We start from the raw sequence: 57,170 nt of genomic DNA, 5'->3' as shown, positions 1-57,170 counted from the left end.
CGCACGGCTCGGCGCCGGACATCGCGGGTAAAGACATCGCGAACCCGGCTTCGCAGCTGTTGTCGGCGGCCATGCTGCTGTCGTGGTACGGACAACGCAAGGGCGGTCGTAAGTTCGTGGACGCCAGTGCGGCCATCGAGCAAGCGGTCGCTGCTTGTATTGCGGCTGGCCAATGTACGGCTGATGTCGGCGGGACCTTGGGCACGCGCGCCGCGGGCGCTGCCGTCGTGGACCACCTGCGGAAAGCCTGAACATGAACACGCCAACGCTGCCCGCCGGCGCCTGTGACTGCCACGTCCATATCATCGGCGACCGTGCCCGATATCCCATGGTGGGCGATCGCCATTACACGCCTGATGTCGCGTGTGTGTCGAACCTCCAACAGCATATGGACGCGCTCGGGCTGACCCGCGCGGTCATTGTCCAGCCTAGCGTGTACGGCACGGACAATAGCTGCATGTTGGACGCATTGCATGCAATGAACGGCGCGGCGCGCGGCGTGGCGGTCTTGGACCGGGAGGCCCCCGATGCACTTCTTCACGCGTTCGACGCGTGTGGCGTGCGCGGTTTAAGGTTGAATTTGGAGAGTTCCGGTAGCCTCGACGTCACGCGTATGCGCGAGGATCTGCAGGCATGGGCACAACGGCTTCAGCCGCTAGGCTGGCACCTGCAGGTCTACGCGTCACTTGGCGTGATCGCCCAGGCGGCGCCGGTATTGGCGGAGCTATCCGTGCCGGTGGTGCTCGATCATTTCGCCGGGGTCCTTGCAGGCACGTCGCTCGAGGATGCGAACGTGCAGACAGTACTGCGCTTGATCAGCACGGGGGCCGCCTACGTCAAACTGTCTGCCCCGTATCGGATCGATCCTTCGCAGACGGCCGATGAGGCGGTAACGGCGCTGGCGGCTGCGTTCATCGCCAGCAATCCCGATCGCGTGCTGTGGGCAAGCGACTGGCCGCATACCAATCGAGAGCCGGGCAAGTCGCCGCACGAAGTCAGTGCCTATCGGCGCATCGGCACGCAAAAGCTGGCGCAAGGAATCGATAGCTGGTTCGCCGACGAGGCGATTCGGCAGCGAGTGCTGGTGAGTAATGCGGCGCGGCTATACGCTTTCTGAGCGCTCAGGGTCGGGTGTGCTCGTCCAAAGCCCCCCTACTCTGCCGGCTCCAACCGCTGTGCCATCGTGAAAGCATCGATATAGTCACGAAAATATTTTAGGAAAACGGATTCGGCCTGCGTGCGTTGCACATCGCGATGCCACAGCAGGTGCAGATCCACCGAGCAAACCCCCTCACCCGGTGGCAGACGCCACAGCCGCCCCTCCGCCAAATCGCGTCGTACGCTGTGTTCCGGCAGGCAACCAATACCAAAGCCCGCAATCAGCAGACGTTTGACCTCGTCATACTGCTTGGAGGTCGCCACCACCCTGCCTGAAAATCCGCGCTGATCGCGAAATATCGTCAGCGGCGAGAGGCTGTCGCCCAACGCATCGCTGGCAAACGACACAAAGTTCTCGCCCATCAGGTCTTCGATGTGCACGTCTTTCCGCCCAAACAGCGCGTGGTTACGGCCGCAGAAAAGCGCGTAGCGCTGATGGAGAAAGACTTTGTGTTCCAGCCGCTTGGGCATCTGCCGGCATAACGCGATGCCAGCCGTGCCGACGCGCTGCTGGATCAGCGTGACAATCTCGCTGCTGGGCCGCACGTCCATTTGCACCTCAATGCGCGGGTAATCGCGGTGAAACGCCGCCCAGAAATTGTCATAGACCTGCGAATTAATGCGACTGGCGGCCAGCAGATGGATGCGCCCCGAGGCCTCCTCTTCGGTCTCGGACACATGCGCAAGCAGTTGCGCCACGCTGCCATAGATGCCTTCCGCGGCCCGGCAAACCTCCTCGCCCGCCTTGGTGATGGTAAAGACCTTGTTGTGTCGCTCTATCAGGCGTCTATCAAGCTGCTCCTCCAGCCGCTTGAGCGCCTGGCTGACCGCCGATTGTGTCAGATGCAGCTTCCCGGCCGCGCCGCTGATGCTGCGCTCCTGCACGATGACCAGAAAGGTGCGCAGCAGATTCCAGTCAAGACGGTCACAGTCTCGGGCGTCCACCAGGTCAGCGGGCTGCATAGGCATTTACCCCTTCAACATCAGTTTCACTTAAGTGGACAATTAATAATCATAAATTGACGTAATGTCCAGCGCGGAGCGATAAAGAGTCTTCCAACCAACACGCATACGAAGGGGAAGAGCATGGCCGATACCGCCGGATCCACTGTGACGCGGCAACCCGTGCGCGCGGCGACCGCCGCCTTTGTGGGCACGACCATCGAGTGGTATGACTTCTACATCTACGCCACGGCCGCGGCGCTCGTGTTTGGTAAGGTGTTTTTCCCGACCGCCGATCCCTTTGTCAGCACCATGGCCTCGTTTGGTACGTTCGCGGCCGGGTTCCTGGCTCGTCCGCTGGGTGGCGTGATCTTCGGGCACCTGGGCGATCGGGTGGGCCGCAAAAATGCCTTGATGGCCACGCTGGTCATCATGGGGCTGGCCACCATCGGTATTGGCTTGTTGCCAAGCTACGCGAGTGCGGGCATATGGGCGCCCGCCTTGCTGCTGCTTCTGCGTCTGGCACAGGGGCTGGCCGTCGGGGGCGAGTGGGGTGGCGCGGTATTGATGGCGGGCGAACACGCATCGCATCGCCGCCGCACTTTCGCCGCGTCCTTCGCTCAATTGGGCAGTCCGGCGGGTTTGATTCTTTCTTTGCTGGCGTTCCGACTGTTGACGTCGCTGGATGAAGCCGATTTCCTCAGCTGGGGTTGGCGTGTGCCCTTTCTGGTCAGTGTGGTATTGCTGATCGTGGGCTACTTTATTCGCGTCGGCGTCAACGAATCCCCTGATTTTGGTACTCGAACGCCAGGAACGCGCCGAAATCCCGGCCAAGGAGGTCCTGCGCAGCGCATGGCGCACGGTATTGCTTTGCATGGGAGTGTGCACCGTGGCGATCGGCGGCATTTACTTCACTAACGCATTCATGTTGTCGTACACCACCCAAACCTTGGGGCTGGACCGCGCGATGATCCTCGATTGCCTGTTTGTCGTGGCAATCATTCAGTTTTTCGTGCAGCCGCTGGCGGCGTGGCTGGCGGACATCGTGGGTCCGACCCGCCTGCTCATTACCTCAGCGGTTTGCTCGGTGTTGGCACCCTACCCCATGTTCATGCTGGTCACGCATGGCACGACATTGAGCATCATCGCGGGCATTGCCATTGTGCTGGTGTTCATGGCGGCGATTTATTCAGCGATGGCGGGCTACATCAGTTCGGCATTTCCCGCTCACGTGCGCTATTCCGGTATTTCGTTGTCCTACCAACTTTGTGGTGCGGTGGCAGGTGGCATGACGCCGTTGATCGGCACTTGGCTCGCGTATCACTATCCCGGCCAATGGGTCCCGCTGGCCCTCTTTTATTCAACGCTGTCGGCGATCACGCTGGTGTCCATCTGGGGCCTGGCCGGGCACAAGCGGCGACTGGCGCTCGACAAACCGCAAACCGACCACGCGGCCGCCACCTGATGCAGCCTATACAACAGAGGACATATGATGACGTATGACAAAAACACCCCGCCGGCGCTAAACGAGGAGCAAACCCGCCGAATCCTGAAAGCCGTCGACGACCGTTTCGATGCCCAACTCGCCTTTACCCAGGATTTAGTGCGATTCCCGTCGCTACGCGAACAGGAACACACCGCGCAAGATTTTCTTCACGAAGCCATGCGCGCAAGAGGGTTTGCGATGGACCGGTGGAAGATCGATATCCGCGATATCGAGTTGCACCCGGGCTTCGGGCCAGTCACGGTGTCCTATGAAAATGCGTTCAACGTTGTTGGCACCTATCGGCCCGAACAACAAACGGGACGCTCACTGATTCTGAATGGGCATATCGACGTGGTACCGACCGGCCCACTTGATATGTGGAGCCGCTCGCCTTGGGATCCCGCCATCGTCGACGGCTGGATGTATGGGCGTGGCGCGGCCGATATGAAGGCCGGCCTCGTCGCGAATCTCTTTTCCTACGACGCCGTACGGGCCGCGGGCTATGTGCCCACTGCGCCGATCTACTTTCAGTCCGTGGTCGAGGAAGAATGTACCGGCAATGGCGCGCTCGCCGCCCTGCTACGTGGATACCGCGCGGACGCGGTCATCATTCCCGAGCCCGAAGAAAACATGCTGGTGCGCGCCAACGTGGGCGTATTGTGGTTCAAAGTGCGCGTGCAGGGCCGTCCGACGCATACACGGGAAATGGCCAACGGATTCAATGCAATCGATGCCGCGTATGCCGCCATCGAGGCCCTGCGCGGGATCGAAACCAAGTGGAATGCGGAACATCATTGCCATCGCCATTTCGAGCACCTGGATCATCCGATCAATTTCAATATCGGCAAGATTGAGGGGGGCGACTGGCCGTCGACCGTACCGCCCTGGTGCGAATTCGATGTACGCGCCGCCATCTATCCCGGCACAACCGCCGATGAAGCGCGCGAGCAAATCGACGCCTGCCTGCGTGACGCGGCGCGCGATCCGAGGCTGGGCGGCGCGGCGCCGCAGGTGACGTACACCGGGTTCTATGCCGAGGGCTATGTGCTGGAAGAAGGCAGCGCCGCGGAGAACACCTTGCGCGCCTGCCACCAGCAAGCGTTCAATAGCGAATTGCAAAGCTTCACCACGCCGGGGTATCTGGATGCGCGAGTGTTTGTGATCTATGGCGATATGCCGACCTTGGTCTACGGGCCGAAATCCCTTGATATCCACGGGGTGGATGAGCGAGTGCATCTGGAGTCATTGCGACTCATCACCAAAACTATCGCACTGTTTATCGCCCAGTGGTGCGGCATCAGCGAGGTCAATGGCAAGCAGGAATGAGATCGGCATACAGCCGGACAGGGCTACCGCGGCACGTATTTACCGAAACGCGCCGCGCGTCGTGCAAGCGTCGAACCGGAGTTCTGTCGGGTCCGCGTCGGGCACGCGGAATCGGCCAACGATTTGCCGAGCTTCGTCACGAAAAATCAGTTCTTCGGCGGCGTAGTCGACCCTGGTAGCCCCGATCACCCGGATATGATCGCCAGCACGACAGGCCGTGCAAGATCGGCGTAGCCTTTCTGTTGAGATTGATGCCGGCCGTCTCGAAGATCAACATCGCAGACCCCGCGCTGTCCACTTTCATATGCATGGGGTGCGCGAGACTCGCGGCGAGGTAGTCGCTTGACAACTTCAATACACAATCGCGCTCAAGCTCGAATCGCAGCGTGCCTGGCGAGGCATCGCTGATTAACGCCGTGAGCTCGACGCGCGCCTCGTCTCTCAAAATCAGGGTCTGACGCCAGGCTTTATCCTCGCGGGCTTGAACGTGCTGGGTCAACCTGAGCAAATCTTGAAATCCCCACGGGTTGATCACCTCAAGCACCGTATCGCCATGAAGCCGGGTGGTAACAAGGTCGCAGCGCGTATGTAGCGTCTGGTCAATACGCTTGACCGGCGAGTTCTGATGGACGGCGTACGCATTGTAGATGTCCCAACCAGCAACCGGCCGGAGAAAATCCGAGGCGTGGTGGCTGTTGTGCTGTGCGTACGAACGAGGGGACATCAGAAAGCTCCATTTCGATAATCAGCGGCCACCCGCGTTTGAGCGTGGATGGCACCGAGCGCGATCCCGACAGCGGGAGGCCTTTTGATCGTATCGATTCAGGAGCGTGAAGGCTTTGAGACTATTCTGATTTTGAGATAGACCGTGCGATCGCTGCATGGCTTAGTCAGAAATCCCTTGCGGGACAATGCAGGTCCGCAACGTGGTGGCCAGAAAGTCCGCACCCAGCGTCTCGGGCTACCCTTTTACAGATAGACAAGCTCGAAGGTCGTCGAACCATCCAGTTTTACTCTGCGGCCCTTTGGGAGGCTGTCTGAATCGCGTACATATGCGTTGTAGACCTCAAAATTAAGCGTCGCCGATTTGAACGAGAGAGGTCTGTCGCCGCTACTCGCGTTGAGCAGGACCTTTAGCTGATTAGGTAAAACATCATCGGCATGATCACAGTCAGCGGTCTCTTTCGAACATGTGCCCAAGTCGGCAGGCTCACCGTCCGCCACGTCTCCAGCATCCGAGACCAACCAATAGCTGCCTAAAGGAACCCCGGCAACGCTGCCCAAGCCGAATAGCCGCTTTTGATATTTGGTGTCCCAATCCAGATATGAAGCCGTTCCCGCCCGATTATCGATCGCTCTAACGCCGAGCATCGTTTTGTCTGAGCATGTCAGGCTGAGGGTGAATTTGACCCCCCCTGGCTTATCCAAAGAAGTTTTCGCGTTGGGCTTTAATTTACTGAACGGGGTTTCCCCCAAATCAGCCACCGCGAGCGACGAGCTGATGTTGCACGCCTCTGGCTTAATGGTTCCAGTCACTTGCAATTGCGCCGACGAATTGGCCGTGGCTAGCACGGGTGCCAGCGACGCGGCAGCTAAACAAAGGGATATCAGGGTTCGTTTCATGACAGGGCGCAGTGCACTCGACTCGGACAAAGATCTGGGTTAGGAACAGGTTATCCGGCCTAACTCGGCGGGTCACTAAGACTTGTCTTAATTCTTAGGGCGTCGCGGATCCCCTACCTCACTCCAACCGCTTCGAGGGTTGGCGCGTTAGCCAATCGCTATCTGCCCGGTGGTCAGTTCGACTCTACGCGCCGACGCGCGAAGTGGCTCATCGTTCAATTGCGTTCGACAGGGCGATTTACAAGTAAACCAGCTCTATGGTCGCCGAACCGTCCAGTTTTAGTCTGCGGCCCTTTGGGAGGAGGTCTGAATTGCGTATGCTTACGCCGATGACCGTAAGATTAATCGTCGCCGATTTGAACGGGACGACAACCCCTCTGTGCACGTTGATAAGGACCTTCAGTTCGTTAGGTACAAGCGACCCGTCAAGATCACAGTCGCTGGCCTCTTTCAAACAGGTGCCCAAGGTGGCAGTCTCCCCGTCCACCACGTGTCCTGACAAGTGGTCGAGTATGTAACTGCCTAGAGGAACCCCAGAAACGCTGCCCAAGCCGAATAGCCGTTTTTGAATAGTGACGTTCCAACCCAGATACGAAGCCGTTCCCGCCCGATTATCGATCACTCTGAAGCCAACCATCGTTTTTTCTGAGCATGTCAGGTTGAGGGTGAATGGGATACCCTCTTTTTGCTTATCCAAAAAAGTTCTCGCGTCGGGATTTAGTTTACTAAACGGGGTTTCCCCCAAATCAACCACCGCGAGCGACGAGCTGATGTTGCACGCCTCTGGCTTAATGGTTCCAGTCACTTGCAATTGCGCCGACGAATTGGCCGTGGCTAGCACGGGTGCCAGCGACGCGGCAGCTAAACAAAGGGATATCAGGGTTCGTTTCATGACAGGGCGCAGTGCACTCGACTCGGACAAAGATCTGGGTTAGGAACAGGTTATCCGGCCTAACTCGGCGGGTCACTAAGACTTGTCTTAATTCTTAGGGCGTCGCGGATCCCCTACCTCACTCCAACCGCTTCGAGGGTTGGCGCGTTAGCCAATCGCTATCTGCCCGGTGGTCAGTTCGACTCTACGCGCCGACGCGCGAAGTGGCTCATCGTTCAATTGCGTTCGACAGGGCGATTTACAAGTAAACCAGCTCTATGGTCGCCGAACCGTCCAGTTTTAGTCTGCGGCCCTTTGGGAGGAGGTCTGAATTGCGTATAGATGGGTCGATGACCCCAAGATTAATCCTCGCCGATTTGAACGCGACGGGTCTGTCGCCATCCGCGTCGAGAAGGACCTTCAGCTGATTAGGTAAAACGAACGGGTCGATACCACAGCCGCTGGCCCCTTTAGAACACGTGCCAATGAAGCCAGCCTCACTGTCCGTCTCGAAACCACCGTCGCCCTGCATCAGCTGGTAACTGCCTAAAGAAACTCCGGCAACGCTGCCCAAGCCGAATAGCCGTTTTTGTTCCTCGGCGTTCCAACCCAGATACGAAGCCGTTCCCGCCCGATTATCGACCACTCTAAAGCCCACGAGCATTTTTTCTGAGCATGTCACGGTGAGGGTGAACGGGTACCAATTAAAACGCGTAGAAGTGTTCGCGTCGGGATTTAATTTACTGAACGGGATTTCTCCCAAGTCAGCCACGGCGAGCGACGAGCTGATGTTGCACGCCTCTGGCTTGATGGTTCCAGTCACTTGCAATTGCGCCGACGAATTCGCCGTGGCCAGAACGGGTGCCAACGACGCGGCAGCTAAACAAAGAGAAATCAGGGTTCGTTTCATGATGGGGCGCAGTGCGCTCGACTCGCGCAAAAATCTAGGTTAGGATCAGGTTATCCGGCCAGACGCGGTGGGTCACTAAGATTTATCTTAATTCTTAGGGCGTCTTTGGCATGTCCGGGTGAACTGGCCTGTCCCCAGATTTAGTACTGAGCCGACATACGGTCCAGTGTTAAAACCCGTTGTTGCTGATGAGCCTGAGCAAACTGCCCGGGCGTTACATATCCAAGCGCGCCATGCGGCCTATCGGTGCAGTCAACGATCAAGGATCTCGCTGGGCGCAATGATAGGCCGGCGACGGCTGTCACTGCTCGTCACGCCGATACGGCGTGCGTAACGTCAGCTCTTGCAGATAGTCATCCATCGCACGGGTTTCACGCTGCAGGAAATCGTCAATCGCTCCGGCGAATTGGGCATCGCGTACCCAGTGTGCCGACCAGGTGGGCGTAGGCAGTAGTCCGCGCGCCATTTTATGTTCGCCCTGCGCGCCCCCTTCGAATCGTCCAATGCGATGCTGGATGCAGTATTCGATAGACTGTAGATAGCAGGTTTCGAAATGCAGGCCGGGGATGTACTCTATCGCGCCCCAATAGCGGCCATAGAGCGTCTGATTACCGCGTATGTTCAATGCTGCCGCTACCGGTTGATCGCCCCGCAGGGCGAGGATGATCACCACACAGTGGGGCAACTCCCACCGCAAACGCTGAAAAAACGCCTCGTTCAAATAGGGTGCGTTGCCGTGAGCGTAATAAGTCTCACAATAGCAGCGGTAGAAAAAGGCCAAGGTTGACGGGTCGATATCCGTCGACTCGACCCATCGAAAGGTCACTCCAGCCGCTTGGACTTTCTTGCGATCCTGGCGCAGCTTCTTGCGTTTGTCGTGGCTGAATGATGCGAGATACTCTGCCCAGTCGGCATACCCCGCGTTTTCCCAATGGAACTGCACGCCTTCGCGCAGCATGAATCCGGCGTCGCGAAGGACGCTGCGGTCGCCCTCGTTCGGAAACAACACGTGCACGGAGGACAAGCCGAACTGTCGTCCTAGAGCGATTAGCCCCCGAGCCAGCAAGGCGCGATCCGCGTCGTTGTGGGCAAGCAGCCGCGCCCCGCTCACAGGGGTAAATGGGATGGCGCTGACGAGTTTCGGGTAATACCGTAGACCGTGCCGTTCGTATGCGTCCGCCCAGGCATAGTCGAAGACATACTCGCCGCGCGAGTGGGATTTCAGATAGAGCGGCACGGCGCCCCCCAGACTAGCATCGCGATGCAAGAGCAGATAGACCGGCGTCCACCCCGTTTCAGCCGTCGCGCAGCCGGTCTCGTGCAAAGCAGACAGGAACTCGTGACGCAGAAACGGCTCTGCGCCCGCCAAGGCGTTCCATGCGCTGGCGTCCACCTGCGATAACGAGTGCACAACACTTAAGACGGCGGATTGAGTCATGCCGCAATGATATAGGAGGCCAGCAATGGCGTCCCCGGTGTAGGCGGCTGCTCTGGAGTTGGGAGCAGCATCTCGTTACGCGCGTCATGTACTGACACCCAACACGTTTTCTACCCGGAGTAGTCTCTTGACGTGGAAGTCGATTCTCGCGCCACGCCTGGCAATCCATCGACAACCATTAAAGCTGAGTCCCTGTTCAACCGCGTTAGTCACCCGGGAGGGGTCATGAAACACCTGTTCGCTACCGCTGTATTAGCCTGCGCATCGGCCAGCGCCCTCTGCGCCGAGGCGAAAAATCCCGCCAACGAGTTTGGCACGACAGCGAACTTCATCAAGGAATGTTCGGTCGACGGGAAAGGCGGCAGACCAACCAACGATTGCCGCAAGATGTTCGAGATGACCTTGCAGGCGCTCACGTATGCGACGGACCTACTGAAAACCGGCGCGATGGAAGCCGCCACCCCGCAGACGCGGATGGCGATACGCAATGTGAGCGCGTCCTATGACTGCCAAAAAGCAAGCGACCGCACCGATGCTATTCGTATCGTCGTGGATCGGATCAAAGCGCGCGATTATCTGGCAAATGGGCCGGCACTGGTCGAGATCGTTAATGCGCTGGCCGAGGAACCGATCTGTGGGAAGTTGGGCAACTGAGCGCAGCATTACTTCCAATGTTGATTCAGGTTCACAACTGATCTGACTCCACGCTCATAGATCGTCGCGGGCCCCGCTCTTATCATCGTCAGGATTGCGCGTTAATGCACGAACCTAAGTCGAAGTCGAGGAGCGAAGGGATGGATGATCTGGAAGGATGGAAAACGCTTGCGCGGGAGCATCGGGGAATTACCCAGCAGTTGGCCGCTTTTCTGGCAGGTATCAAGTCCGAAATCGTCCCTGAAAAGACCCGTCATATTCTCGAAAACGCGTTAGTGGACGCACTGGGCTGTGGGCTGTACGGGCTGACCACGCCATGGGGTCGTATTGTGGCCGAGTTCGCCAAAGAGCAGCAGGGCCCCGCAGAGTCCGTTCTATGGGGGAGCGGAGCGCGGGTGAGCGCGCTAAACGCGGTGTTGGCCGGCGGTACGGCGATCCACAGCTTTGACTTTGACGACCACAGCCGGGCGAAGATTCATCCCGGTGCATTGGTGGTGCCCGTGGTGCTTGCACTGGCGCAGCGCCAGCAAGTCGGCGGCGATCGTGTCCTGGCGGCCATGGCGGCGGGATATGAAGCGATGAACCGCGTGAGTCAGGCGTTCAATCCTAGCCGCGCCAGAATGCGCGGGTGGCATCTGACCGGAACGGCCGGGACGTTCGCCGCTGCCGCTGCGGCCTCGGTGATGCTCGGTTTGGACGCGGATACGACGGCCAGCGCCTTGGGCTTGGCCGGTACGCAGTCTGCGGGCACATGGGCGTTTACCGACGACGCAGGCATGAGTAAACGCCTGCATCCCGGCCGATCGGCGCAAGCCGGGCTGATGGCAGCGCTCCTGGCGCAGCGCGGCTTTGTCGGGCCGCGTTTCATTCTCGAGGCCGAGGACGGTGGGCTTTTGTTCGGGATGTCCGATACGCCGCGCCCCGCCATGCTGGTGGCGGATCTGGGGGTGCGATGGCATTCCGACGAGACGTGTTTCAAACCGTATGCCTGTTGTGGCAGCAATCACGCCTGCGTGGACGCCGTGCTGGATCTAATGCGGGAACACGAACTCATCCCTGCGGATATTGAACGCGTCGTTGCGGGCGTTGCCTCCGTGGTCGATACGCAAACGGGCTTCGAATATCGCGCTGATTCTGTGCTCAATGCGCAGATGAGCCTGCGCTACAACATTGCCGTCGCGATGTTCGATGGCCAGGCTTATTTGGAGCAATTCACCCCGGCGCGCATCGTGGAGCCGCAGGTGGTTGCGTTGGCGCGGCACGTGGAGATTGAAATTGATCCAGAGATCGACCGCGCCTATCCCCAAATCTATGGCGGAAGAGTGACCCTGGTCACCCGGCAAGGCCGGACGCTGACCCGCAAAGTCGATTATTCGCGCGGCATGCCGGAAAATCCCATGTCTGGCGCGGATATTGACGGCAAATTCATGTCGTTGGCTTCGGCTGCTGTCGGTGAATTCCACGCAGGTCAAGTGCTGGATGCTGCGCGCGGGGTATTCGCCGGCGGTAGTGTGGATGCGCTCACGAATGCCTTGACTCAGGTGCGAGTGAATCACATAGAACACGAGCCGGTTATGGCGTGATCTTGTCCCAGTCTGGGTTGCCTGAGATCTCCTCGATGAGAAAGTTTGCAAATGCGCGTACCTTTGGTGAAAGGTTGCGACTGGGTAAGTAGACAACGGAGACGGGTGGCCCCTCGCCCACATAATCAGTCAGTACGGGGCGCAGCCTGCCACCGCGTATCGCGTCGGCGGCAATGAAGTTGCTGATCATTGCGATGCCGAGTCCGGCCGCAGCGGCTTCTAGTAAGGACTCGGCGTTATTGACATTTAGCCGACCGGATACTGCCTTCGGACGCGCCTTGCCGTTCTGGCTGAAGGGCCAATCGCGATAGCGTCCCGTATGCATCTGCACATACGCCAGGCAGTGATGCTTGTCCAAATCGTCGGGCGTGCGAGGTTCGCCATGTTGTGCGAGGTACTCTGCCGACGCGCAGGCCATGAAACGAAGATGACAGAGCCTGCGAGCGATCAGGCGAGCGTCGGCGGGCTCGCCGATCTGCACCGCGATATCAATTCCTTCGTACGCCAGATCCACGCTGCGGTCGCTCAGTTCGGCATCCAACACAATCTCGGGATGCTGATACAGGAAACGGGGCATCATTGGCATGATCACGCGGCGCCCGAACCCGACGGGTAAGTGCACGCGCAGGCGCCCATGTGGTCGCGACGTGGCCTGGCCTAGCAGGTTTTCCGCGTCTTCGATCTGCGCAAGGATCTGCAGGCAATGCTCGAAGAAGCTGGCACCGTCATTCGTCAGCCCCACCGACCGAGTGGTGCGCTGTAAGAGCCGCACGCCCAATTCTTGTTCCAGGCGCGTAATGGCTTTGCTGACCGCCGAAGAGGTCAGCCCTAGGCGCTTGGCAGCCAGAGTAAAGCTGCGCGTCTCCGCTACCCGCACGAACACGCGCAGGGCGTTCAAGTTCTCCAATCCCGTTCTCCTAGATGCGGCTGATTTTTTCGTGAATTTCGTTCACGAGTATTTTGAATTCTGAGTCATTGATCGGTTTTTATAGCGTAATTAGACTGCACGCATCAATCAGTGTGTGAAAGAAATTCCCGCTCAACACGCCCGGACGAGGAGACATATGACTGAAGCGACATTGCCCGAATACGAGGTGTACGCGCTGCGTTATGGCACGCGAGACGCAAAACGGGCGAACCATTTCATTGGAGGCGATCCGCACGATGCGCCGATGCCGATGGACTATTACGTCTGGCTGGTACGTGGCAATGGCAAGGAGTTCGTTGTCGATACTGGCTTCGGCCCGGAGGTGGCGGCAAAGCGCGGTCGCACGCTTTTGCGCCACCCCGCCGAGGCATTGGCCATGCTGGGCGTGGATGTCACTGCCGTATCTGACGTCATCATTACGCACCTGCACTATGACCATGTCGGCACGTTCGACAGCTTCCCTGTTGCGCGCTTTCATCTGCAAGACGACGAAATGGCCTACGCCACCGGACGGCATATGTGCTATCGCCAATTCAATCATGGATATGAAGTGGACGAAGTGGTGGGCATGGTCCGCATGGTCTACAAAAACCGCGTGCATTTTCACAAAGGCAGTGCAGAACTGGCTGCGGGTTTAAGCGTGCACCGCATCGGCGGCCACACGCATGGCCTGCAGTGCGTCCGCGTGCACACCAAGCGCGGCTGGGTCGTGCTCGCCTCTGACTGCAGCCACTATTACGAGCATTTCGAGAAAAAGCGCGCGTTCACGACGGTTTTTCACGTCGGCGAATTAATCGATGGGTATAGCAAGCTCGACATGCTGGCCGACAGTTCCGATCACATCGTGCCCGGACATGATCCGTTAGTGATGCAGCGCTATGTAGCCCCCTCAGCGCGGCTTGAGGGAATTGCTGTTTGCCTGCATGAGGCGCCGCTCGTCTGAGCCGGGCTGATTCTCTCCTTGCGCGTTCACCTAAAGGCATATCAATGAGCAGCTCCAAACCTCCGTTGCTATCCAACGCCACCCGCGATCTTGCAGGCTTTGCGGCGCAGCTACGCTACGAGGACCTCCCGGCCGAGGTAATCGACAGCATGAAGAGCAGCCTGCTCGACAGCATTGGTTGTTGCCTGTATGGCGTGACGCTGCCTTGGACGCAACGCGTGCAAGCGATGGTGCAAGCCGAGCAAGCGGCCCCAATGGCAAGCATTTTTGGCAGTGGGCAGAGGACTTCTATTGCCAATGCTGTGCTCGTCAATGGCACGGCTGGCCACGCGTTCGAACTGGATGACATCCATAAAGAGTCCATCGTGCATGCCGGCTCCATCGCTGTTCCCATCGCGCTGGCGTATGCAGAGCGCGACGGCGGATGGCATGGGCGCGATCTTCTCACGGTGATGACTGCCGGTTATGAGATTGGCACGCGCGTAGGTAATGCCGCGACGATGAGCCTGTTTTACCGGGGCTTTCATCCGCAGGGGACCTCGGGTGTTTTCGTCGCCGCGGCATCGGCCGCGAAGGCGCTCGGGCTCGATGCCAATCGTTTCCTGCATGCGCTGGGGATCGCGGGCTCGCAGGCAGGCGGGCTGATGGCTGCTCAAGAAGGCGCAATGGTTAAACGCTTTCACGCGGGACGCGCCGCCCAAAGCGGCGTCTACGCCGCGGAGCTTGCCGGCCGTGATTTCACCGGTATTGAAGATGTGTTGGAAGCCGCGTATGGGGGGTATCTCAGCTCTTACTCTGACCAACCCAACGCCGCGCGGCTGACGGATAATTTAGGCACCGTCTGGGAAACGGCCAAGGTCGGCTATAAACCGCATGCCAGTGTCACGAGTATCCACGCCGCGCTGGACGCCCTCGTCCACATCATGCGCGATCACGACTTGAGCGCCGAGGATATCGCCACCGTCCGGGTCGGCGTGAGCAATATGACCTATGTGCATTGCGCATGGGAATACAAAGCGCAAGGCGTCACGGCGGCACAGATGAATCTGTACTACGGTCTGGCCGTCATTGCACACGATGGGGTCGCCTTCGTGGATCAGTATCGCCAGGATCGCCTGGCTGAACCCAGGTTGTTGAATCTAATTGGCCGTATCGAAGCGTACATAGACCCGGAGATTGAGAGGATGGGTCCTCCTTATCGCCACGCGGCGGTGGTGACGGTCGTCACGCGCGACGGCCGCGAGCTGCTGCATCGCGAGCTCAACCGGCGTGGCAGCCCGGAAAACCCCATCGGCCGCCAGGACGTGGAATACAAGTTCCGCAATGTCGTGGATGCCTGTCTCTCAAAACAAGAGGTCGATCGCGTCATAGCCCTGGTCGACCAGGTGGAGAAGCTGCAAGACGTGAGCGAGCTCATCAACTTGCTCGCGGCGCCATACCGTTGAATCGCGCAACCTGTACGCTTGGAGGAGATCCAAATGACTGTTGATAGCAACTCGTCTCATCACCATAAAAGAATAAGGACGGATGGACGCCGCTGTGTCGCGGGGCAGCGTCTCTTTGCGGCGATGTTAGGGGGGCTCGTCGCGATGGCGGCCTTGCCTTCGACCACTTTGGCTGGTGAGTGGCCGGAGCGACCCATCCGGCTCATAGTGCCGTATACGCCCGCTGGCGGTACAGACCTGCTCGGCCGCATGCTGGCACGGCGTCTAACCGAATCACTGGGCGTACCAGTCGTGGCCGAAAATCGACCTGGCTCGGATGGCAGCATCGGCACCGACGCCGTGGTGAAGGCTGCGCCGGATGGCTATACGTTGCTCATCGATGGAACCAGCCAGGCCTATAACCAAGCGCTAGGCAAGAAGCTTCCCTACGAGACATCTCGCGATCTTGCCCCTATCGTGCAGACCGCCAACCAGCAGGTCTTGCTGCTTGTCAATGCCAAACAGCCATTCAAGACGCTGACAGAGCTTATCGACTACGCAAAAAAGCATCCGGGCAAGCTTAATTACGGCTCGAGTTCGAATGCCAATGCCTTGCCTATGGAGCTGCTCAAGTCCATGACGGGTATCAATATCGTGCATGTGCCCTACCGCGGTTCGGGCCCCATGCTGAACGACCTGTTGGGCGGACAAGTTGAACTGGCGATGAGCGGAGCGGCCGCGCCAATGCCGCATGTGCAGGCCGGCTCATTGCGAGTGTTGGGCATAGGCGATGAGCGTCGCTCGCCCACACTGCCCGATTTCCCCACGATTGCCGAAGCCGGCGTTCCGGGCTTTCAAACGCTGCAATGGAGCGGATTGTATGCGCCCGCGGGTACGCCCGTCCCGATTATCGAACGACTGAATCGGGAGGTCGTACAGATTCTTAAAGACCCGAAATTCCGCGCGGAAATGGTCGCGGCTGGTTTCGATCCGGTCGAAGGCGAAAACACGCCGCAGCACTGGCGCGATCTGGTCTCTAGCGAGGTGACCAAGTGGAGCAAGATTGCTCAGGACGTCGGCTTGCGCGCGCAATAAGCCTGCGCTCCCGGCAGCTCCAGGACTGAGACCGTTACGTGATTCTGTAGGTCCGATTTCTCAACCCAAGCGTGGCTGCCGCAGGCGGGCGCTTGAGTGCCAATGCACCTTTTTGATGGAAATGATAGTGATGAAGAAAACTCTCGCGGAACAGTTGGCGGCCCATTTTTGTGCGCTGGACTACGACACGCTCGCGCAGGAGAATCGCCGCGCAGTGAAACGCCTCCTGCTGGATTATTTAGGAGTGGCGGTGGCCGGCAGTCAGACCGGCAGTGGCAAAGTCGCCCGCGAGTACGCAATGTCAAGCGGCGGGTTCGAAGAGGCCACCTTGATCGGCGACGGTCGCCGTGCCCCCGCGATGCAGGCGGCACTGGCCAATGCGATTTCCTCGCATAGCGTGGAACTGGATGACATCGATGTGCTGGCGCTATTCCACTTTAGCCCCCCGGTTTATTCAGCCGCGCTAGCCACCGCCGAGCAAAAGGGGCGTGACGGGCGCGATCTACTGGTCGCTCTAGCAGCAGGCTGCGAAATGATGGAGCGGCTGAGTAAAGCCGCCAACAATTCTTTGCGCAACCGGGCTTACCATACGACGCCGACTTGCGGGATCTTTGGCGCCACCGTGGCTGCGGGACTGCTCCTGGGCAACTCGGAGGAGCAGATGGTGTCTTCACTAGGCCTGGCGGGCGCCCAGTCGGGCGGGCTGATGGAGATGTACGGGCCGTCAATGCAAAAGCGTTTTAATCCGGGGCCGGCGTCGCGAGGCGGCGTGACAGCCGCGGCGATGGCCAATATGGGGTTCACGGGCGCGGCCACGATTTTCGAGGGTGAGCGGGGTTGGCTCAAGGCGTTCACAGATCAGAACGACCCCGGGCAGCTATCTTTGGATCTGGATAAGCCTTATCAGCTCGATATCGAGTTCAAACCCTACTCGTGCGCGCGGCCCATCCACAACGCGATTGACTGCGCATTGGAAATACGCAAAAAACATGCGCCGGATCTGAATCGCATCAAGAGCATGACCATGGCGCGTCACCCAGACTGGGCACACTACCATCAGAACGCCAGCCCGCAGACCTATCACGAGGCACAGGTGAGCCTGCCGTACTCAGTGGCGGTTGCCTTCACGGACGGGCAGGCGCTGTTTCCGCAATATAACAACGCGCGCTTGAAAGAGCCCATGCTGCTCCGGCTGTCGGAGATGCTGAAAATCACTGTGGATGACTCGCTTCCGCGCGGCGTTTCTTGCCGACTCACCGTAGAAATGGACGATGGCACCCGCCACGAAGCCCAAGTCGATTATCCCAAAGGCTCTATCCAGAATTCGATGTCCGATGCGGAGCTGCAAGCCAAATTCGACAGTTTGACGATCCCGGTAATCGGGCAGTCGCGATCCGCCGAGGCGGCCGATATGGTGGCCAATATCGAACAATGCCGCGATATCGGGGTGTTGATGCGCGTGCTGGCGCCAGCATCCAATTGATGTGCGCAAGGGCTATACGCATTAGCACCAATCATCAAAGGACATCAGATCCGCTATGGTTGCTGCGGCTTTTGCCGGCGAGGGTGGGGAGTTTCGTTGCTCTCCGGAGTTCATGATCACGGCAGCGGGCCGAGCATTCGGTATAGAAGAACTAACCACTACATCTCATAGGAGGTTGGTCGACTGTTGACGATGACGGCCCTGCTCGTCATCGCGGCGGGCGACCATAAAAAGCAATCATCATGATCAAGCAACTCTCTGTCGTCCGTCGTCGCCTGCTGCAAGCCGTCGTGGCGGCTCCCATGACATGCCTTGCGCTACCTGGGGTTGCCGCTAATGCGTATCCGTCCAAGCCGATCACCATGGTGGTGGGCTTTCCGCCTGGCGGGTCGAACGATATTGTGGCTCGCATCATCGCACCCAAGTTAGGAGAGCTGTTGGGAACGTCGGTGATCGTGGAGAACAAACCCGGTGCCAACGCAACGATTGGCACGGAGTACGTGGCACGCGCCAAGCCTGACGGCTACACGATCACGCTGGGCAGCGTCAGTCCGTTGCTGTTGAGTTATTACGCGTACCCCAATTTGCCGTATGACCCGTATACGGACCTGTCGGGGATCACGACCGTGGCAGCTACGCCCGAGTTAATCGCGATCAATCCGAATGTCCCCGCGAAAAGCCTGGCCGAATTGGTTGCTTTATCGAAAAAGCAAGACGTGACATTAGCCTCGGCCGGCAACGGCGGCTTGCCCCATCTGGCGATCGAATTACTGAAGGCGCAATCCCAGGGCAGGATCGTCCACGTGCCGTATAAGGGAGCGAGCCCCGGAATGGTCGACGCCGTGGGCGGGCATGTGAACGGCATCATCATGGACTTGCCCGCGTTGCACAAGCTCGTTACTGAGGGGCGGCTGCGGCCTATCGTCGTCACCGATACCAAGCGTTCGCCCGCCATGAGCGAGGTTCCCACCACCGTGGAAGCGGGCTTGCCGTCGGTCATTGCATTCAATTGGTTTGCCGTGATGGGCCCCAAGGGTCTTCCCATGGAGATTCGCGAGAAGCTGCATGATGCGCTCGTCAAAACGGTTAACGACCCGAGCACCAAGGAAAAACTGGAAAAACTCGGAATTGGCCCCTTTACTCAAGCATCCCCGGCCGCCTTTGATACGTTCATGAAGGAAGAAGGACAACGCTGGAGCAAGCTTATTAAAGACGCGGGAGTCAAGACGGATGATTGAGCCTGCGGCCAACATGTTATTGGCGCAGCCTGGCCGGATTGGCGGGCTGCGCTTAAAAAACCGTGTCGTGATGGCCCCGATGGGCACGAATTACAGTACGACCGACGGTCTGTCAACGGAGCGTGACAAGCAATACTATGAAATGCGCGCCAAAGGCGGCGTGGGCATGATCATGACAGAGGCCATGGTCGTCACCGAGCAGGCACGCCCCCATCACAATTCCTTGTGCTGCTATCACGACCGGTTCATTCCAGGTTTGGCCAGCATTGTGGAAGCGATCAAGCGGCATGACTGTCATGTGTTTGGTCAACTGAATCATCGCGGCGGGTTGCTCAGGCGTTCCGTGCTGAACATGGAGCCGGTCGGGCCCTCTCCATGGGTAAATCCGAACACGGGCGACAAAGTGCGGCCCTTGACTGTCGAAGAGATTGTGGAGATCCAGAAACTCTTCGTGGCCAGCGCGCGCCGGTTGTGGCTGGCGGGCTATGACGGCGTCGAAATTCACGCGGCCAATGGTTATCTGTTTCAACAGTTTTTTAGCCGCCGCATCAATCAGAGGACCGATGCCTATGGCGGGTCTCTGCAGAACCGCATGCGGTTTCTCCTGGAGACGGTCGCGCGGGTGCGCGAGGCGCTGCCAGCACTTTGTCTGGTGGTGAGGCTATCGGCGAGCGAGTTTGCTGACGGCGGCTACCCCGAAGAGGAGATTATTGCGCTCGCGCAAGCGTTGGAGCATGCCGGGGTCGATGCCATCGATCTGTCCGGGGGGAGCAATGAAAGTCCGCAGCTGTCGAAGTTCTGTATTCAGCCGCCGTCCTTTCCCAGGGCTTGTCTGCTGCCCTATGCGAAACCAATAAAACAGGCGCTGTCCATCCCGGTGTTCCTGGCCGGCAGGATTGTCAGTCCGCAAGACGCCGAACATGTTCTGGCCGAGGGCGGGGCGGACTTCGTGTCTGTCGGCCGCGCGCTCTATGTCGATCCCTACTGGTGTGACAAGGCGTTTGGGAAGATCCGCGCGCCGATTCGGCAGTGCATCGCCTGCAACGTCTGCTTCGATCGCTTGACGCTGGAGAAGGATGTGTCTTGTGTCCAGAACCCGATGGTTGGCACCGAATTCGAGGCGCTGGAGTACGCGGAGCCGCAGCTTTTTCCGGCCCCCGCAGACGGCCGTCGGCGCGTCATGGTGGTGGGCGCGGGTGTGGCCGGGGTGGAGGCCGCGCGCGTGCTCAAGGGGCGTGGACACGACGTCGAAGTTTGGGAGGCGCGGCCACAACCCGGCGGGCAGGTGCCGCTGGCGGTGGCCGCGCCGGATAAAGAGGAGGTGGTACCGATCTGGAGCTATCGGTGGGAAAGTCTGAAGACCATGGGTGTGCCGCTTCATCTAGGCGTCGGGGTGGACACCGAACAAATCCGGTTGTTTGCGCCAGACCATATCGTGCTCGCCACGGGGTCCGCGCCCGCTGCACCACCGGTGGACGTCAGCGGTCTAGCCGCGACAGTTAGCGTGATGCACGCCTGGGATGCATTCGAAAGATTAGAGAGTTTCAAGCCAGGCACGCCCGTGACCATCGTAGGGGGCGGTATGGTGGGCGCGGAACTGGCAGATGCGTTGCGTGTGCGCGGGGCCAGTATCACCATCGTCGAGCGAATGCCAACCATTGCGACCGGAATGGCGCGCAACAACCGCTTTGAGCTAATCGAACGATTGGCGGCGGCGGGCGTTGAGATAATCACCAACGCCCGAATCATGGAGATCAAAGGCGACCGCATGGCGTACCAGCGTGGGGACGATCCCCCGGCGAGCCTGCGTATGGGGCAATGGCTGATCTTCGCTACCGGACCACGGCCAAAACTCAGTGCGCTCGAAAGTGTTCAGGCCAGCGGCATTCCTTTCACCCGGATCGGGGACTGCAATAAGCCGGGGGATTTTCTGGCGGCGATTCGCGATGCCGCGATGACAGCCTTGTTGATGGACCTCAACAGTAATCGCGATGGGGTCGGGAGCCCCTCTCATAGAACAAAACGGAGACCGCATCATGAAGAACATCTATAGGCTCGTCATTGTCAGCGCGATGTCAGCGTTAGCCCCCGCCGCCAGTGCAGCGAACGACTATCCCAGCAAACCGATACGGGTCGTCATCATGTTTCCCGCCGGGGGCAGCGCCGATATCGTCGGGCGCATGGTGACTCAAAAGGTCGGCGAGATGTCAGGTCTGAATTTTGTGGTTGAAAATCGGCCCGGTGCGGGCGGCAACCTGGCGCTTGAAACGGTGGCCAACGCAGCGCCCGACGGCTACACCGTCGTGTTTGCTACGCCGGGCATTGCCATCAATCCCAGCCTGTACGCAAAGGTGCCGTACAAGCTCAGCGATTTCAAGGCCATCTCTCTGGTGGGCGAGGCGCCGTTGATGCTGCTGGCCCGGCCATCGTTAGGAGTGAAATCCATTGACGAACTCGTGACCGCTAGCAAGAAAGCGCCAGATGCTATTCGATTTGGCAGTTCGGGTAACGGGAGTTCGTCGCATCTGGCCGGAGAAGTATTGCGGGCCATGACGGGTCTGCAATATTTGCACGTACCCTATAAGGGCGGCGGAGCGGCAATGACGGATGTCATAGGGGGACAAACGGATATCACCGTACAGCCTATCGCGGAGAGCCTGGCCTTTATACGAAATGGTCGCCTGCAGGGCTTGGGACAGACGGGACGGGTCCGTTCGCCCATCGCGCCCGAGATCCCCACCATCGAGGAGGCAGGCGTAAAAGATTATGCCTCCACGACGTGGTACATGCTGGCGGCGCCGGCCAAGGTGCCAGACGAGGTCGTCGGGACCTTGGCCCAGCGATTTTCCGAGGCATTGGATCAGCCGGATCTGCGCGAGCGTCTCCAGAACATCGGAATCAACACCATCAATGACGGGCCAAAAGGTGCGGGCGAATTCCTCAACAGCGAAGCCCAACGATGGGAGAAACTGATTAAAGACGCTAAGATCCGCCTTGAATGAGGCCACTTCAACGTACGTATATCGATAGAGATTCTGATGATTCAGTCATCCAAGCAAATTTTGCGCGAGAAAGTCGGGCGCCGTAATGGCCTGATCGTGGCCGGTGCGTTTAACGCCATGAGCGCCCGCGTCGTTGCCGACCAGGGCTTTGAGGCGGTCTATCTGACGGGCGCGGGTCTGACCAATATGCACTATGGTGCGCCGGACCTGGGAATCATCGGCTTGCGCGACGTGGCAGACGCCACGACACGCATTCGGGAGGCGGTGGAGGACTTGCCGTTGATCGTGGATATCGACACCGGATTCGGCAACGCGGTGAACGCTTGGCATACCGTGCGCACGCTGGAGCGCGCGGGCGCCGATGCGGTGCAGATCGAAGATCAGGTCTTTCCCAAGCGTTGCGGGCACTTTGCCGGCAAGGCGGTGGCGCCGCTATCTGAGATGCTCGACAAAATTCGCGCCGCCACCGACGCACGCAATGACCCCGATTTCCAGGTCATCGCACGTACAGATGCTTGCGCCGTGGAAGGCTTTGACGCCGCGATCGAGCGTGCTCAAAAGTTTGCGGAGGCGGGCGCGGACATTCTGTTTGTAGAGGCCATGACAAGCCTGGAGGAGATCCGCAAGATCCCGCAGCTATTGGACAAACCTTTGCTCATCAATATCGTGGTGGGCGGGAAAACTCCCACGCTGACGGCGTCGGAGCTCGGCGACCTTGGCTATAGCTTGGTGCTGTACGCTAACGCCGCGTTGCAGGGGGCGGTGTTGGGCATGCAGAATGCATTGTCAGCTCTCAAGCGCGATGGCAAACTGGACGAAGACCCTGCACTGCTCGCGCCCTTTGCCGAACGGCAACGTCTGGTCAACAAGCCTTTGTACGACGCCCTGGAGCAACGCTATGCGAAACCCTAATAGCTCTGGCTGAGAAGCGCTGCACCGGATACCGTGGTGGTTGTGCCTACAGACATGTCGCTTCCCTTCCCGCTAACCCTGCTTCAACCGGTCTTCGGTAGCCGTCCATTTTTCGTATTCAAACAAAGTCCATAGCTGCCGGTGAGACAACATTTTGTCCGCAGAGTTGGCCGTGGTGCCGTTTGCCGCCAAGTCCTGAAGCATCGCGGCCCCCGCGTGGGCAAAACAGCGCGTGATGGCGTTGGGATAGATCGCCATAGCGAAGCCCAGTTCACGCAGACGCGCTGCGGGCGTAATGGGCGTACGGCCACCCTCGACCATATTGGCCAATACCGGCGCGTTGATCTGGCGGGCTACCTCGGCCAACTCCTGTTCGTTTTCCGGGCTCTCCACAAAAATGACGTCGGCACCCGCTTCGACGTAGGCGGCTGCCCTGTCCAATGCTGCCTGCAGGCCGTGATCGCTGCGTGCATCCGTACGAGCAATGATTACCAGATCCGGATCGATACGCGCATCCACGGCAGCCTTTAGGCGCCCCACCATTTCCTGCGTCGTCACCAGATTTCGCCCGCCTTCGTGCCCGCATTTTTTGGGCCACGACTGGTCCTCGATCTGAATGCCAGAGATGCCCGCGCGTTCGAAGGCGCGCACGGTACGAATCACATTCAAGGGGCCGCCATAGCCCGTATCTGCATCGACGATCACCGGAATCGACACCACGTCGGCCACGCGTGTGGCGCGGTCCAATATCTCGGCAAACGACATCAAACCCACATCCGGCGCGCCAAGAGCCGACATCGACATGCCCGAGCCGGTCAGATATAGCCCATTGAAACCCGCCTGCTCGATTAACCGTGCGCCCACGCAGTCGTAGGCCCCCGGCGCCACCAACACGTCGGGTGCTGCAATGTGCCGGCGCAGTGCCGCATTTCGCCCCGTGGATTGGCGTAGGCCCAACGGGTAGTCGCGGGAATCAGACATGAATGCAAAGCTCCTGATGGTGTGGATCCGCCATGCTCGCGACAGTACGCAAGCCCAAGGTCGTAAACCACTTGATCGAATAAATTTTATCTAATAGAATTGAATTCTTCTTAATAGAATATTGGCGCCCGCTCCTTCTGTCAAGGATGGCGAAGGTTTTGCTATGGCTCGCTATCCCGTACGTCAGCCCGATCCTGCTCAAGTCGCCGATGGAGGCGTCACCGCGGTTGACCGCGCACTGGCCGTCTTGATGGCATTTCGAGAAGACGACGCAGGCGTGACATTGCGAGAGCTGAGCGAGCGCGTCTCGCTGGTGCCCAGTACCGTCCTGCGGCTACTGGCATCCCTGATCCATGCGGGTTTCGTGCAACGTGACGCCGAAGCCCGATACCGGCTCGGCCCGTCCGCTGCACACTTGAATCGCGTTTATGCCGCTTCGTTTCGCTTGCAAGACATCGTGCTGCCGGTATTGCAGACTCTGGTAGCTCAGACGCGCGAGAGCGCGTCGTTTCATGTGCGCCAGGGCGAACAACGACTGCTTCTATATCGAGTCAATTCGCCCGAACCGCTGTCAGACCAGAGTCGCGCGGGTGATTTGCTTCCGCTGGATCAAGGCAGCGGTGGGCATGTTTTGCAAGCCTTTTCCGGTGCGACCGGCGATATTTATGACCGTATCCGCGCCGAAGGCTACATGAGCATGCCAGTCAGTGATCGCTCGGCGGATCTGGCAGGGATCTCGGCTCCCGTGTTCTACCCGGACCGACAGTTGGCAGGCGCACTCACGCTCACGATGCCGGCGCACCGCTTTCGCAAGACCCATGTGCCGGTGCTCAGACGTGCAGCAAAGTCGCTAACCGCGGCGCTCGGCGGCTCCCCGCGCGTTGAATAGGTGTGACGCCATGCCGATTCCCCAGGAATAGCCCTCATGAACCTGGCTTTTTTTGCGACATTGAGTGCCGTCATCAAACACGGCAGCTTTGCCCGGGCGGCCATCGAGGTCAATCTCTCGCCAAGCACCGTCAGTCTGCAAATGAAGCGGCTGGAGGAATATTACGGTCAACCGCTATTTGATCGTAGCGGCACCACCATCAAACCCACTCCCCTTGCCCACGAAGTCGCGGGACTGATTAGCGGCACCCTGGATCAGATGGAGTCGCTGCGACGCCGCGGTTCCTCCGTGATCGAAGGTAGCGTGGCTCTCGGCGCGATCGAAAGCATGCAAGCGCATATCTTGCCCGATGCTTTGCGCTATATCCGTCAACACAGCCCGCGTCTGAGTGTGCGCCCAGTGCGCGACACCAGCTTGGGATTACTCAACGGGCTGAAAGAAGGCACTATCGACGCGGCCATCGTCGCGTTTCCCGGCGAGGAACGGAACAAACGCCTCGACTGGCTGCCACTGCTGCAAGTCGAGTTGGTGCTGATTGCCCCGAAAGATTCCACCGAGGACAGCGCTACTGCATTGCTCCAGTCGCATGACCTCATTCGTTATGGACGCGGCTCTAACCTTGCTGTTGCCATCGATCGCTATCTGGCTGCATCGGGAAATACCGCACGAGGTACGCTACAGATGGACTCCACGCATGCGATTCTCGCCATGGTCTCGGCTGGGCTAGGCATTTCGATCTTGGCCTGGCCGGATCGACGTGCCTTTGTCGGCTACCCGGTCCGTGAAGTTCGGCTCGGGCCTCACGCCCCGCGCATGTATTTTTCCTTGGTCACCCGCAAAGGCGAATCCTCGGACCGCGTTCTCTCTGTGATCAAGGATGCGGTCATCCATGCCGCTGACCTTGCTGCCGGACGCAACCGCTGGCTCTAGCTCCGAGAGGAGCATTCGATTTTCCTCATTCCCAAGTTTGAAATCCTCGCTGGCGACATGACTCGCCCGTCCCTAGAATGGCTCACAACAAAGTGAACATAAGGCCGGATGACCGGATTACCTGCGGCCATACCGGCGAGCAACAACCGTCTAGGGGAAAATATGAAGGTGTCTATCAAACACGCCACTCTCAGCGTACTGAGCCTGGCTATCCTGTCTGGCGCTCCCGCGGTGCACGCAGACGACTATCCCAGCAAACCCATCACCTTTATCGTCGGCTATCCCCCAGGCGGTGCCAGCGATGTGATCTCCCGATTGATCGCGGGTCACATGCAGACTGCGTTAAAGCAACCCGTCATTGTCAAAAATCAGCCCGGCGTCAATGGCAATATCGCCACTGAGGATGTCGCTAAAGCACCGGCTGATGGCTATACCCTACTGCTGGGCACCATTGCCAATTCAATCAACGCCAGCCTGTTAAAGAATATTCATCACGACGTAAATAAAGACTTTATTCCCGTCGTGCAGTTCATGTCCTCACCGAGCGTGTTGGTCGTGACATCCAAGCTCCCTGTGAAATCGGTCGCCGAACTCGTCGCCTTGGCGAAAGAAAAGCCCGGCGCATTGAGCTACGCCTCGACCGGCTCGGGTAGTTCGCCCCACCTCGCCGGAGAGTTGTTCAAACTGCGCACCGGCACCGACATGCTGCATGTACCTTACAAAGGCGCCGCCCCTGCGCTAACGGACGTGATCGCTGGTCACGTGCAAACCGGATTCAAGACGGCTCTATCGGCGCTGCCTAGTATGCAAGATGGCAGCATTCGCCCCGTCGCCGTGGCAGACAAGCAGCGCATGCCTGAGTTGCCGAACGTCCCCACCATGGCCGAAGCCGGCTATCCGGATTTCGAGGTGCTGTCGTGGAACGGCATTTTCGTACCGGCAGGCACGCCGCCTCAAGTCGTGGAAAAACTGAATTCGACGGTCAACGACATCCTGAAAAATCCGGAGATCGTTTCGCGCATCCGCGGCATGGCTGGTCGCCCCGGAGGGGGAACGCCAGAGCAATTCCGCACCTTAGTGCAATCAGAGACCGAAAAATGGGGTGAAGTTATTCGCCAGAACAACATCACCCAGCAGTAACCGCGTCGCAGCGCACCTGCAGACACGTGCATATTACGAAGCAGATAGGGATCATAAATGGACAAGCTGGAAAAATGGCGCGGCTACGTGCCCGACGAAGAGCTGGAAACATACCGTAAAGGAGGGTTTGCCAATCGCCTGGGAATCGGCAAGCGCCCGGCACTCGTAAATATCGACACCACGCACATGTTCGTGGATCCATCTTATTCGTTCTGCGGCGCGGCCATGCCTGAGTTGGTCGCCGCGATTGAGCGCATTACGGCATTGTTTCGCGAGCTCAATCTGCCGATCTATTACACCCGGCGGGACGATCGCTCACTGCCCTCGTATCGGGGTGCGTGGAACCTGAAGCTGGCACGTCCGGACGATGTGCAATTCGTCGCAGATCCAAAAGCCGACGAGTGGCCAGAGAGCTACGCCCCCCAGCCAGGCGATCGCGTCGTCATGAAGAACAAGCCCTCGGGTTTCTTTGGCACGATGCTGGCCGATTTTCTGCGCTACGACGAAGTCGATACCGTCATCATGGTGGGCATCTCGACCTCGGGTTGTGTGCGCGCCTCTGCCGTGGACGCGTTCTCACATAATTTCCGCGTCGTGCTGATCGAGGAAGCCTGCGGCGATCGTAGCCCCCAGGCTCACAAGGCCAACTTGTTCGATCTGGACATGAAGTTTGCCGATGTCGAGTCCTTGGATTACGTTATTGACGAGTTGCAGAAAAAGTTTGGCTGAACCGCCTCTGGTAAAAAAAACGCTGACTCGAGGGTCAGCGTTTTTTTTACATCATTTTTCGACCTTCTTACGCGCCGAAGCCGCCAGCTTTTCATACAGCACGAGTTCGCGGTCAATCGTCTTCGCAAACTCAGCCGGCGAATCCTGCAACACCGGACCCATGCCCATTTCGCGCACTTGCTTCTCGAAATCCGGCGACACCACGAGCTTGTCCAGCGATTGCTTTAACGTATCGATCACAGCCGGACTCGTGCCGGCCGGCATCAACAGCCCCGTCCACGAATCGAAACGAAAGTCGGGCATGCCCGCTTCGGCAAAGGTCGGCGTGTCAGGCAGAGAGACATAACGTTCCGGCGAGGCAACGGCCAAGACGCGCACTTTGCCGCTCTTGATATGGGGCAACACCGAACCCAGCGTCGCAAACGACATATCCACGTGCCCTGCGATCAAATCCACCATCGCGGCAGCCGCGCCTTTATATGGCACAGGAGTGATCTGCGTATTCGTAAGCTGAGTAAACAGTTCCACCGCCAGCAAGGGGGACGCACCTTGAGCCGCGGCGTTGTACTTGTTCGGCGCCTTGCGCACCGCCTCGACAAATTCAGCAAAATTATTGGCAGGGAAATCGTTACGCACGACCAAGACCGTCGGCGCGACGGCGACGGTGCGCACCGGCATCAGATCCTTGCGGCTGTCCACGTCCAAGCCCTCGGTCATCCAAGGGTTGATGGTCAAATTCAAGCTCGCAACCAGACCCGTATAGCCGTCCGGCTTGGCCCTTGCGGCCGCCTTGGTGCCGATATTGCCGCCCGCGCCGCCCTTGTTCTCCACGATGAACTTCTGACCGAGATCATCACCCAGATGCTGGGCGATGAGCCGCGCGATCAAATCGGTCGGGCCGCCGGCGGGAAAGCCTACAACCAGGTTCACTGGCTGGCTCGGATAGGTCTCAGCCATGACAACCGGACTGGACAGCAAACCCAGGCAAAGTGGCAAGCACGCGATGCGACGGAAAAATTTCGATAGCCTCATCTCATGCTCCTTCAGGCCACCTGGCGGCGGCCGCAACCGCACGGGACGACAAAATTAGGATATTGAACAGCTCGGTGGTCCTGCATGGCTTTCCTCTTGAATCATTATTGTGCCGGTGGGCGTAAAGGCTTGTTCCTCCGGCGACAGAACATCCTGGTGTATTCGTTCGCAGCGGCAAAGTCGCTTAGCGTTTCTGTCGGATCAATGTCATGGCGAGCGGCGCATACCTCCAGTAAAGCTATCCAACCAAGGGCTTAATCAAATACCCGAGCACGGCGTGGCTCAGGGGTAAAGTGGCGCTCCAGCGTACGAGCCGCACGCATTAAACGCGCTTCCTGCAAAAATCCCGCTGCCAGTTGAACCGCGATGGGTAGCCCCTTCGCGGTGAAGCCGGCCGGTACGGACACGGCCGGATGACCGGTCAGCGAGAACAGGCTGCCTGCCGAACGTGTCGTGAAATCAATGACGGATTGCTCATCCGAGAAGGCCGGTGCAACCCGGTCAGTCATCGGCACCAGCAGAAGATCGACCTCATCGAATAAGCCATCCACACGCGCGACCAACTCATGGCGTTTACGCAATGCCTCCTGATAGTCGTGTTCCCGAATATCCTTTCCGATCTGCAGCTTTTCCCGTAACGAGCGGCCCATCGCATCGGCATGAGCCAGATAATCCTGTTCGTGCACCGAGTAGCACTCATAACGATTGATCGGTGCCGTGACGGCGCGGAACTCGGCAGGCGCGAGGGGCAGCGCGATGTCGCGCAATTCAGCGCCCTGAGCCAGCAGAACCTTGCTGGCCTGCGTCAATGCCTCGTCAATTTCCGCCTCTACGCCGCTTGTGGGGTCCATGCGGCGCACTACGCCTACGCGCAATCCGACTACGCCTGCGTTCAGGGTGGGCAAAACGGGTTGGACCGCCTCGGCCAGGCTGACTGGATCCGCCGGGTCATGGCCGGCGAGCGCCTCGTACACCAGACATGCGTCTTCGACGGTCAGCGCCAGCGGACCCACCGTATCAAAGCTCGCACAATTGCGCATGACGCCATGGCGGCTCACGCGACCGAAGGTAGGCTTAAGACCCACTACGCCGCAGGCGGCAGCCGGCAAACGAACGGAGCCTCCTGTATCGGTCCCGATCGCAAAACATGCGGTTCCTGCCGCGACAGCAGCCCCGGCTCCGCTGGAGGACCCGCCCGTAAAGTGCTCAGGATTCCAGGGGTTGTATGCCGGCGGTGTGTCCAAATCGAAATGGACCGCACCCGTCCCAGTACCGTATTCCCACGTGTTTAGCTTGCCGATCAACACCGCGCCGGCAGCCTGTAGTCGCGCGACCAACGTGGCATGCAATGAAGGGTCATGGCGCTGCGGGACGCGCGATGCTGCCGTCGTCGGCATTCCCGCCGTATAGATGTTGTCTTTCACGGCAAACGGAATGCCATCGAGCGGCCCGAGCCGCTTGCCTTGTTCACACCGGACGGTAGCGGCGGCAGCGGCATCGCGGGCGGCATCTTCGTCAAAACGAAGATAGGAATAAATCCTCCCGTCCACCCGTTTGATCCTGTCGAGAACCGCCTGCAGCAAGTCCGAGGGGCTCAACTCACCGGCGTCGATCAACGCACTGGCCTGAGCCACGGAAAACGAGGCTGGATCTCGCGCGGAGAGAAACTTTAAATCCATATGTCCGTATTAAACAAACGTTTTAACTGTCTGTTTGAATTATCATGGCCAAGGTCGCCACGGCGCAAGGCGTTTTTAGTTGGTACAAACCCGCAGACGTCCGGGGGACAAGTTGCACCAGGAGCAGCACTAGCTATGCAAGAATTCGAAGACCCGGACCGTCACCACAGCCCTAAACGCCTAGCCATCCTGGCCGCGGCGAAAGAGCTCGTGGCTCGCAAGGGGCCCAATGGCACGACCGTGCGTGATATCACTACGGCTTGCGGCGCCAATGGCGCGGCGGTGAATTACTATTTCCAATCCAAGGACGGCCTGGTCAACCTCGCCCACCGGGAGATCACGGGGGACGTCAATCGCGCGCGGCTTGAGCGGCTTGATGCCTTGGAAGCCGAGGCGGCCGGCAAACCGCTGGCCGCGCGTGACATTCTGGCCGCGCTCATCGAGCCCATTCTCACGATGTCGCGCGCGAAAGACGGCGGCAGCCTGTATGTGCGCAGCGTGTTCCAGATGCGCATCGATACGCGAACCTGGTATCACACCTTTGACAGCAATCAGCACGTTGCACGTCGATTTATGGCTGCCATCGCCCGGACATTCCCGCATCTGGATCAGGAAGGCGTGATCTGGCACTATGAATTCGCACGTGGTTCGGCCATTCACATGCTGGCCAACCTCGATCCCATTTCCCGGCGGTTCGAGCGATTGGCCGTGCCACCCGATGAGACCTTGCCCGAAGTGCCGGTTCATCAATTAGATCAGCGTCACGTCGACCGCGTGATCGGAATGATTCTGGCTGGCTTTGGACAGCCGTTGGCCAATTAAATCGCACAGGCCGTGTCTGCGTTTTGATCGTCCTAATACGTCTGCGGTGCCTCCACCGCAGACGCGATGGCGAAGATTACGCCGAGTACTTGCGACCTTGCTCAAGAAGCTCGGGTGTTCCGATCAATTGATTGAGCTCATTAAAGTCATTCATCTCGCCCCACAGCGGCTGAGTGGTTCCGTGGGTTTTGAGACTGCTGTAATAGCGTTGCAATTGACGCGAGACAAATCGCGCGGTTCCGCGCGGGTAAATAACGATTTTGTAGCCTCGTGCAGACAGCTCATCGACGCTGCCGACCGGCGTTTTGCCCCCTTCCACCATGTTGGCCAGCAACGGTACCGTGGCCGCGTATTTTCCGCAGACGCGGTCCATATCGGCTGCGGAGACGACGGCTTCGATAAATAAGGCATCGACGCCGCAGGCCAGATAGGCGTCGGCGCGCTCCAGCGCGGCATCCAGTCCTTCAACAGCGACGGCGTCGGTGCGGGCCAGGATCAGGGTGTCGCTCGAATGCCGGGCATCGAGCGCGGCGCGCAATTTGCCGCACATTTCCTGGGTGGACACCAAGGTCTTGTTTTCCAGATGGCCGCAGCGTTTAGGAAAGGTCTGGTCTTCCAACTGAATCATCGCAGCGCCCGCGCGCTCGAAATCCCGAACCGTACGCTGCGTATTGAGGGCATTGCCGTAACCCGTGTCACCATCGACGATCACCGGCAAAGAGACCCGGTCGGTGATGCGAGCCAGAACATCGGCCGTCTCGCTGGCGGTGGTCAGCCCCACATCGGATCGGCCGAGCTGGGTGTAGGCGACTGCCCCGCCTGACAGATAAAGCGCATCGAATCCCATCTGCTCGGCAATGAGGGCCGTCATCGCGTCATAGACGCCTGGGGCGAGGACCGCAGGGCCGCTCGCGAGTCGTTCGCGGAGTGAGGGCGTAGTCATGCGGGCACGGCTCCGGATTGCGTGGTGGCGATATAGGCGTCCATTTCATCCTTGGTGATGTAGGGCTTCCAGGGTTCAAAGGGCATACTCATCGCCCGTGCCTGACGCTCCTCATAGGCCAGGAATTCCTCGGTAATCGAGCTGCCGCGCACACCCCCGCGTACGGAGCCCGCACGCACGTCGCCGTAATACTCCACCCAGCTATCCGGCAAAGGCTGCGAACCAGGGATGGCAAGCCAAAGACGCAGCAGATGACGCTTGAGATCCGGATCCTCGTAGTCCTCAAACGGCGTGCGCGAGTGCAGGGTGACATAATTGTTCAGCAACTGCAGATCGCCGCGCTCCAGTTCCATCGAATAGCAGAACTCATCGCTGGGCATCAGTTCGTCCAACAGATCCAGGGCTTCGATCTGTGCTTCGGTCAGGCGGGGGATTTCGGGGAAATCGCGTTGTGCAGCGACCGTGTTTTTGCGGTTCGTCCGCGCAGCGAAATACTCGGGGTGCGTGCCGAAAATCGACAGACGATAGTACGGCGGTTGCGTGGGATCTTGCGTGCCCTGATAGCTGTGGAAAAACGGTGATTGCAACACGGGGATCAGATCGGGGCGGCGCTTTTGAATTTCGTCACGCAGAGCGAGCGAGCTGACGACTTTGCTGGTGCCCCCTGATTTTGCCGTGCGTCGGCATAGCAGGGCCACGACATCGCACGAGTCTTGGTGAAAATCCAGGCCTGCATTCGTGTTGTAACCGCGTCCGCCTTTGACCTTATATTCCCCGCCCGCGTCGCGCACGTCGTTAATGAACTGGCTGGCACGGTTCTGAGTGCGGCCTACGCCCATATAAAGCGACATGCCCCAGTACGCCAGGCGCGTTTCCTCTTCAGTCCATTCGTCAACGGGGAAGCCTTTCAGCAAGCAGAGACCCCAACGTTGTTGGGTCATGTCGATGGCGGCCTGCAAGGCGCGACGGGAGACCTCCGGCAGCGGGAAATCGGCCTGTTCCATGGCCAGCAGCGGCTTATCCAGTTGCTTGGCGTGGGCCAGTGCGGCTCGCACGCCATCGACCTCCTCGGCGGTCAGTCGCAGAATCCATGAATCGTCTTGGCGGACTTGCTCCGCTTTCCAAGGTTGAGGGCGATTTTGCGCGATGGCTGTCATCCGATTTCTCCGTGATGTCTCTAGTGATTTAGCTAATAGCGGACAGTGTAGACAGCAGGCTTCATTTAGAATAGCGATGTTATTTGAAGAGTTTGATAAGGATTTTTGATGAAGATCGAGACCTTCGCCACCCTGGAGGCGGTGCTGCAGACCGGGACATTCGTAGGCGGGGCGCGCTTGATGAACATCACCCCTAGTGCCGTCAGCATGCAGATGAAGCAGCTGGAGGTCTATTTGGGCAAACCCCTGTTCGATCGTTCTGGTCTGCAAGTGCGCCCCACGCAACTCGCCCACGAGGTAGCCGACACGCTGCGTGATGCGCTAAAGGGCCTTGAAGCATTGAGATCGGGGACGCCGCTGGCGATTGAGGGCGTGGTCCGGATCGGGATAATCGAGTCGATGCAGCCGGCCGTATTGCCTGGCATGCTGCGCTATATCCGCACCCGGCACCCGAAGCTCGACGTGGTTCCGGTCCGGGGGCGCAGTAGCCAGATGCTAAGCGCTCTCAAGGCGGGGGAGATCGACGCGGCGCTCGTGGCTCAGCCGCCCGAGATCAAGGCCGGCCGGCTGTCCTGGACGCCCATGCTGCGTCGCGAACTCGTCATTGTGGCGCCGCCAGACACCCCGGACACGCCGATCCCGACACTATTTCGGCAATTGGAATGGATCCGCTATGACCGGAAAACAGTTACCGGAAGTATGGCTGCACAGTACGTGGCGAATCAGATCGGTGACGTGCGCAGTACCTTGGAGTTCGACAACGCCTCAGCCATCGTGGCCATGGTGAGTTCAGGACTGGGGCTGTCGGTTGTGCAGCGCCCCGACCCCGCGACGCTGCACAGCTATCCGGTGTGCATCTTTCGACTGGGCAAGGCGGCGCCCCTATTGCAATTGTCCATGGTGACACGCAAAGTGGACGACGACAGCCGCCCTTTAGAGGTCGTGCGCGAGGCCATGGCGCAAGCTTCTATGGAATACCAGAAGCGTTTATCCACGTGAGCTTCATGCCGGCAACACAGGAGACGGAGGCGTCGTTTTTGCCCTGTAGAAAAGCGGGAAACCAAGTGCCTGCCGCCACCTTGCTAATCAATTTTCTTTAAGAAGAAGTTCAAATAAGTTCGCTTTTCTTCAAGACTGCGGTGTGAATAGACTACTGCCAGACCTAATATCAGGCAGGATGGAGACACGGCATGAAAAGAAGAGCGTTTATGGGCGTAATGGGCGCGGGCGCCTTGGCCGCCTGTGGTGTGAGCATGGCGCAAACGCCGACGACGCGCATCATCGTTGGCGCGACACCGGCGGTGGCACAGACACCGTGGCACGTGTGCTCGCAGCCGAAATCGGAAACCGACTCGGCGAGACGTTTTTAGTGGAGAACCGTCCTGGCGCGGGCGGCAACATCGCGGCACAGGAGGTCGCGAGGTCCGCTAATGATGGTCGTACGCTGCTGATGTGTTACACGAGCCATGCAATTAACGCGACGTTATATCCCAAACTGCCGTTTGATTCAGTAAAGGATTTCACGCCAATTTCTCATGTCGCGAATGCGCCCTCATTTCTGCTAGCCCATCCATCGGTCAACGCCAACAACATGACCGAGTTGATCGCTCTGGCGAAAACACAACCTGGCGCACTGAGCATTGCACTACCGGGGATTGGCTCGGCCGGGCATCTTTGCGCAGAGGTGATCAAGTTGCAGTCAGGCGTGGATATGTTGTCTGTGCCATATAAGGGCACCGCGCCGGCTATGAACGATTTGCTCGGGGGCCAGGTCAATTTGCTGTTCGCCGGGGCGGCCTTGGCAAAGGGACAACTGGCTGCGAAGTCGGTCAAAGCGCTCGGTGTCAGCAGTGCGCAGCGCATGGTATGGCCTGTTAGGGCCTGCCGGCATGAACCCCACGCGCACCCAGCGACTCTCGCAAGTTGCAGCAGAGATATTGGGTGATCCCTCGATCAAGGAGCATCTGTTAGGAGAGGGATTGCTCACTGTCGGCGGCAGTCCGCAGGATTTCCAACGATTTGTTGAAACCGAAATTTCAAACTGGGGCAAGATCGTGCAGGCGTCAGGGGCGAGTGCAGGCTGAGATTCTCCAAGCGCACTATGTGCGCGCTAAGCATTGACTCGACGCGTCAGCCTTCGATCAAGGATGCGGCTTGGCGCAGCCCATCCTTCACGCAGGTAAGCATCCCTTTCGCCAACGCTACGACTTGACGCTTGGCGCTTCAAGTCGATTGGGGCGAGTTCTGCGGTATGCTCGGCATGGTTATTGGTTTTTTGTCGGGGTTCAGCCCGGCATCACGCAAAAACTGCAAATGGTGGGCCCTTATGTTTTCATCGAGAGATTGGTCTCTGGCGAGTTCCCAATAAAACTGGAACGCTCTTGCATCATCGAACTCTAACAATTCCCTCGCCGCCGACAGTTCGCGCAGCTCAGCCGCACGCAGCAATGCGCGCTTGAACTCCGCTCCCACATCAGCCAGTGACAGTCGAATCTGATATTTGGTTAAAAAGTCAGGGACACCATATTTCCCATCCGAGTACATCAGCATGAAAGTCGTGTCGACATCAGCCCCTAAAGCGATCAGTCTGCCGGCCGCTGCATAATCCTCAGACAATAATAGATTTAGTAAGGCCGCTGAAGCATGGGCCCCCAGCTGTACCAGCGTCGTCAGAGATGCATCGTCATGCATTTGCGCATAGCGCGCGAGCGCCGTCGCACCATCGGTCAGGTCAGGCAAAAAGGCCGCCGCCGTTTTCAGATCACCTTCCGAAAGAAGGCGCATCAGGGCCTGCGTCGCGAGCACGTCTCGGGACGCCCATGTTTGTTCTTGTGAAGGATCCGGTTCCGTTGCATCGATGAGGTGTCGGGCCAGCTCGATACGGTTGTTTCGGACACAGTCGATCAAGATTCGGGAGGCATCCATACCTGCCCTGGTCAAATTTTGAATAGCGTCCTTACGTTGGGATTGATCCATCGTCGTCAGTACGGCGATCGGGCTTGCATCGCGCGCTAACAACAAGGCTATATCCGTCACGGATCCGTTCTGAACCGCACGGATAAGATGTCGATCCCTTGGTTGCGGCGCCAAGCCGGCGAAGAACCTCTCGCGAGAGGCGATCGATTGATATATGCGATCTTTTACGCTGGCGGGAAGCACGGACGCGTCTGCCCCCGCAAGGATCAATAATTCCATGCCCTTCCAACTGTCGTCATTGAACTCATGCCCCTCCCGACCAGCCTTTTCGAGGTACCGACCGTGCAGCGTATGGAGCAGCGTGGCCGTATCTATATTCGCCCTGACCCAGGTTTTTACCGCGGCTAGATGTCGCTCTCGGACAAGAAGCTCCAGCGTCTCCGGGCTGGAAAGATTCGAATCCTTCAATAATTTCAGTGCTTGCCAGTCGCCATCAACGGCCAATTCGCGCCAGAACGAGGGCAGTTGCCCTTTCGGCTCGGGGCGAGTCAGGACTTGAATGGCGGCGACTCGACCATCCTTCGCTAGACGCATCAGCGCCGGAGCCAGCGCAGTGTCCAGGCGACGCTCGAGCTTCTTCTTCAAGAACGCTAACGCCGACAGATCGCCCCTTTGCGCAAGTGCTTTCATGGCTTGAACCCACGTTGCAGTTCCGCCTTCTTCGAGCAGCCAGTGCAAGGCGCACGAATCGTTACGAACAGCGGCATTTTCCACCGCCTTCGCAATGTTCCCGCCAATTAAGGAGAGCTTGCTCACTATTGGTCGCAGCTTATGGTGTAGTGCAATTTGCATGGCGGTGGATGCATCAGCTCCGAGCTCTTCGAGAATTCCCACGCCGCCGACTTTGCCTGCACACCGTAAAGGGGCCACCCCCTCATACCCAAATGCCAATGCCAGAGATGGGTTAGCGCCCGCCGCGCACAGACGCTGCGCAATAACGCTGTCTCTTACTTGCGCTGCGTACATCATGGCGTAAGAGAGTTGCCTTAGATCATACGCAAGCGAGTCGACCAACGTGTCGACGATTTCCAGATGGCCTCTATCTGTCGCCTTTTTCAACGCAGCGCCGTCTGCATCCCGAGCGCCCACATTGATCAGCGCCTGCACGATCAATTTGTGCCCGCTCCCTGCGGCGTTCGCCATCGCTTGGGCGAGGGCAATACCATATGAGCCAGCGTTGACATGTTCCTGCACGCGTTCCACAACTAGACCCAGTTTTTCCCGCAGGTGGGCGTGTGCATTTGCCCGAATCAGCATCCGGACAATTCCCAGGTGACCGTGTTCTGCGGCCCAGATCAAGGCCGAATGGTTATAGTCGCTGGCGCCAGCCATGAGCAAGGCCATCACCCAATTGGGGTTCTTGCGGAGCTGAACCGCCAACTGCAAGGGAGTGTTGCAGCCCTCACCGTAGCTCCAGAGTAGCCGTTGAACCGCAAAGTCAGTCGGTCGCTCGGCATCCCCGTCCAAGCCGGTGAGATACAAAGCGATTCTATGGCTGCCGGAGGCTATCGCGCTATGCAGGAAGGTATTCCTGTCCTCGAAGCGGTAGGTGGCAAGGTCGATTGAATTCTCGGCCACCCGCTGCTTGAACAATTCCACATCGTTAGATTTGATAGCCACTGACATCATCGCTTCTATCATCTTTTGACGGATCTTTGCTTCGGTGTCAGCGTCGAGGATGTGACTCGAGTCTTGAGGCGAAGGGGGGGGCTTCCAATAGGCGACATCAGGGATTCCGTGGAAATAAAATAAATAACGCGAAAGGAGTCAGGCGCACCCGAGTAGATGCGCTTATGGTCACGCGCGCTCAGCACGATTGAACGTTGTGGTGAGCGGGGTACGGGGAGTCATGTGAACTAAAGTAATTCACAGTCACAGCGATTAGTGACGACGTGACGGGCGGGGTTCCGGCGGCCTTTTAAATCAGACGCATGGAAGGTCTCAGGCCGGATTATTCAGCAGCGTAGTCAACGCCGCACCGTTGTCCGGTGCGCAGCTGTCGATTGCGCATGGCTGCACCCATAGTGCAGTTTTCCATGGGGAAACGCATAGTGAACGACGACATCTGCCAGTTAGATGCCATGCGCGAGGCCATGGCGCAAGCCTCGATGCAATATCAAGCGGGGGGAGGTAAGTAATCGCGCCGCGACTCCCGCGAGCTGGTTGAATGTTGTTCGCGAGAGGGAACGGACCAGAGAGATATAGCGAATACTGGCCAGCCGACGTTGTCAGTGGGCCAGTTCCGGCCTAGAACGCGTCGGACACGCGCGGGTAAACGCACTGATATGCTTCCGCATACTGCATCTTTCGCCCTGAGTTACGGACGCCCTGCACGCCACGTTGCAGAGCCACGCGCGTGTAATATTCCCAGAGGTGCTCTTGCGCGGCCATCACCTCGAACGCGGCGCGCTTGCGTTCCCACACGGGCGAGATATCAAGGAAAAACTCGGGCTTCCATTCGCACTGCTCGGGCTGATGCGGCTCGAACAGGTATACGGGCGGAGCACCAATGACTTCCTGTTCCGGGCAATGTCCATGGGCCTGCGCAATGATACGAGCCTCCATCGCCAGATGGGTCGCCAAGGGATGATCGAAGTTATACGGGTCCTTTAGCGAATGGGTCAGTACGAACTCCGGACGTAGGGTGCGATATACCTCAACGATTCTGAACAGCGCAGCGTCATCCACGCGCAGCGGATAGTCGCCGCAATCCATGAACGAGACCGAAGCTCCCAGGATCTCGGCGGCGCGCTCGGCCTCTTCCCGGCGGCCTTGTTTGACTTGTTCCAGCGTCATGCCCGGCTGGCGCCACATTTTGGCGGACTCACCGCGTTCGCCAAACGACAGACACAGGACATGGACGTTCCAGCCGCGCTGTGCATACAGGGCGATGGCACCGCCCGCGCGCCAGACGAAATCGGCGGAATGGGCGCTGATGACCAGCATGGTTTTTTGAGTCATATCTGTACTTCCAAAGTGGTGATGCGGCTGGCCAACGGGTCACTCCGCCTTGATGCCAGCCTCTTTGATAATTTGGGACAAACTGGTGGTCTCGTGATCCATGAACGTCTTGAATGCCTCGGACGAACCTGGTTGTACGGCAGCGCCGCGCTTTTTCATGGCGTCGATCACTTCCGGGTCACGCAACGTGGTCTGCAGCGCAGTGTGTAGCTTCTGCGTAACGTCGTCGGGCGTTCCTGCGGGAGCGACAAGGCCCCACCATACCGTCGACTCAACATTGACCCCCTGCTCCTTCGCTGTTTTCAGGTCGGGCAGCAGATGGGTGCCATCGTCGTTCAATACGGCCAACGGGCGCAGCTTTCCAGACTGAACGTGCGCGACCACCTCGATCGGGTTGATTGCCATAAAGGACAAGCGGCCGGCTAGCAGATCGGTCACCGCGGGCGTGCCCCCCTTGTACGGGACGTGTAGCGCCTTGAAATCGGCGGCCCTGGCGAAAAGTTCGCTTGCCATATGCCCCGAGCTGCCCACGCCGGCCGTCCCATAGGTCAATTCACCGGGATGGCTGCGACCGTACTTCACCAGGTCGTCCAGGGTTTGATGAGGCGACGTGCTGTTGACGACGACCACCAAGGGGGCTTCACCGATCTTGCCGACGGCCTTGAAGGCCTGCATCGGTTCAAACGGCAAATCGGCGTACAGGGCTTTGTTCGTGGTGATGGTATTGGAGGCCGCATACAGCGTGTAGCCATCAGGCTGCGCACGAGCCACATAGGTCATGCCAATGTTGGTGGCGGCGCCGGGTCTGTTTTCCACGACTATGGGCTGCCCTAAGGCTTTTGCCATATTCTGAGTGATGATGCGCGCCACGGTATCGACGCCACCCCCCGGCGAGTACGGCACGACCACTGTAACGGGCCCTGCGGGAAACTCGGCGGCAATCGCCATCGACGAAACGGCGGCAGACAGCGTTATGGTGAGCGCTTGAACGTAGCGGGCAAGACGTTGATTCATGGGGGTGTCTCCTCTGATTATGTTGACGTCGATTGTGCCGCCGTAGACTTATATCGTCTAATACAATTAACGTCTCATTTTGATATGAAACTCGAATAAGAGTGCCGGTCTAGGGGACATCATGGACTTTCGACAGTTGCGGTATTTCGCCACCGTGGCGGACACGCTGAGCTTTAGTCGGGCTGCTGAACAGCTGCACATGAGCCAGCCCCCACTCAGCCAGCAAATCAAGTTGCTCGAAGAAGATCTGGGCGTTCAGCTTTTTGAGCGTACGCGCCGCGTGGTGCGGCTCACGGAGCCTGGCAGATTGTTCTACGAGCAGGCGCAGGACATTCTGCGTCGATACGAAGACGCACGCGAACTCTGTGCGCTGTCGCGCGATGGCCGCGCAGGCAAACTGCGCGTCGCTTTCACGGCATCGGTGCCCATGTTCGAGGCATTTCCCCGGTTGCTCAGGGCATTCCGGCAGGCGTATCCACGGGTGGACCTGGACCTGCGGCACCTCTCCACCGGCGAGCAGTTGCAGGCGCTGGAAGCCGACGAGATCGATATCGGATTTTTACGACCTTCGCATGCGTTTCGTGCACCGGGATCTATCGAGGTCGTACCGTTGTGGAGCGACGAACTGGTTTTAGCTGTTTCGGCAGACCATCGCCTGGCGAATTCGGACGCTGCGCCGACCTTGATGGACCTGGCACGCGAGGATTTCATCTTGTTTCCGCAGGCACTGGGTTGCGGGCTGTTTGAACACATCACCACGCTCGCCACGCAAGCGGGCTTTGCGCCACGGATCGTGCAAGAGGTCCGGGAGAACAGCACAACTCTGGCGCTGGTAGCGGCGAATATGGGGATATCGATCGTTCCCAGTATTTATGAAGGCACCAAACCGCCCGGCGTGGTCTTCAAATGGATCACGAACGCACCGACGCAATCGCGTATTGTCATGGTGACACGCGTGCGGCCGGGCAATGCCTCGGTGCCGCTATTTGCGGAGCAAGCTGCCCGGATCGTTGCGGCGGATCCACCTCATTAAATGACGCTTTGCCCCGAGGCATGGCATCATTCAACGACACAAGCGACTCGGTAACGATACCTCATGACTGCACAGCCCTCCCCCGACCGCACCGCTCGCTCTGCAGCGTGCCACTGCGGCACGGTTCGATTCACCGTGGCGCTCTCCGATGGCGTGCGTACGGCCAAGCGTTGCAACTGCTCCTACTGTCGCATGCGCGGCGCGGTGGCCGTGTCCGCCAACCTGGAAGATATCAAGGTCCTGCAAGGCGAGGATGCCTTGACGCTCTACCAGTTCAACACGCGCGAGGCGAAGCACTATTTCTGTTCGAAATGCGGGATTTACACCTTTCATCAGCGCAGGTCTTCGCCGGATCAATACGGTGTCAATGTGGCCTGCATCGAGGGCATGAGCCCGTTCGATTTTGCCGAAATCCCAGTGAGCGAGGGCCGGACACATCCCAAGGACCGTCCCGGCGGCGGCGCGGTTATCGCGGGATGGCTCCGGTATGAGCCGAACCCGCAAGCCGACAATTGAGCCGGCTCGATCCCTATCGTTTCCTCAACTCTTCGACAAAGGCCGCGACCTGTAACGTCCGCAAATCGCTACCGTAAGGACCGATCACCTGCACACCCATCGGCAACCCTTTCGGACCCTTGGTCATCGGCACTGACACGCAAGGCACATGCATCAGACTCCATAGTGCACCAAACTGAGCGGAGCCCGAGTCGGCGATCCCTTCATCGGCCTCGCCCTGGGCTGGCGGATAGAGCAACGCATCGATGCCGTCGAAAAGCGCGCCCATGTTTTGCCGCGCGATCAAAGCGGTTTGACGCATCGACAGATATTCGTCGCTATCGATGTTCTCTCCTCCGCTCAGCCGAGCCTTCAAGCGATCGCTGAATTGATCAGCATGATGCTGCCGTTCATGTGCCAAGGATTGGCGTGCTTCAAATGCAAACAGCCGCCCCTGCAAGTCGATGATGGACTCCAATGCGTCTGGGAGCCGAACGCGCGTCACCTTTGCACCGGCTCGTTCCGCGGCTGCGGCAAGGTCCTCGATGGCTTGCGCCATTTCGGGGCGTACGGCATCCCATTGCGATGAATAACAAACCGCCAACCGTGGGGCGGCGACCGGCTCCACGCTCACCCGGTCTCCATGCAAGCCGAAGCCACACCATGCCGCATCCGCCACCGAGCGAGTCAGGATCGTAATGGTGTCCTGAGCCGGGCTTAAGGGCTTGAGCCCGGCAACGTTGATAAAGCCGAAGGTCGGTTTGTAGCCAACAATCCCGCAATACGACGCGGGCCGTACCGTGGACGCAGTGGTTTGCGTTCCAAAGGCGACGGGCGCCATGAAATCGGCGACCGCGGCGGCCGATCCACTGGACGATCCGCCAGGCGTGTGCGCCAGATTGAGGGGATTACGCGTCTGGCTGGGTGTCTGAGTGGCGAACTCGCTGGTGGCCACTTTGCCCAATACGAGGCCACCAAACTCTTTAACCCTCGCCACGCACGCGGCGTCCGTTTGCGGCTGATGTCCCGAGTAAATCGGCGAACCATAGGCCGTCACGAGATGCTGAGTCTCGATTACGTCCTTGACGGCAAAGGGAATGCCCCGCAACGGCCCGCGAGGTTCGGCATCGGAACGACGAGCTTGCTCCAACGTCCACGCGGGATCGAGGGCGGTAAACGCCTGAACTTCGGCATTCCTTTCCGCGATGCGCTCCAGGCACGCCCGGGCGAGGGCCTCGCTGGTTAGTTCGCCCGCTTCCATGGCTTGCAGGGCTTGCCGCACCGAGAGATGATTCGGAGATGTCATTGTGATGTTGCTACCGCGATTATTGAGGAGTGATGCCAGCGTCTTGAATGACCTTGGCCCAACGGGCGTGCTCTTTCTGCACGAAGGCGCCAAAATCCTCGGGACTGTCGCCAATGGGCTCGGCGCCTTGGGCCAATAGTTGTTGCTTGACCTTGGGGTCTTGCAGGATCTGCACAACCTCTTTGTTGAGCTTTTGAATGATGGGCTTCGGTACGCCAGTAGGCGCGAATAAGCCGAACCAACCGGATACGTCGTAGCCTGGCAATCCGGCCTCTTCCATGGTCGGGACATCAGGCAATAGCGGCGTACGGGTGCTCGACGTGACGGCGAGCGCACGCAGTTTGCCCGCCTGGATATGCGGCAGGCAGAGAGGCAAGTTGCAGAACATCGAGGTCACCCGACCGGCCATGACGTCGGTCACCGGGGCGCTGCCGCCTTTATACGGTACGTGCAGGAACTCGGGAATTTTGGCCGTGTTCTTGAACAGTTCTCCTGACAGGTGCATGCTGCCGCCCGCGCCACTAGACGCAAAGCTGTAGTCACCTTTTTTCGCAGCCTCGATAAATTCCGGTACGTTCCTGACCGGCACCTCGGGACCCACGACCAGCACATTGGGCATCGAGGCCACATTCGTGATCGGCGCGAAATCCTTCATGGCGTTGAACTTCAGTCCTTTGTGCAGGCTCGGATTGATCGCATTGGTGCTGGCCGGCCCCATCATGATGGTGTAGCCGTCCGGAGCAGCCGCAGCGGCATAGCCGGCTCCGATGTTCCCGTCAGCGCCCGCCTTGTTTTCCACGATGACCGACTGCCCTAACGAGTCGCCCAGCCGTTGTCCCACGATGCGCGCCAAGAGGTCGGTCACGCTACCCGCAGCAAAGGGCACGATCAAGGTGATGGGCTTGGTCGGATAGTTCGATACGTCCTGGCTTTGGGCCCACACAGGCGTCGCCGCCGAGGCCACGGCCAAGGTCAACGTTGACAAGAGAATGCGCCGAGTCGCACGGTAAGAAGTGTTCATGATCACAATGCCAACTGGAAGTGAAGGGGTCGAGGGCTAGCATACGAATCGGCCACTTATATGTCTAATATAAAATTAGACATAATTAAGACAGATCTCGACTCAATGATATTGACCCGAAACTTGACGGCATTTATCGCCGTGGCCGAAGAACTGCACTTCGGCAAAGCGGCGAAACGGCTGCACATCAGCCAGCCCCCATTGAGCCAGCAGATCCGTCAGTTCGAAGAGGAGATGGGCGTTGCCCTGTTCGAGCGCACGACACGCTCTGTCCGTTTGACCCCAGCCGGGCGCTTGCTTTTGGAACGGGCACATCTATTACAGGCGGAGGCGGACGCAACCCTGCAAGCGGTTCGCCGGCGCTCCGTGGGCGACGAAGGGCTGTTGAACCTCGGCTTCAGTCACAGCACGGTCTATCATGTCTTGCCACGCGTGTTGCAACGGTTCAAGCAGGTATGTCCTCGGGTCGCGCTGGAGCTGCGACAACTCACTTCAGACTTGCTGGCCGAAGAAGTCAACAGCCGGCGGCTCGACATCGCGATCCTGAGGTGGTCGTCGTCGATGGAGTCCGCGGATCTGAGTTGGAAAGTGATCGCTTCGGACCCCATGGTCCTGGTAATGCCCCTCGATCATCCACTCGCTGTCCATCGACGCGTACCGATTGAACTGTTGCACGGGATTCCTTGGGTCGGTTATGCCCCTCAAGGCGCCCGTCACTTTTACGACTTGCAGGAGACGGTGCTCGCGGCAGCGAAGGTGCAGCCCGACATTCAACACGTCAGCCTGCTACCGACCCTGTTAGCCCTGGTTGAGGCGGGCATGGGCGCTGCGCTCGTTCCGACCTCGGTTTTGCGCGAGACCAAGGGCAGGCTTCAGAAGCGGCCGCTACTGTTGCCGCAGGGATGCAAGGCCCCAATCTCGCTGCTCTCGTGTGCTTGGCGTACCGATAACATGAATCCGGTTGTGCCTCGGATGTTGAAGATACTGTCGGCTGGCGACTTCTGAGGTTTGCGCACTGCGCTCGGACGCGGGAAAAACGGCAGTCGGGGGGAGCGGCCCATTCACTATGAAGTTGCCTCGTCATTCCAACCACTTGTACATCAGCGTTGTGGAATCGTAGCGCTGGCCTTGCGGCTCCAATGCGTACTGTGGAATCACGCCCGCGTGCTGATAGCCGAGGGACGCGTACAACGGTTCGGCGTGGTCGCCTGTGCGTGTGTCCAGCGTCAACAGCTTGCGTCGTGCCTGATGCGCATGCATGCATCACAGCGGCTAAAGAATCGCCTTCGCGCTCGACCTGCGACGACCCTATATCGCGTGAGCGGTCTACCCAAGCATACCGGTCTTGACGCGCATGTTCGATCAACGCCAACCGTATCACATCGGCGGTAAGCGGCGCCGGGGCTCTTCGGGCCAATCCTTGCCGGCGGACAACCCGCGCGGTATAAAGATGCCAACAATATTGCATTTCGGATTATGTTATCGAACATCGATAAAGCCGATTTAGACATTCGGGGATCATGCGAGATAGGTTGCGCGTCGCGATGGCGCACCTCGCCGTATGAAGCGCCGTCAGCGCGCTCGTCCATTGGCCTACTTAAGCCCACACTCCCGCGCGGCAGCAGTAGGCTCGAGGCAGCACGCCTGCCGACCAGCAAGTAATCGATTCGCCCGGGCAACTCGGGCTCGCGTTCAGGAGATGTTATGACACGCAGTGCAGCAGTCTTCTTGAAAACCGGCTCTCAATCTCGACGTACGTTCCCCCTTACCGCGGTCGCCGCAGTCCTGGGATTAAGCATGCATGGCGCGCCACAGGCCGCGCAAGACTGGCCGAGCCAGCCCATACGGATGATCGTCGGTTATCCACCCGGGGGCGGCACCGATACAGTCGCACGCGTTCTGGCGCAGCGCATGGGCCAAGTGCTGAACCAATCCGTAGTGGTGGAGAACCGGGGCGGCGCCAGCGGCACCATAGCCGCGCAACAAGTGGTGCGGTCCGCGCCCGATGGTTATACGGTCATGTTCGCCACCGCGTCGCCGTTGACTGGCGCGCCCTTGACGGTAAAAGGCCTCACCTACGACCCGATGAAGGACCTGACTCCGGTCACCCGTATCGGCGGCGGCCCGTTCATCATGGTGGCGAATCCGGCATTCCCTCCGAACGATATGCGCGAGTTGGTCGACTACGCCAAGGCGCATCCAGGCGTGGTGAACTATGCATCGCCCGGCATCATGACGGCGAATTACTTTTTCTCCGAACAGTTGAACATGGACGCTGGCATTCAGACGGTGCATGTTCCTTATAAAGGCAGCGCGGCATTGCTCAACGATGTGATGGCGGGCCAGGTTCAATACACACTGGATACCCCGGGCACGACGCTGCCTCTCATCAAGAATGGCAAGCTCAAGCCGTTGGCGGTGTTCAGCGAAGAGCGGCTGCAGCGCGCGCCCGATATCCCGACAGCGAAGGAAAGCGGATTTCCCGAGATGGTGGGCGGGTCCTGGTACGGGTTGCTGGTTCCCACCGGCACACCCAAGCCCGTGGTAGACGCACTATACAAAGCGACCAAGGTTGCTTTGGAAGACCCCGACGTGCAGCGCACACTGGCCGACCGCGATGTGATCATCGAGGGCAGCACATCAGAGGAGTTCCGCGAGTATTTGACGAAGGAGTACGCGCGCTGGCAATCCGTCACGAAGAAGCTCGGCATTGAACCGCAATGATGTCCTCCCCTGCCCCATTTTGAACTGAAGCGAGACCTGCATGCCTCAATCGACCTACGCCCCCGATCTCACCGCCGGTAGCGCGCCCTCCTCGATGCGCCCGACGTTAGCGGGTTTGAACCACATGGTGTCCGCAGGCCATTATCTGGCGACGCAAGCGGGCATCGACATCCTGCAACAGGGTGGCAACGCCATCGACGCGGGGGTGGCGGCAGGGATCGCGCTGGGGGTGGTACAAAGCGACATCGTGAACTTCGGCGGCGTCGCGCCAATCCTGGTTTACGAGGCGCAGACGCAGAAGGTCTGGAGCATTTCGGGCTTGGGCTATTGGCCGCAAGCGGCCAGCCTTGATGCGTTCATGAAGGACCACGGCGGCACGATTCCGGCGGGCGTGCTGCGCACGGTGATCCCGGCCGCGCCCGATGCGTGGATCACGGCGCTGGAGCGTTTTGGCACCATGAGCTTTGCGCAAGTGGCCGCGGGCGCGATTCAGTTAGCGCGTGACGGGTTCGTCATGTACCCATTGATGGCCGAGGTACTGGCTGAGAACGCCGCGAATTATGCCCGCTGGCCTTCGAGTGCGGCGGTTTATCTGCCAGGCCGCAAGCCGCCCCCGGCCGGGGCGATTTTCCGTCAGGCGGACCTGGCCAATACCCTGCAGATCATGGCTGACGCCGAGCGCAGTCAGTTGGGCAATGGCAGAGCTGCCGGGTTGGCCGCGGCACGGCGGACCTTTTATGAGGGTGATATCGCGGCGGCCATCGTTAAATATCATGAGGAAGCCGGGGGCTGGGTCACGGCGCAAGACCTGCGCGATTTCTCGGTCGAAGTCGAGCCCGCGCTGGCGATCGACTTTCACGGCACGCGGGTACATAGCTGCGGATTCTGGTGTCAGGGGCCGTCGTTGCTGCAGATGCTCAACATCCTCGAATCGGCGGATGTGCGCGCGCGAGGCCATAACAGCGCGGCGTACATCCATCTGCTGACCGAGACGATCAAGCTCGCCTTCGCGGATCGCGAGGTGCACTATGGTGACCCGCGCCATGTCGCGGTGCCACAGGACGAGCTGTTGTCTAAAGCCTATGCGCGCGAGCGCCTTGCCATGATTCTGCGTGACCGGGCCGGGGCGGACATGCCGCCCGCGGGAGCTCTGCCGCGTCATCGCGACATCAGCATGACGGCCGCGACCGACGCGGACACGGCGCGCACCGACCCACGCCTGGATACTTCCTATGTGGCCGTCGTCGATAAAGCCGGCAATGCATTTTCCGCCACGCCCAGCGATGGCTCCTACAACACGCCGGTCATCCCCGGCACGGGTATCTGCGCATCCGGTCGCGGCAGCCAATCTTGGGCGGATCCAGACCATCCCTTCCGGGTCGCGCCCGGCCGACGCCCGCGATTGACGCCGAACCCGTCGCTGGCCATCCGTCCAGGCGAATATGTCATGCCTTTCGGCACACCCGGCGGTGATGTGCAATGCCAGGCGATGCTGCAGACGTTTCTTAATATCGAGCTGTTTGGGATGGACCTGCAACAGGCGATCGAGGCACCGCGTTTTGCGACATTCAGTTTTCCCTCGTCGTTCGAGCCACACAATGCGATGCCGGGCCGCTTGATGATCGAGGATCTGGTGGATCGCGCGGTCGGAGAGCAGCTGGCTGCGATGGGCCATGCAGTGCAGTGGTGGCAGGGACGCAATTGGCGCGCGGGCGCCATGTGTGCGGTCAAGCACGATACCCAGAGCGGCGTGCGTTGGGGCGGCGCCGATCCCCGCCGGCCGGCATATGCATGCGGGTGGTAGGTGCAGCGCGTCCTCTAAACTAGTGCTTTAACACTATCCCAGAGGACTTCACTCCATGCCCAGCGCAAGCGATCTCGTTTATGCAGAACTGCGACGACGTCTGATGTCGGGTGCGTTTCTGCCGGGCGAACGGCTGCGCGAGGAACGCATCGCGAGTGAACTGTCGGTGAGCCGCACCCCCGTGCGGCAAGCGATCGAGAGACTAATCGAAGACGGCCTCGTCGCGCGCGAACCGCATCGTGGCGCCGTGGTGCTGGGCTGGTCGGATCGGGATATCGAAGAAGCGTTCGAGCTGCGCTTGTTGCTGGAGCCCTATGCGGCGAGAGCCGCTGCGCTACGGGCTGAGCCCGAGCACGTCGAGGCTTTGCAAAGCGCCAATGACCAGATGCTGGAGGCCGTGCAGTCGGGTGACGAGGACTGCGCCGCGCGCATCCAGCACTACAACAACCGTTTCCATCACGCGTTGCTCAGCGCCGCGCAGTCCGCGCGCGTGCGTACGCTGGTGGAGAATCTGGTGGACCTGCCGATACTCATCGGCTCTTTTTATTTCTACAGCAGAGACAACATGCTCAGCAGCGTGGAGCAGCATAGGCAAATCATCAGCGCCATCCGCGCAAAGGACCCTGATTACGCAGAAACCGCAATGCGCCTGCACTTGACCGCGACGCGGCGCTTGTTTCTGGATCAGCGTAAAACAACGCCCCAGGCTGACTAGCAGCACTGGGGCGTCTGGCGCGTCAGCGCGCAAAAACATTACTCGGGCAACTTGCAACCCAAGGCGCTCAGGCGCGCATCGACCCACGAGGTATCGAGCTTGCCAGCCGCGATGTCGGCCATGGTTTTTTCCTCGGCCGCGTGCTTGGCGGCGGCATCGCGGTAGATGGCTTCGGCTTGCTCGTACGGCACGCACAGCAGACCGTCCTCGTCACCCAGAATCAGGTCACCGGGCTGGATCGTCATGCCGTCCAGCGCGATAGTGCCGTTGATGACGCCCGGGCCGTCTTTGTAGGGACCACGATGCGTCACGCCGGCGGCGTAGACCGGGAAGGAACCGTTTCGAATCGCGCCGGAATCTCGAATCGCACCGTTGATCACAATGCCCGCGATGCCACGCGTCTGTGCATACGAGGTCATGATTTCCCCGATGATCGCGTTGGTCAGATCGCCGCCGGCATCCACCACGATGACATCGCCAGGCTTGGCCAAACCCAACGCCTTGTGCACCATCAGGTTGTCACCGGGGCGCGTACGGACCGTCAACGCAGGGCCCGCCAACAACGTGCCGTCGTGCATCGGACGCAGGCGCGCGCCACCGGCGTCCATGCGCGACATGCAGTCGCTGATATTCGCAACGGGCAGCGCACGGAATTTTTCGACGAGTTCCGGGCTGACAGCACGTTGACGGGGGAAAATCTCAAAGCCGATCATAAAAACGCTCCGTGGAGTAAGGTTCGTTATTGTTGCGGAATGCCGACCTGCTGCACCACTTTGCCGAAGGCTTCGTGGTCGGCGCGATGACGCTTGGCCAGATCTTCGGGGGTGCCGGGCAGGACGTTATAGCCTGCTTTTTCCAGCTTTTCGACGATCTCGGGTTTTTTCAGTGCCTGATTGACGGCGTCGTTCAGCGTGGCGACTACGTCATCGGGCGTCTGGCCAGGTGCCATCAAGCCCCACCAGATGGTCTGGTTAATCGTCGGAAAGCCGCTTTCCACAAACGTCGGGACGTCAGGCAAGGCAGGCGAGCGTTGATCGGCCACTACGGCCAGCGCGCGGACTTTGCCGCTGCTGATCTGGGGCAACAAGGATGCCAGCGACCCCGTGTAGAGCGCGATGCGGCCACTCATCAGATCCGGAAATGCTTGCGACCAGCCGCGATACGGCACGTGCATGAGCTCCATATCCGCGGCATTGCGCCAGAGATAGCCGATCAGATCCCCGCTGCCACCGATGCCTGGGATGCCCAACGACACCTCGCCCGGCTTCGCCTTGGCCGCCGCCACCACATCGCTCAGCGTTTTGTAGGGAGAATCCGGCACCACAACAAAAACGCTCGGCGAGGAAGCCACCGGCGCGACGGGCTTGAAGTCCTTGAACGTGTCGTAGCTCAGCTTTTTATAAAGCCAAGGGTTGAGCACGATGTTGTCGGTCTGCGCCATGACCAGCGTGTGCCCATCGGGGCGCGCGCGTGCGGTGGCATCCAGCGCCAGGTTTCCCCCTGCCCCGGGCTTGTTCTCGACCACGATGTTCCAACCCTGGGCCTCGCCGATTGCCGTGGCCATCATACGGGTCAGCGTGTCCGTTCCGCCGCCGGGCGGGAAGGGAGAAATGAACGTAATCGGCCCACCCGCCATATCCACCGCGGCGGCAGTCATTGCGCAGGCGCTCAAGGCCAAGCCGAACACCATTTTCTTCAAGCTTTTCATTATCTATCTCACTTCACTCTTATATTTCTGAGCCACGCGGGCAACGATCGTAGCGTGACATCGCTCTCGCGGGCCCGATGCTACACCAATCGCGCCACGTTACGCGTGCTTTTCGGCCAGCGGAGTCAACCAGGCCAAGCGGGCTTCCACGGTGTCGACGAGTTCGAGCGGCGCACCGCCCTGGCTGGCGCGCGCCGCATCGATGCCGGCACTGGTGCGCGCGAACAAACGCTCGACGCCATCGAGCACCAAGGGTTCCAAGCCGGCTTCGACAAGCTGCTCGCGCGATTCGCGAACCTCGGCAAGGCGGCGCGGCGCATGCAAAACATGCGATCGGACGAAGGAATCAATAAAGGTAGTCAGCGGTGTACGGTCGATATCGCCCAGGACCTCATACAGCGCAGAGCGCAGGCCCAGTTTTTCGGCGGCCACCAGACATTCGACGGCGAGGCTTTCCATGCCCTTGGTCATAATGCTGCGCAAAAGCTTGAGTTGCACAGCGTCGCCCGCCTGACCCTCGATGGCGCGGGCCGGAATATCGCAAGAGACGGCGAAGTTCACCGCCGCGTCAGCGCCCGTGCCCGCAATTAGTAATGGAGTCTTCGCGCCAAGCAGTGCGATGGCGCCCATGATGGCAACATCGGCGAACGGCACACCATGCTCGGCGGCAATCGCAGCAGCCGCGCGCATATCGGCTGCGCTGGCCGTCGTGAAGTCCGCATAGAGAGCGTGGGGCCCCATATGCGGCAGTGCCTCGGCGGCAACGGTTTGCGCCGCGTAGCCGAACACCGCCGACACGACCAGATCGGCCTCGGCAAGCCAAGGCCCAGGGGAAGCATGCAGCGCGGCGCCCACACTCCCCACGCGCGCTTGCATCTCCGGATCTTGACGCAGTTCGCAGACGGCGAACACGTCATGTCCGGCGGCTATCCACGCTTGGGCGTAGCACGCCCCGACTTCCCCGCATCCGACCAACGCAATCTTCATATCTCCGCTCGCTAAAATACCAAAAAAAAACAATTTTAGCGGGTTAACGCGGATTCGACGGTGAAATCTGGAAGTTTGGATACGATATTTATGCAATAAGTGGCAGCGTCGTCCTAGCCACGCCCTAGCAATGCGGCGCTTGATAACGAGTGCCTCGCTATCTGCGTGCCGAAAAGCCGTCTGAATGTGGCCGCTGAATCTCCGGTAAGCCTATGCACGACATAGCGCATATCCAGGCCAGCGTTAAGCAAGAATTCCAGCCTTTCAGTCTTGACTGCATCGCTAAGGGTGTCGTCTTCAACAACCCGCGCTACCGCTTCTGTCTCATTCAACATGCGATGGCGAATCAGCGTCTTTGCGGCCGTTGTGTCGCCACGCTCAGCAGCACGTATCAACCCCTTCGGAAGATCAGCTCCCGCCACAACCAATGCCTGGAGAATGTCATCTGTCGATCGGCCGAGCCGCCGGGTTGAGGGCTCTTCCGCTGCTGCCAACTCTAGCGCTGCTTGAACGTCCGCACCATAAGCGATCAATTTACCGGCAATAGCATATTCGCTGGCACGCAATGATTGCAGCAAAGCACTCGAGCCAGGAACGCCTAGCTGAAATAACAGCTTCGCTGAGTCCTCTTCATTGTTCCTGACGAACTGAATAAGGGCATCAACGCCATCCGTGACATCGGAAAGCACAGCACCTGCCGTACTCAAATCATTCTGGGCGAAAAGGCTTCTGAGCACCTCCGTCGTCAGCGAGTCTTTACCCGGCAGTGCTGGTATGAAGACTTTATTCACGGTTTGGGCCAATTCAGTGCGCCCCGTTTTGACGCAATCTATCAACAAATCGGTGGCAACAACGCCTGCGTCGAGCAATGCCAGAATGCCGTCCCTGCGATCATTGGGGGCCATCATATTCAGAGCAGCGGAAACGTCAGCATCTTGCTCCAACAAGAGCACGATATCCAACAAGGATCCGCTTGACGTGGCAGTCTGGAATTGTTGAACTTTCTCGGCCTCGGATAAACCGGCGATGACGTTCCGACGAGCATTGATCGTGGCAAATATTTGATCTTTCAGGCCAGCGGGCAGCTCCGATACGTCAGCGCCGGCGAGGATGAGCAATGCTATTCCCTTCCAGTTTTCGTCATGATCGGCCTGATAGTTTTCCCCGAAAGCGGCGATATAGTCGTCATGAAGCGTACGGAGCGTATCGGAAGCCGGGATGCCTGCCCGCAAGGCGGTTTGTACCCCGTCGAGATGCTGGTAGCGAACCAAAAGCGCCAGCGAATCGGAATTGATCAATTCCAGGTCATTTAATGTTTGCAGCGCGGGCAGGTTTCCGTCTATCGCGAAAAGATGCCAATTGCATCGAAACTCACTGGGTAGCCCCGGTTGAAAAATTGCGTCGAGAAGTGCCGGGTCCGGGTTACGCGCAAGGCTCGGTATTGCGCGCGTGATTTCTTCGGGGATTGTCGGATCGGAGCCCGCGGTTTGGCGTAAAAGGAATTCCGCCGCTTCCGTCCGTCCACTGCCCGAAAGCAACGTCATCACCTCCCCTATCGACACGCCGCTCTTCCTCAGCCGGATGAATCCCTCAATATCCTTATCGATCACCAGAGAAGCCGCCAGCGCAGTGCAGTCTGCGCCGAGCAGGGACAGCATCGGTATGGATTCTAGCGTTCCCTTACGCACCGCGCTCACCAGTGCGGCAGTGGTATCCGCGCCAATATTCATCAAGCCTCTGATTGCAGTGATCCGCTTCGGTCCACTCGGTCCTCCGAAGCCGAGGGAGTCTGCTAGCACCTCTGACGGATTCCCGCCCTCCGCGCACAGACGCAGTGCGATTTCAATATGCCCGTTGCGCATCGCCTCTGACGACGCTCGGGTGAGATCCTCGCGGTCGTACATGCCTGTGGCGAGCAACGGCGTGACAACGGCCTCTTGGCCACGGCCAGCCGCGCCACGCAGCGCCTCTGACGACTTATCCGGTGCGTTGACTCGAATCAAACTCTGGACGATTTTCGTATTGCCGCTGACTGCTGCCTCGCGCAGCGCATTGGACAGGCCCTCCCCTTTTTCACCGGTGTTGAGGAATTTCCTCACATCGCGCGAGTATCGACCCAGCTCTTTGTCCAAATACTGGTTTACGTTAGCCTTGATCAAAGAATTGACGATCGTCGCATGACCATTCTTTGCTGCCCAAGCCAATGCCGACGAGTCTTCGTCCACGGCACCTGCCCAAACTAAGAGTCGTACCCATTTGAATGTATCGGTCGGCCGCTCGAGCGCGTGCGTCAGCGGAGTTTTTCCCTCGGCGTCTTTTCCGTTCAGGAGGTCCCGAACGGAATTCTCATCCAAACCGGCGCCACCCTGGTCTGGCTGGGTGAGCTGCAGCGCGATGCCATAACTATCCCGTTCAATCGCCAGATGCAAACAATTCTGCCCATTACTGAATCTGTATTCGCCAAGATTGAGTCCCAATCCGCTGACTAGAATATTGAACTCCTCGGCATCGTTAGATCCGATGATCGATTGCAGCGCAGTTTCGATGTCATGTGATTCCGCGTCCAGTCCAGGCTGTCCAATCGATCCGAGCGCTGATGAGTTGAAATTTGGCGGGGGGGCAGAATTGAACATGGTGTGCTCCAAGGTAACCGGATTGAAATCTGTGCTAACTCCGGCGTCTGTAACTCTCGCGCGTAATAAGTTCCATGACTAAACAAACTAGCCATAGCCTATCGAGGCCTCTGGTCTGATTTTCGCGCCCCAGCGAACACAAGCGAGGACGCTGTTCCCTGACTCAGCAACGATGGCGCGCCGGGCCATGCCGCGCTTTCGGATGCTTATTCCCATGTGAGCCCACCGACGGCGCGGTATTTCAGTCACTTGGCTCGTGCTCGCCCTGGCAAGAAGCAGGTGGGCCCGGATCCTCGCTATCGATTGTTTTCATGGAGCTTTCTCATGCATGGTCAAATCACCCCCTTCCCGGCCTACTTTCCCTCGGAGGTCAGCAGGTATTGGCCGGACAAACCCAACCAGGAAGTCGCCATAGAGGAAGCGATCTTGCTCCAAGCGCTCACCGATGACGATTTAACAGTCTTCGAATTGGTGTCGTATGAAGCCCTCGAACGCTTCGCACACAGGAATTTCCCGGACAACCAGAATTTTCTCCATGTGGCTATCGAGTCGGGCCGTCATGCCGTGGCCTTATATGTGCTCGGAAGGTTGCCGGAGGACCTGATCAACGATCTGCTCGCATTTCCCGATAGAGAAGGGCATACCCCATTACGGCGCGCGGCTGACATGCAGAACCAGGAAATGGTGCAGGCGTTGCTCCAGCTCATGCCCGAGGCGGCAGAGGCTAAGGAAGCGCTCGCCGCGGCATTGGTGCATGCGGTCGCCAACGGTCATCTCGATAAAGCGCAGTGGCTAACAGGGCTCGGCGCAAACTGCTTGGAGGCCTTCGTGCTGGTGGCTGCCGATCGGACGTTGAGCGCTGAGACCAGAGCCAATGTCGTGAACTATCTGCGGTCTCGGGGAGTGGATGCCACGGGCGCACTGAACTATGCGGTAGCGCAGAGGGAAGAGAGGATTCCGGCGCGAAGGCTCTCGTTATTGGGAGCGGCGGGATCCGCCACGCTTGCCACGGTGGCCGAGCGTGAGGATAAACACATGACTTTTGCGTTGGTGTGGGGCGATGTGGAAATCATTCCCGCCCTCGTGACGCTGGCGAAAAAAGGTAATGCGCAGGCTGTGGACTTGATAGTCCAACAGATGAACCTCGATCGCCAGTACGGATTCAATAAGATCGCGACTGCCGCCCTGATGAGGGTGGCGAAATTGTGCGATGCGCGGGCAGCAGGAATACTGGCGCGGGTAGCAGGGTCGGCGCATGTACAAGACGCTTATAAGCAGCTGGCGACACGGGGCCATGTCGCGGCGATACAAACATTGGTTCAGGCCGGGTGGCCGCCTCTACCCGACATACTGAGGGAGTTTGCCGGCGCTGGCAATTTGGTAGCGGCGAGAGCTTTGGTCAGCGGTGGCATGGATGCCTCTGGCGTGCTGCAAGCGCTTTGCGGGGAGGGAGATGATGACAGCCTCCGGGTAGTCGACCTATTGCTCATTGCTGGCGCCAAGCCCCTGGAGAAGGATAGTGACAGTTTCGAAATTGTGATGGAAAGAAGGCGAGGGCTAATAAAGCTTGGCCAGGAGATATTGCGTCGACCGCAAAATGAGAAACTGACGTGGCTCCTGGTCGCGTTAGCGGAAGGCGAGGTGGCGCAGGTAGCGACGATGCACCACGAGATAGACTTTGACCGCATCTTGGCTCATCTACGCAATACCCGAGATAAAGAGAGCGTGGACCGGTTGATCGGCGCGGGCGTGATCACGCCGCAACGCTATATTCGATTACTCAACTCCAACCGTATGGGGGATGCGGTCTTCCTGGCCCGGGTGTCCCACCAATGCGCGGCACAAGCGGTTATTCAGTTGGCCAAGGAAGGGGATGCCCCCGCATGGGAACACATGCGAAAGTATCTGGGGAACTTATACGACGTTCATGGCGCCGGCTGGAGCGCCCGAAATGAGCTGGGTGTCGCCGCACGACAGGCGCTGCTGGAAGTTGCCCGAGAAAATGAGCGGGGCCTGGTCCGCAGAATTCTTGACGAATTGCCCATCGTAGGGCCCGATGCAATGCGAGATCTGCTGACCCAAGAGCATGAGGATGCTGAAGCGGCCGCGACGTTGCACGAGGCGGGGGTGGATATCAATCTCGCCCTCATGCGAACCTACTGGGCCATTGGTCGCTTGATGGATACGACTTGGGCGCAAGAGACCGGAGACGACCTCATCATGATGGGTGCCGACCTCCGCAGCGCGTTGAACCAAGCCATCGCGGTTGGAGACACCAGGGCTCAAAGATACTTAAGGAGCATGCACCGCTCGCTGGGTGTGCAAGAGTGAAGGCGAACAACGAATAAGCGCACACAGCGGCCGGACGCGCAGGGTCTGTCAGTAATTTCGTGTTTAGGGCATAACATACCGCCAAGGAGTATGTATGCCACGCAAACCCAAGACCCCGCTGGCCGAGTTGCCGAGCATTCCCGC

Annotated in this window: 49 protein-coding genes and 2 pseudogenes (1 of these 51 running past the window's edge); 29 read left to right on the top strand and 22 right to left on the bottom strand. The window is 59.1% G+C overall.

What is annotated here, in order from left to right:
* Together GOQ25_RS04115 and GOQ25_RS04110 are read left to right on the top strand one after the other, a co-directional pair.
* Nucleotides 1-251, top strand: partial view of an isocitrate/isopropylmalate dehydrogenase family protein gene (locus GOQ25_RS04115; protein ID WP_160349182.1) — the 3' portion only. The gene continues 811 nt to the left of window position 1, outside the view; only the last 251 of its 1,062 coding nucleotides appear in the window; its start codon lies off the left edge, out of view; the stop codon is at nt 249-251.
* Between the two features lie 2 nt (nt 252-253).
* Nucleotides 254-1,117, top strand: coding sequence for an amidohydrolase (locus GOQ25_RS04110; RefSeq protein WP_236844481.1), 864 nt, complete (start codon nt 254-256; stop codon nt 1,115-1,117).
* A gap of 35 nt (nt 1,118-1,152) precedes the next feature.
* Here the strand turns inward: GOQ25_RS04110 and GOQ25_RS04105 are convergent, their stop codons facing one another.
* Nucleotides 1,153-2,121, bottom strand: coding sequence for a LysR family transcriptional regulator (locus GOQ25_RS04105; protein WP_160349181.1), 969 nt, complete (start codon nt 2,119-2,121; stop codon nt 1,153-1,155).
* 123 nt (nt 2,122-2,244) lie between these two features.
* Between GOQ25_RS04105 and GOQ25_RS04100 the strand changes: the two are divergent.
* Both GOQ25_RS04100 and GOQ25_RS04095 read left to right on the top strand, forming a co-directional pair.
* Nucleotides 2,245-3,565: pseudogene (locus GOQ25_RS04100) on the top strand (MFS transporter).
* Between the two features lie 27 nt (nt 3,566-3,592).
* Entirely contained in the window at nt 3,593-4,912 is a 1,320-nt protein-coding gene (locus GOQ25_RS04095; RefSeq protein WP_160349210.1) for an ArgE/DapE family deacylase, read from the top strand.
* 136 nt (nt 4,913-5,048) lie between these two features.
* Here GOQ25_RS04095 and GOQ25_RS04090 read toward each other — a convergent pair whose 3' ends face one another.
* The 5 genes from GOQ25_RS04090 to GOQ25_RS04070 all read right to left on the bottom strand — a co-directional run bounded on the left by GOQ25_RS04090 (nt 5,049) and on the right by GOQ25_RS04070 (nt 9,754).
* Nucleotides 5,049-5,636, bottom strand: coding sequence for a hypothetical protein (locus tag GOQ25_RS04090; RefSeq protein ID WP_160349180.1), 588 nt, complete (start codon nt 5,634-5,636; stop codon nt 5,049-5,051).
* 245 nt (nt 5,637-5,881) lie between these two features.
* Entirely contained in the window at nt 5,882-6,535 is a 654-nt protein-coding gene (locus GOQ25_RS04085) for a DUF1120 domain-containing protein (RefSeq protein ID WP_160349179.1), read from the bottom strand.
* A gap of 238 nt (nt 6,536-6,773) precedes the next feature.
* Nucleotides 6,774-7,427: a DUF1120 domain-containing protein gene (locus tag GOQ25_RS04080; RefSeq protein WP_160349178.1), complete on the bottom strand. Its 654-nt coding sequence runs from the start codon at nt 7,425-7,427 to the stop codon at nt 6,774-6,776.
* A 238-nt stretch (nt 7,428-7,665) separates the two neighbouring features.
* Entirely contained in the window at nt 7,666-8,316 is a 651-nt protein-coding gene (locus GOQ25_RS04075) for a hypothetical protein (protein WP_160349177.1), read from the bottom strand.
* A 301-nt stretch (nt 8,317-8,617) separates the two neighbouring features.
* On the bottom strand, nt 8,618-9,754 hold the full coding sequence (locus tag GOQ25_RS04070; protein WP_160349176.1) for a GNAT family N-acetyltransferase: 1,137 nt from the start codon (nt 9,752-9,754) through the stop codon (nt 8,618-8,620).
* 225 nt (nt 9,755-9,979) lie between these two features.
* Between GOQ25_RS04070 and GOQ25_RS04065 the strand changes: the two genes are divergently transcribed.
* Both GOQ25_RS04065 and GOQ25_RS04060 read left to right on the top strand, forming a co-directional pair.
* Nucleotides 9,980-10,408: a hypothetical protein gene (locus GOQ25_RS04065; RefSeq protein WP_160349175.1), complete on the top strand. Its 429-nt coding sequence runs from the start codon at nt 9,980-9,982 to the stop codon at nt 10,406-10,408.
* A gap of 140 nt (nt 10,409-10,548) precedes the next feature.
* A complete protein-coding gene (locus GOQ25_RS04060) occupies nt 10,549-11,991 on the top strand; it encodes an MmgE/PrpD family protein (protein WP_160349174.1) in 1,443 nt (480 codons plus the stop codon).
* Here GOQ25_RS04060 and GOQ25_RS04055 read toward each other — a convergent pair.
* Nucleotides 11,981-12,898: a LysR family transcriptional regulator gene (locus tag GOQ25_RS04055; RefSeq protein ID WP_160349173.1), complete on the bottom strand. Its 918-nt coding sequence runs from the start codon at nt 12,896-12,898 to the stop codon at nt 11,981-11,983. The genes GOQ25_RS04060 and GOQ25_RS04055 overlap by 11 nt on opposite strands.
* A 157-nt stretch (nt 12,899-13,055) precedes the next feature.
* Here GOQ25_RS04055 and GOQ25_RS04050 point away from each other — a divergent pair, with 157 nt between their 5' ends.
* The 8 genes from GOQ25_RS04050 to GOQ25_RS04015 all read left to right on the top strand — a co-directional run bounded on the left by GOQ25_RS04050 (nt 13,056) and on the right by GOQ25_RS04015 (nt 23,016).
* On the top strand, nt 13,056-13,862 hold the full coding sequence (locus tag GOQ25_RS04050; protein WP_160349172.1) for an N-acyl homoserine lactonase family protein: 807 nt from the start codon (nt 13,056-13,058) through the stop codon (nt 13,860-13,862).
* A gap of 44 nt (nt 13,863-13,906) precedes the next feature.
* Complete coding sequence (locus tag GOQ25_RS04045; protein ID WP_160349171.1) at nt 13,907-15,307, top strand: MmgE/PrpD family protein; 1,401 nt, start codon at nt 13,907-13,909, stop codon at nt 15,305-15,307.
* Between the two features lie 33 nt (nt 15,308-15,340).
* Entirely contained in the window at nt 15,341-16,381 is a 1,041-nt protein-coding gene (locus GOQ25_RS04040) for a tripartite tricarboxylate transporter substrate binding protein (RefSeq protein ID WP_160349170.1), read from the top strand.
* Nucleotides 16,382-16,511: 130 nt separating this feature from the next.
* Nucleotides 16,512-17,864, top strand: a complete 1,353-nt coding sequence (locus GOQ25_RS04035) for an MmgE/PrpD family protein (protein WP_160349169.1) — start codon at nt 16,512-16,514, stop codon at nt 17,862-17,864.
* 242 nt (nt 17,865-18,106) lie between these two features.
* Nucleotides 18,107-19,102: a tripartite tricarboxylate transporter substrate binding protein gene (locus tag GOQ25_RS04030; RefSeq protein WP_160349168.1), complete on the top strand. Its 996-nt coding sequence runs from the start codon at nt 18,107-18,109 to the stop codon at nt 19,100-19,102.
* Nucleotides 19,095-21,155, top strand: a complete 2,061-nt coding sequence (locus GOQ25_RS04025) for an NAD(P)/FAD-dependent oxidoreductase (protein ID WP_160349167.1) — start codon at nt 19,095-19,097, stop codon at nt 21,153-21,155. Before GOQ25_RS04030 ends, GOQ25_RS04025 begins: the two co-directional genes overlap by 8 nt.
* A complete protein-coding gene (locus GOQ25_RS04020; protein WP_160349166.1) occupies nt 21,139-22,104 on the top strand; it encodes a tripartite tricarboxylate transporter substrate binding protein in 966 nt (321 codons plus the stop codon). The genes GOQ25_RS04025 and GOQ25_RS04020 overlap by 17 nt, the downstream gene beginning before the upstream one ends.
* A 36-nt stretch (nt 22,105-22,140) precedes the next feature.
* A complete protein-coding gene (locus GOQ25_RS04015; protein WP_160349165.1) occupies nt 22,141-23,016 on the top strand; it encodes an oxaloacetate decarboxylase in 876 nt (291 codons plus the stop codon).
* 72 nt (nt 23,017-23,088) lie between these two features.
* On the opposite strand, the gene GOQ25_RS04010 is transcribed toward GOQ25_RS04015, so the two are convergent.
* Entirely contained in the window at nt 23,089-23,997 is a 909-nt protein-coding gene (locus tag GOQ25_RS04010; RefSeq protein WP_160349164.1) for an oxaloacetate decarboxylase, read from the bottom strand.
* Between the two features lie 163 nt (nt 23,998-24,160).
* Here GOQ25_RS04010 and GOQ25_RS04005 point away from each other — a divergent pair, with 163 nt between their 5' ends.
* The 4 genes from GOQ25_RS04005 (at nt 24,161) to GOQ25_RS03990 (ending at nt 27,685) form a co-directional block, all read left to right on the top strand.
* Complete coding sequence (locus GOQ25_RS04005) at nt 24,161-24,886, top strand: IclR family transcriptional regulator (protein ID WP_160349163.1); 726 nt, start codon at nt 24,161-24,163, stop codon at nt 24,884-24,886.
* Nucleotides 24,887-24,922: 36 nt separating this feature from the next.
* Nucleotides 24,923-25,816: a LysR family transcriptional regulator gene (locus tag GOQ25_RS04000; RefSeq protein ID WP_160349162.1), complete on the top strand. Its 894-nt coding sequence runs from the start codon at nt 24,923-24,925 to the stop codon at nt 25,814-25,816.
* 162 nt (nt 25,817-25,978) lie between these two features.
* A complete protein-coding gene (locus GOQ25_RS03995; protein ID WP_160349161.1) occupies nt 25,979-26,956 on the top strand; it encodes a tripartite tricarboxylate transporter substrate binding protein in 978 nt (325 codons plus the stop codon).
* A 57-nt stretch (nt 26,957-27,013) separates the two neighbouring features.
* Entirely contained in the window at nt 27,014-27,685 is a 672-nt protein-coding gene (locus GOQ25_RS03990) for an isochorismatase family protein (RefSeq protein ID WP_160349160.1), read from the top strand.
* Nucleotides 27,686-27,736: 51 nt separating this feature from the next.
* Here GOQ25_RS03990 and GOQ25_RS03985 read toward each other — a convergent pair whose 3' ends face one another.
* Both GOQ25_RS03985 and GOQ25_RS03980 read right to left on the bottom strand, forming a co-directional pair.
* Complete coding sequence (locus GOQ25_RS03985; RefSeq protein WP_160349159.1) at nt 27,737-28,717, bottom strand: tripartite tricarboxylate transporter substrate binding protein; 981 nt, start codon at nt 28,715-28,717, stop codon at nt 27,737-27,739.
* A gap of 254 nt (nt 28,718-28,971) precedes the next feature.
* On the bottom strand, nt 28,972-30,396 hold the full coding sequence (locus GOQ25_RS03980; RefSeq protein WP_160349158.1) for an amidase: 1,425 nt from the start codon (nt 30,394-30,396) through the stop codon (nt 28,972-28,974).
* Between the two features lie 135 nt (nt 30,397-30,531).
* Between GOQ25_RS03980 and GOQ25_RS03975 the strand changes: the two genes are divergently transcribed.
* On the top strand, nt 30,532-31,218 hold the full coding sequence (locus tag GOQ25_RS03975; RefSeq protein WP_160349157.1) for a TetR/AcrR family transcriptional regulator: 687 nt from the start codon (nt 30,532-30,534) through the stop codon (nt 31,216-31,218).
* Nucleotides 31,219-31,294: 76 nt separating this feature from the next.
* Here GOQ25_RS03975 and GOQ25_RS03970 read toward each other — a convergent pair whose 3' ends face one another.
* Both GOQ25_RS03970 and GOQ25_RS03965 read right to left on the bottom strand, forming a co-directional pair.
* Nucleotides 31,295-32,161, bottom strand: a complete 867-nt coding sequence (locus GOQ25_RS03970; RefSeq protein ID WP_160349156.1) for an oxaloacetate decarboxylase — start codon at nt 32,159-32,161, stop codon at nt 31,295-31,297.
* The gene (locus GOQ25_RS03965) at nt 32,158-33,318 is read right to left on the bottom strand and encodes a TauD/TfdA family dioxygenase (RefSeq protein WP_160349155.1); all 1,161 of its coding nucleotides are present in this window, start codon (nt 33,316-33,318) and stop codon (nt 32,158-32,160) included. The genes GOQ25_RS03970 and GOQ25_RS03965 overlap by 4 nt, the downstream gene beginning before the upstream one ends.
* A gap of 108 nt (nt 33,319-33,426) precedes the next feature.
* Here GOQ25_RS03965 and GOQ25_RS03960 point away from each other — a divergent pair, with 108 nt between their 5' ends.
* Together GOQ25_RS03960 and GOQ25_RS03955 are read left to right on the top strand one after the other, a co-directional pair.
* A complete protein-coding gene (locus GOQ25_RS03960) occupies nt 33,427-34,317 on the top strand; it encodes a LysR family transcriptional regulator (protein ID WP_160349154.1) in 891 nt (296 codons plus the stop codon).
* A gap of 178 nt (nt 34,318-34,495) precedes the next feature.
* Nucleotides 34,496-35,402: pseudogene (locus GOQ25_RS03955) on the top strand (tripartite tricarboxylate transporter substrate-binding protein).
* A gap of 139 nt (nt 35,403-35,541) precedes the next feature.
* Here the strand turns inward: GOQ25_RS03955 and GOQ25_RS03945 are convergent.
* The gene (locus tag GOQ25_RS03945; protein ID WP_160349151.1) at nt 35,542-37,923 is read right to left on the bottom strand and encodes an ankyrin repeat domain-containing protein; all 2,382 of its coding nucleotides are present in this window, start codon (nt 37,921-37,923) and stop codon (nt 35,542-35,544) included.
* Between the two features lie 380 nt (nt 37,924-38,303).
* Here GOQ25_RS03945 and GOQ25_RS19650 point away from each other — a divergent pair, with 380 nt between their 5' ends.
* Complete coding sequence (locus GOQ25_RS19650) at nt 38,304-38,432, top strand: hypothetical protein (RefSeq protein ID WP_255448214.1); 129 nt, start codon at nt 38,304-38,306, stop codon at nt 38,430-38,432.
* 109 nt (nt 38,433-38,541) lie between these two features.
* Here the strand turns inward: GOQ25_RS19650 and GOQ25_RS03940 are convergent, their stop codons facing one another.
* Entirely contained in the window at nt 38,542-39,255 is a 714-nt protein-coding gene (locus GOQ25_RS03940; protein ID WP_160349150.1) for a PIG-L deacetylase family protein, read from the bottom strand.
* Between the two features lie 39 nt (nt 39,256-39,294).
* Entirely contained in the window at nt 39,295-40,269 is a 975-nt protein-coding gene (locus GOQ25_RS03935; RefSeq protein ID WP_160349149.1) for a tripartite tricarboxylate transporter substrate binding protein, read from the bottom strand.
* 121 nt (nt 40,270-40,390) lie between these two features.
* Here GOQ25_RS03935 and GOQ25_RS03930 point away from each other — a divergent pair, with 121 nt between their 5' ends.
* Together GOQ25_RS03930 and GOQ25_RS03925 are read left to right on the top strand one after the other, a co-directional pair.
* Entirely contained in the window at nt 40,391-41,302 is a 912-nt protein-coding gene (locus GOQ25_RS03930) for a LysR family transcriptional regulator (protein ID WP_160349148.1), read from the top strand.
* Nucleotides 41,303-41,365: 63 nt separating this feature from the next.
* Nucleotides 41,366-41,818, top strand: a complete 453-nt coding sequence (locus GOQ25_RS03925; protein ID WP_160349147.1) for a GFA family protein — start codon at nt 41,366-41,368, stop codon at nt 41,816-41,818.
* A gap of 13 nt (nt 41,819-41,831) precedes the next feature.
* Here GOQ25_RS03925 and GOQ25_RS03920 read toward each other — a convergent pair whose 3' ends face one another.
* Together GOQ25_RS03920 and GOQ25_RS03915 are read right to left on the bottom strand one after the other, a co-directional pair.
* Nucleotides 41,832-43,103, bottom strand: a complete 1,272-nt coding sequence (locus GOQ25_RS03920) for an amidase (protein ID WP_160349146.1) — start codon at nt 43,101-43,103, stop codon at nt 41,832-41,834.
* Between the two features lie 19 nt (nt 43,104-43,122).
* Nucleotides 43,123-44,124: a tripartite tricarboxylate transporter substrate binding protein gene (locus GOQ25_RS03915; protein ID WP_160349145.1), complete on the bottom strand. Its 1,002-nt coding sequence runs from the start codon at nt 44,122-44,124 to the stop codon at nt 43,123-43,125.
* 105 nt (nt 44,125-44,229) lie between these two features.
* Here GOQ25_RS03915 and GOQ25_RS03910 point away from each other — a divergent pair, with 105 nt between their 5' ends.
* Entirely contained in the window at nt 44,230-45,129 is a 900-nt protein-coding gene (locus GOQ25_RS03910) for a LysR family transcriptional regulator (protein ID WP_160349144.1), read from the top strand.
* Nucleotides 45,130-45,204: 75 nt separating this feature from the next.
* Here the strand turns inward: GOQ25_RS03910 and GOQ25_RS03905 are convergent, their stop codons facing one another.
* Nucleotides 45,205-45,384: a hypothetical protein gene (locus GOQ25_RS03905; RefSeq protein ID WP_202109322.1), complete on the bottom strand. Its 180-nt coding sequence runs from the start codon at nt 45,382-45,384 to the stop codon at nt 45,205-45,207.
* A 444-nt stretch (nt 45,385-45,828) separates the two neighbouring features.
* On the opposite strand from GOQ25_RS03905, the gene GOQ25_RS03900 reads away from it, so the two are divergent.
* Genes GOQ25_RS03900 through GOQ25_RS03890 form a run of 3 tightly spaced genes read left to right on the top strand, consistent with a single transcriptional unit; the run spans nt 45,829 to nt 49,367 of the window.
* The gene (locus tag GOQ25_RS03900) at nt 45,829-46,848 is read left to right on the top strand and encodes a tripartite tricarboxylate transporter substrate binding protein (protein ID WP_160349143.1); all 1,020 of its coding nucleotides are present in this window, start codon (nt 45,829-45,831) and stop codon (nt 46,846-46,848) included.
* A 40-nt stretch (nt 46,849-46,888) separates the two neighbouring features.
* The gene (locus tag GOQ25_RS03895) at nt 46,889-48,652 is read left to right on the top strand and encodes a gamma-glutamyltransferase family protein (RefSeq protein WP_160349142.1); all 1,764 of its coding nucleotides are present in this window, start codon (nt 46,889-46,891) and stop codon (nt 48,650-48,652) included.
* 55 nt (nt 48,653-48,707) lie between these two features.
* Nucleotides 48,708-49,367, top strand: a complete 660-nt coding sequence (locus GOQ25_RS03890; protein WP_160349141.1) for a GntR family transcriptional regulator — start codon at nt 48,708-48,710, stop codon at nt 49,365-49,367.
* A gap of 38 nt (nt 49,368-49,405) precedes the next feature.
* On the opposite strand, the gene GOQ25_RS03885 is transcribed toward GOQ25_RS03890, so the two are convergent.
* The 4 genes from GOQ25_RS03885 to GOQ25_RS03870 form a co-directional block, all read right to left on the bottom strand.
* Nucleotides 49,406-50,080 (bottom strand): RraA family protein, encoded by a 675-nt coding sequence (locus GOQ25_RS03885; RefSeq protein ID WP_160349140.1) that lies wholly within the window; start codon nt 50,078-50,080, stop codon nt 49,406-49,408.
* Nucleotides 50,081-50,106: 26 nt separating this feature from the next.
* Nucleotides 50,107-51,075 (bottom strand): tripartite tricarboxylate transporter substrate binding protein, encoded by a 969-nt coding sequence (locus GOQ25_RS03880; RefSeq protein ID WP_160349139.1) that lies wholly within the window; start codon nt 51,073-51,075, stop codon nt 50,107-50,109.
* A 99-nt stretch (nt 51,076-51,174) separates the two neighbouring features.
* The gene (locus tag GOQ25_RS03875; RefSeq protein ID WP_160349138.1) at nt 51,175-52,062 is read right to left on the bottom strand and encodes an NAD(P)-binding domain-containing protein; all 888 of its coding nucleotides are present in this window, start codon (nt 52,060-52,062) and stop codon (nt 51,175-51,177) included.
* Nucleotides 52,063-52,175: 113 nt separating this feature from the next.
* Nucleotides 52,176-54,695, bottom strand: coding sequence for an ankyrin repeat domain-containing protein (locus GOQ25_RS03870; RefSeq protein ID WP_160349137.1), 2,520 nt, complete (start codon nt 54,693-54,695; stop codon nt 52,176-52,178).
* Nucleotides 54,696-55,019: 324 nt separating this feature from the next.
* Between GOQ25_RS03870 and GOQ25_RS03865 the strand changes: the two genes are divergently transcribed.
* Nucleotides 55,020-57,026, top strand: a complete 2,007-nt coding sequence (locus GOQ25_RS03865) for a hypothetical protein (protein ID WP_160349136.1) — start codon at nt 55,020-55,022, stop codon at nt 57,024-57,026.
* Nucleotides 57,027-57,170: the final 144 nt, after the last annotated feature.

Origin of the sequence: Bordetella sp. 15P40C-2, from assembly GCF_009763235.1 — a bacterium.
Lineage (GTDB): Bacteria > Pseudomonadota > Gammaproteobacteria > Burkholderiales > Burkholderiaceae_B > Bordetella_A.
This window is presented reverse-complemented; position numbering and strand designations above follow the sequence as displayed.

What these genes read in the sequence shown, in the direction of transcription:
- GOQ25_RS04110 (WP_236844481.1), top strand. Translation starts at nt 254, where the DNA reads ATGAACACGCCAACGCTGCCCGCCGGCGCCTGTGACTGCCACGTCCAT.
- GOQ25_RS04105 (WP_160349181.1), bottom strand. Translation starts at nt 2,121, where the DNA reads ATGCAGCCCGCTGACCTGGTGGACGCCCGAGACTGTGACCGTCTTGAC.
- GOQ25_RS04095 (WP_160349210.1), top strand. Translation starts at nt 3,593, where the DNA reads ATGACGTATGACAAAAACACCCCGCCGGCGCTAAACGAGGAGCAAACC.
- GOQ25_RS04090 (WP_160349180.1), bottom strand. Translation starts at nt 5,636, where the DNA reads ATGTCCCCTCGTTCGTACGCACAGCACAACAGCCACCACGCCTCGGAT.
- GOQ25_RS04085 (WP_160349179.1), bottom strand. Translation starts at nt 6,535, where the DNA reads ATGAAACGAACCCTGATATCCCTTTGTTTAGCTGCCGCGTCGCTGGCA.
- GOQ25_RS04080 (WP_160349178.1), bottom strand. Translation starts at nt 7,427, where the DNA reads ATGAAACGAACCCTGATATCCCTTTGTTTAGCTGCCGCGTCGCTGGCA.
- GOQ25_RS04075 (WP_160349177.1), bottom strand. Translation starts at nt 8,316, where the DNA reads ATGAAACGAACCCTGATTTCTCTTTGTTTAGCTGCCGCGTCGTTGGCA.
- GOQ25_RS04070 (WP_160349176.1), bottom strand. Translation starts at nt 9,754, where the DNA reads ATGACTCAATCCGCCGTCTTAAGTGTTGTGCACTCGTTATCGCAGGTG.
- GOQ25_RS04065 (WP_160349175.1), top strand. Translation starts at nt 9,980, where the DNA reads ATGAAACACCTGTTCGCTACCGCTGTATTAGCCTGCGCATCGGCCAGC.
- GOQ25_RS04060 (WP_160349174.1), top strand. Translation starts at nt 10,549, where the DNA reads ATGGATGATCTGGAAGGATGGAAAACGCTTGCGCGGGAGCATCGGGGA.
- GOQ25_RS04050 (WP_160349172.1), top strand. Translation starts at nt 13,056, where the DNA reads ATGACTGAAGCGACATTGCCCGAATACGAGGTGTACGCGCTGCGTTAT.
- GOQ25_RS04045 (WP_160349171.1), top strand. Translation starts at nt 13,907, where the DNA reads ATGAGCAGCTCCAAACCTCCGTTGCTATCCAACGCCACCCGCGATCTT.
- GOQ25_RS04040 (WP_160349170.1), top strand. Translation starts at nt 15,341, where the DNA reads ATGACTGTTGATAGCAACTCGTCTCATCACCATAAAAGAATAAGGACG.
- GOQ25_RS04035 (WP_160349169.1), top strand. Translation starts at nt 16,512, where the DNA reads ATGAAGAAAACTCTCGCGGAACAGTTGGCGGCCCATTTTTGTGCGCTG.
- GOQ25_RS04030 (WP_160349168.1), top strand. Translation starts at nt 18,107, where the DNA reads ATGATCAAGCAACTCTCTGTCGTCCGTCGTCGCCTGCTGCAAGCCGTC.
- GOQ25_RS04025 (WP_160349167.1), top strand. Translation starts at nt 19,095, where the DNA reads ATGATTGAGCCTGCGGCCAACATGTTATTGGCGCAGCCTGGCCGGATT.
- GOQ25_RS04020 (WP_160349166.1), top strand. Translation starts at nt 21,139, where the DNA reads ATGAAGAACATCTATAGGCTCGTCATTGTCAGCGCGATGTCAGCGTTA.
- GOQ25_RS04015 (WP_160349165.1), top strand. Translation starts at nt 22,141, where the DNA reads ATGATTCAGTCATCCAAGCAAATTTTGCGCGAGAAAGTCGGGCGCCGT.
- GOQ25_RS04010 (WP_160349164.1), bottom strand. Translation starts at nt 23,997, where the DNA reads ATGTCTGATTCCCGCGACTACCCGTTGGGCCTACGCCAATCCACGGGG.
- GOQ25_RS04005 (WP_160349163.1), top strand. Translation starts at nt 24,161, where the DNA reads ATGGCTCGCTATCCCGTACGTCAGCCCGATCCTGCTCAAGTCGCCGAT.
- GOQ25_RS04000 (WP_160349162.1), top strand. Translation starts at nt 24,923, where the DNA reads ATGAACCTGGCTTTTTTTGCGACATTGAGTGCCGTCATCAAACACGGC.
- GOQ25_RS03995 (WP_160349161.1), top strand. Translation starts at nt 25,979, where the DNA reads ATGAAGGTGTCTATCAAACACGCCACTCTCAGCGTACTGAGCCTGGCT.
- GOQ25_RS03990 (WP_160349160.1), top strand. Translation starts at nt 27,014, where the DNA reads ATGGACAAGCTGGAAAAATGGCGCGGCTACGTGCCCGACGAAGAGCTG.
- GOQ25_RS03985 (WP_160349159.1), bottom strand. Translation starts at nt 28,717, where the DNA reads ATGAGGCTATCGAAATTTTTCCGTCGCATCGCGTGCTTGCCACTTTGC.
- GOQ25_RS03980 (WP_160349158.1), bottom strand. Translation starts at nt 30,396, where the DNA reads ATGGATTTAAAGTTTCTCTCCGCGCGAGATCCAGCCTCGTTTTCCGTG.
- GOQ25_RS03975 (WP_160349157.1), top strand. Translation starts at nt 30,532, where the DNA reads ATGCAAGAATTCGAAGACCCGGACCGTCACCACAGCCCTAAACGCCTA.
- GOQ25_RS03970 (WP_160349156.1), bottom strand. Translation starts at nt 32,161, where the DNA reads ATGACTACGCCCTCACTCCGCGAACGACTCGCGAGCGGCCCTGCGGTC.
- GOQ25_RS03965 (WP_160349155.1), bottom strand. Translation starts at nt 33,318, where the DNA reads ATGACAGCCATCGCGCAAAATCGCCCTCAACCTTGGAAAGCGGAGCAA.
- GOQ25_RS03960 (WP_160349154.1), top strand. Translation starts at nt 33,427, where the DNA reads ATGAAGATCGAGACCTTCGCCACCCTGGAGGCGGTGCTGCAGACCGGG.
- GOQ25_RS03945 (WP_160349151.1), bottom strand. Translation starts at nt 37,923, where the DNA reads ATGATGTCAGTGGCTATCAAATCTAACGATGTGGAATTGTTCAAGCAG.
- GOQ25_RS19650 (WP_255448214.1), top strand. Translation starts at nt 38,304, where the DNA reads ATGGCTGCACCCATAGTGCAGTTTTCCATGGGGAAACGCATAGTGAAC.
- GOQ25_RS03940 (WP_160349150.1), bottom strand. Translation starts at nt 39,255, where the DNA reads ATGACTCAAAAAACCATGCTGGTCATCAGCGCCCATTCCGCCGATTTC.
- GOQ25_RS03935 (WP_160349149.1), bottom strand. Translation starts at nt 40,269, where the DNA reads ATGAATCAACGTCTTGCCCGCTACGTTCAAGCGCTCACCATAACGCTG.
- GOQ25_RS03930 (WP_160349148.1), top strand. Translation starts at nt 40,391, where the DNA reads ATGGACTTTCGACAGTTGCGGTATTTCGCCACCGTGGCGGACACGCTG.
- GOQ25_RS03925 (WP_160349147.1), top strand. Translation starts at nt 41,366, where the DNA reads ATGACTGCACAGCCCTCCCCCGACCGCACCGCTCGCTCTGCAGCGTGC.
- GOQ25_RS03920 (WP_160349146.1), bottom strand. Translation starts at nt 43,103, where the DNA reads ATGACATCTCCGAATCATCTCTCGGTGCGGCAAGCCCTGCAAGCCATG.
- GOQ25_RS03915 (WP_160349145.1), bottom strand. Translation starts at nt 44,124, where the DNA reads ATGAACACTTCTTACCGTGCGACTCGGCGCATTCTCTTGTCAACGTTG.
- GOQ25_RS03910 (WP_160349144.1), top strand. Translation starts at nt 44,230, where the DNA reads ATGATATTGACCCGAAACTTGACGGCATTTATCGCCGTGGCCGAAGAA.
- GOQ25_RS03905 (WP_202109322.1), bottom strand. Translation starts at nt 45,384, where the DNA reads ATGCATGCGCATCAGGCACGACGCAAGCTGTTGACGCTGGACACACGC.
- GOQ25_RS03900 (WP_160349143.1), top strand. Translation starts at nt 45,829, where the DNA reads ATGACACGCAGTGCAGCAGTCTTCTTGAAAACCGGCTCTCAATCTCGA.
- GOQ25_RS03895 (WP_160349142.1), top strand. Translation starts at nt 46,889, where the DNA reads ATGCCTCAATCGACCTACGCCCCCGATCTCACCGCCGGTAGCGCGCCC.
- GOQ25_RS03890 (WP_160349141.1), top strand. Translation starts at nt 48,708, where the DNA reads ATGCCCAGCGCAAGCGATCTCGTTTATGCAGAACTGCGACGACGTCTG.
- GOQ25_RS03885 (WP_160349140.1), bottom strand. Translation starts at nt 50,080, where the DNA reads ATGATCGGCTTTGAGATTTTCCCCCGTCAACGTGCTGTCAGCCCGGAA.
- GOQ25_RS03880 (WP_160349139.1), bottom strand. Translation starts at nt 51,075, where the DNA reads ATGAAAAGCTTGAAGAAAATGGTGTTCGGCTTGGCCTTGAGCGCCTGC.
- GOQ25_RS03875 (WP_160349138.1), bottom strand. Translation starts at nt 52,062, where the DNA reads ATGAAGATTGCGTTGGTCGGATGCGGGGAAGTCGGGGCGTGCTACGCC.
- GOQ25_RS03870 (WP_160349137.1), bottom strand. Translation starts at nt 54,695, where the DNA reads ATGTTCAATTCTGCCCCCCCGCCAAATTTCAACTCATCAGCGCTCGGA.
- GOQ25_RS03865 (WP_160349136.1), top strand. Translation starts at nt 55,020, where the DNA reads ATGCATGGTCAAATCACCCCCTTCCCGGCCTACTTTCCCTCGGAGGTC.